Origin of the sequence: Arthrobacter sp. B2a2-09 (assembly GCF_027587375.1) — a bacterium.
GTDB lineage: Bacteria > Actinomycetota > Actinomycetes > Actinomycetales > Micrococcaceae > Arthrobacter.
The window spans coordinates 4,133-60,908 of the sequence record NZ_JAMXIC010000012.1; the positions used below are offsets into that span (position 1 = coordinate 4,133).

The 56,776-nt window shown below is 64.5% G+C and carries 54 protein-coding genes and 1 pseudogene (1 of these 55 only partly in view); 41 read left to right on the forward strand and 14 right to left on the reverse strand.

The features are described 5' to 3' along the window. Positions 1-180 precede the first annotated feature (180 nt). The 3 genes from NFJ07_RS13845 to NFJ07_RS13855 all read left to right on the forward strand — a co-directional run bounded on the left by NFJ07_RS13845 (position 181) and on the right by NFJ07_RS13855 (position 5,028). A complete protein-coding gene (locus NFJ07_RS13845; RefSeq protein ID WP_269995165.1) occupies positions 181-3,597 on the forward strand; it encodes a DEAD/DEAH box helicase in 3,417 nt (1,138 codons plus the stop codon). A 96-nt stretch (positions 3,598-3,693) separates the two neighbouring features. Next, positions 3,694-4,140: an acyl-CoA thioesterase gene (locus tag NFJ07_RS13850; RefSeq protein WP_269995167.1), complete on the forward strand. Its 447-nt coding sequence runs from the start codon at positions 3,694-3,696 to the stop codon at positions 4,138-4,140. Positions 4,141-4,152: 12 nt separating this feature from the next. Continuing rightward, positions 4,153-5,028 (forward strand): PaaX family transcriptional regulator, encoded by an 876-nt coding sequence (locus NFJ07_RS13855; RefSeq protein WP_269995168.1) that lies wholly within the window; start codon positions 4,153-4,155, stop codon positions 5,026-5,028. A gap of 13 nt (positions 5,029-5,041) precedes the next feature. On the opposite strand, the gene NFJ07_RS13860 is transcribed toward NFJ07_RS13855, so the two are convergent. Beyond that, complete coding sequence (locus NFJ07_RS13860; RefSeq protein WP_269995170.1) at positions 5,042-6,103, reverse strand: Lrp/AsnC family transcriptional regulator; 1,062 nt, start codon at positions 6,101-6,103, stop codon at positions 5,042-5,044. Positions 6,104-6,223: 120 nt separating this feature from the next. Between NFJ07_RS13860 and NFJ07_RS13865 the strand changes: the two genes are divergently transcribed. The 5 genes from NFJ07_RS13865 (at position 6,224) to NFJ07_RS13885 (ending at position 11,025) form a co-directional block, all read left to right on the forward strand. Next, positions 6,224-7,150: an ABC transporter substrate-binding protein gene (locus tag NFJ07_RS13865; RefSeq protein WP_269995172.1), complete on the forward strand. Its 927-nt coding sequence runs from the start codon at positions 6,224-6,226 to the stop codon at positions 7,148-7,150. Positions 7,151-7,172: 22 nt separating this feature from the next. Further along, the gene (locus NFJ07_RS13870; protein ID WP_269995174.1) at positions 7,173-8,096 is read left to right on the forward strand and encodes an amino acid ABC transporter permease; all 924 of its coding nucleotides are present in this window, start codon (positions 7,173-7,175) and stop codon (positions 8,094-8,096) included. Then, positions 8,093-8,881 (forward strand): amino acid ABC transporter ATP-binding protein, encoded by a 789-nt coding sequence (locus NFJ07_RS13875; protein WP_269995176.1) that lies wholly within the window; start codon positions 8,093-8,095, stop codon positions 8,879-8,881. Before NFJ07_RS13870 ends, NFJ07_RS13875 begins: the two co-directional genes overlap by 4 nt. 81 nt (positions 8,882-8,962) lie before the next feature. Further along, positions 8,963-10,249 (forward strand): amidohydrolase, encoded by a 1,287-nt coding sequence (locus tag NFJ07_RS13880; protein ID WP_269995178.1) that lies wholly within the window; start codon positions 8,963-8,965, stop codon positions 10,247-10,249. A gap of 71 nt (positions 10,250-10,320) precedes the next feature. Further along, positions 10,321-11,025 (forward strand): hypothetical protein, encoded by a 705-nt coding sequence (locus tag NFJ07_RS13885; RefSeq protein WP_269995180.1) that lies wholly within the window; start codon positions 10,321-10,323, stop codon positions 11,023-11,025. On the opposite strand, the gene NFJ07_RS13890 is transcribed toward NFJ07_RS13885, so the two are convergent. Then, complete coding sequence (locus tag NFJ07_RS13890; RefSeq protein ID WP_269995181.1) at positions 11,022-11,420, reverse strand: RidA family protein; 399 nt, start codon at positions 11,418-11,420, stop codon at positions 11,022-11,024. The two genes, NFJ07_RS13885 and NFJ07_RS13890, sit on opposite strands and share 4 nt — an antisense overlap. Positions 11,421-11,597: 177 nt before the next feature. Here NFJ07_RS13890 and NFJ07_RS13895 point away from each other — a divergent pair, with 177 nt between their 5' ends. The 6 genes from NFJ07_RS13895 to NFJ07_RS13920 are packed head-to-tail and all read left to right on the forward strand — an operon-like array spanning position 11,598 to position 18,642. After that, a complete protein-coding gene (locus NFJ07_RS13895; protein ID WP_269995183.1) occupies positions 11,598-12,443 on the forward strand; it encodes a fumarylacetoacetate hydrolase family protein in 846 nt (281 codons plus the stop codon). 33 nt (positions 12,444-12,476) lie between these two features. After that, entirely contained in the window at positions 12,477-12,959 is a 483-nt protein-coding gene (locus tag NFJ07_RS13900) for a cupin domain-containing protein (RefSeq protein ID WP_269995185.1), read from the forward strand. 5 nt (positions 12,960-12,964) lie between these two features. Continuing rightward, positions 12,965-13,855 (forward strand): acyl-CoA thioesterase, encoded by an 891-nt coding sequence (locus tag NFJ07_RS13905; RefSeq protein WP_269995187.1) that lies wholly within the window; start codon positions 12,965-12,967, stop codon positions 13,853-13,855. Positions 13,856-13,896: 41 nt separating this feature from the next. Next, a complete protein-coding gene (locus NFJ07_RS13910) occupies positions 13,897-15,555 on the forward strand; it encodes an AMP-binding protein (RefSeq protein WP_269995189.1) in 1,659 nt (552 codons plus the stop codon). A gap of 14 nt (positions 15,556-15,569) precedes the next feature. Next, positions 15,570-17,960, forward strand: coding sequence for a bifunctional salicylyl-CoA 5-hydroxylase/oxidoreductase (locus NFJ07_RS13915; RefSeq protein WP_269995191.1), 2,391 nt, complete (start codon positions 15,570-15,572; stop codon positions 17,958-17,960). A gap of 10 nt (positions 17,961-17,970) precedes the next feature. Beyond that, a complete protein-coding gene (locus NFJ07_RS13920) occupies positions 17,971-18,642 on the forward strand; it encodes a CG0192-related protein (RefSeq protein ID WP_269995193.1) in 672 nt (223 codons plus the stop codon). 4 nt (positions 18,643-18,646) lie between these two features. Here NFJ07_RS13920 and NFJ07_RS13925 read toward each other — a convergent pair whose 3' ends face one another. The 7 genes from NFJ07_RS13925 to NFJ07_RS13955 form a co-directional block, all read right to left on the reverse strand. Further along, positions 18,647-19,069, reverse strand: coding sequence for a heat shock protein transcriptional repressor HspR (locus NFJ07_RS13925; RefSeq protein ID WP_269995195.1), 423 nt, complete (start codon positions 19,067-19,069; stop codon positions 18,647-18,649). A 29-nt stretch (positions 19,070-19,098) separates the two neighbouring features. Next, positions 19,099-20,064, reverse strand: coding sequence for a DnaJ C-terminal domain-containing protein (locus tag NFJ07_RS13930; protein ID WP_269995197.1), 966 nt, complete (start codon positions 20,062-20,064; stop codon positions 19,099-19,101). A gap of 427 nt (positions 20,065-20,491) precedes the next feature. After that, entirely contained in the window at positions 20,492-21,154 is a 663-nt protein-coding gene (locus tag NFJ07_RS13935; protein ID WP_269995199.1) for a nucleotide exchange factor GrpE, read from the reverse strand. 2 nt (positions 21,155-21,156) lie between these two features. After that, positions 21,157-23,022, reverse strand: coding sequence for a molecular chaperone DnaK (gene dnaK / locus NFJ07_RS13940; protein ID WP_269995200.1), 1,866 nt, complete (start codon positions 23,020-23,022; stop codon positions 21,157-21,159). Positions 23,023-23,163: 141 nt separating this feature from the next. Next, positions 23,164-24,072, reverse strand: coding sequence for a DUF817 domain-containing protein (locus NFJ07_RS13945; RefSeq protein WP_269995202.1), 909 nt, complete (start codon positions 24,070-24,072; stop codon positions 23,164-23,166). Positions 24,073-24,079: 7 nt separating this feature from the next. Beyond that, positions 24,080-24,871, reverse strand: a complete 792-nt coding sequence (locus NFJ07_RS13950) for an oxygenase MpaB family protein (protein ID WP_269995204.1) — start codon at positions 24,869-24,871, stop codon at positions 24,080-24,082. 51 nt (positions 24,872-24,922) lie between these two features. Further along, the gene (locus NFJ07_RS13955; protein ID WP_269995205.1) at positions 24,923-25,648 is read right to left on the reverse strand and encodes a TetR/AcrR family transcriptional regulator; all 726 of its coding nucleotides are present in this window, start codon (positions 25,646-25,648) and stop codon (positions 24,923-24,925) included. Positions 25,649-25,806: 158 nt separating this feature from the next. Between NFJ07_RS13955 and NFJ07_RS13960 the strand changes: the two genes are divergently transcribed. Beyond that, positions 25,807-26,742: an NAD-dependent epimerase/dehydratase family protein gene (locus NFJ07_RS13960; RefSeq protein ID WP_269995359.1), complete on the forward strand. Its 936-nt coding sequence runs from the start codon at positions 25,807-25,809 to the stop codon at positions 26,740-26,742. Here the strand turns inward: NFJ07_RS13960 and NFJ07_RS13965 are convergent. Further along, positions 26,718-28,922, reverse strand: coding sequence for an MMPL family transporter (locus NFJ07_RS13965; protein ID WP_269995360.1), 2,205 nt, complete (start codon positions 28,920-28,922; stop codon positions 26,718-26,720). The two genes, NFJ07_RS13960 and NFJ07_RS13965, sit on opposite strands and share 25 nt — an antisense overlap. Positions 28,923-29,027: 105 nt before the next feature. Here NFJ07_RS13965 and NFJ07_RS13970 point away from each other — a divergent pair, with 105 nt between their 5' ends. The 13 genes from NFJ07_RS13970 (at position 29,028) to NFJ07_RS14030 (ending at position 42,069) form a co-directional block, all read left to right on the forward strand. Next, entirely contained in the window at positions 29,028-29,564 is a 537-nt protein-coding gene (locus NFJ07_RS13970) for a MarR family winged helix-turn-helix transcriptional regulator (protein WP_269995207.1), read from the forward strand. 17 nt (positions 29,565-29,581) lie between these two features. After that, the gene (locus tag NFJ07_RS13975; protein WP_269995208.1) at positions 29,582-30,277 is read left to right on the forward strand and encodes a hypothetical protein; all 696 of its coding nucleotides are present in this window, start codon (positions 29,582-29,584) and stop codon (positions 30,275-30,277) included. Between the two features lie 13 nt (positions 30,278-30,290). After that, complete coding sequence (locus NFJ07_RS13980) at positions 30,291-31,514, forward strand: phage tail sheath family protein (RefSeq protein ID WP_269995209.1); 1,224 nt, start codon at positions 30,291-30,293, stop codon at positions 31,512-31,514. Position 31,515: 1 nt separating this feature from the next. After that, the gene (locus NFJ07_RS13985) at positions 31,516-32,007 is read left to right on the forward strand and encodes a phage tail protein (protein ID WP_269995210.1); all 492 of its coding nucleotides are present in this window, start codon (positions 31,516-31,518) and stop codon (positions 32,005-32,007) included. A gap of 1,010 nt (positions 32,008-33,017) precedes the next feature. Next, positions 33,018-33,776 (forward strand): CIS tube protein, encoded by a 759-nt coding sequence (locus tag NFJ07_RS13990; RefSeq protein WP_269995212.1) that lies wholly within the window; start codon positions 33,018-33,020, stop codon positions 33,774-33,776. A 25-nt stretch (positions 33,777-33,801) separates the two neighbouring features. Beyond that, the gene (locus tag NFJ07_RS13995) at positions 33,802-35,322 is read left to right on the forward strand and encodes a phage baseplate assembly protein V (protein ID WP_269995213.1); all 1,521 of its coding nucleotides are present in this window, start codon (positions 33,802-33,804) and stop codon (positions 35,320-35,322) included. Then, on the forward strand, positions 35,322-35,663 hold the full coding sequence (locus NFJ07_RS14000; RefSeq protein ID WP_269995215.1) for a hypothetical protein: 342 nt from the start codon (positions 35,322-35,324) through the stop codon (positions 35,661-35,663). Before NFJ07_RS13995 ends, NFJ07_RS14000 begins: the two co-directional genes overlap by 1 nt. Before the next feature lie 13 nt (positions 35,664-35,676). Further along, on the forward strand, positions 35,677-36,111 hold the full coding sequence (locus NFJ07_RS14005) for a GPW/gp25 family protein (protein ID WP_269995217.1): 435 nt from the start codon (positions 35,677-35,679) through the stop codon (positions 36,109-36,111). Further along, positions 36,108-38,756, forward strand: a complete 2,649-nt coding sequence (locus tag NFJ07_RS14010; RefSeq protein WP_269995219.1) for a baseplate J/gp47 family protein — start codon at positions 36,108-36,110, stop codon at positions 38,754-38,756. The genes NFJ07_RS14005 and NFJ07_RS14010 overlap by 4 nt, the downstream gene beginning before the upstream one ends. Beyond that, entirely contained in the window at positions 38,749-39,291 is a 543-nt protein-coding gene (locus NFJ07_RS14015) for a phage tail protein (protein WP_269995220.1), read from the forward strand. The genes NFJ07_RS14010 and NFJ07_RS14015 overlap by 8 nt, the downstream gene beginning before the upstream one ends. Positions 39,292-39,321: 30 nt before the next feature. Beyond that, the gene (locus tag NFJ07_RS14020; protein ID WP_269995221.1) at positions 39,322-39,792 is read left to right on the forward strand and encodes a hypothetical protein; all 471 of its coding nucleotides are present in this window, start codon (positions 39,322-39,324) and stop codon (positions 39,790-39,792) included. Positions 39,793-39,846: 54 nt separating this feature from the next. Beyond that, on the forward strand, positions 39,847-40,779 hold the full coding sequence (locus tag NFJ07_RS14025) for a PASTA domain-containing protein (RefSeq protein ID WP_269995222.1): 933 nt from the start codon (positions 39,847-39,849) through the stop codon (positions 40,777-40,779). A gap of 63 nt (positions 40,780-40,842) precedes the next feature. Beyond that, positions 40,843-42,069, forward strand: a complete 1,227-nt coding sequence (locus NFJ07_RS14030; protein ID WP_269995362.1) for a pyridoxal phosphate-dependent aminotransferase — start codon at positions 40,843-40,845, stop codon at positions 42,067-42,069. A gap of 151 nt (positions 42,070-42,220) precedes the next feature. On the opposite strand, the gene NFJ07_RS14035 is transcribed toward NFJ07_RS14030, so the two are convergent. Continuing rightward, on the reverse strand, positions 42,221-43,063 hold the full coding sequence (locus NFJ07_RS14035; RefSeq protein WP_269995223.1) for a hypothetical protein: 843 nt from the start codon (positions 43,061-43,063) through the stop codon (positions 42,221-42,223). 86 nt (positions 43,064-43,149) lie between these two features. Between NFJ07_RS14035 and NFJ07_RS14040 the strand changes: the two genes are divergently transcribed. From NFJ07_RS14040 to NFJ07_RS14070, 8 genes and pseudogenes are all read left to right on the forward strand, one after another. Continuing rightward, complete coding sequence (locus NFJ07_RS14040; protein ID WP_269995224.1) at positions 43,150-43,965, forward strand: methyltransferase domain-containing protein; 816 nt, start codon at positions 43,150-43,152, stop codon at positions 43,963-43,965. 114 nt (positions 43,966-44,079) lie between these two features. Further along, the gene (locus NFJ07_RS14045; RefSeq protein WP_269995225.1) at positions 44,080-44,439 is read left to right on the forward strand and encodes a YciI family protein; all 360 of its coding nucleotides are present in this window, start codon (positions 44,080-44,082) and stop codon (positions 44,437-44,439) included. A 72-nt stretch (positions 44,440-44,511) separates the two neighbouring features. Next, a pseudogene (locus NFJ07_RS25930) lies at positions 44,512-45,090 on the forward strand (RNA polymerase sigma factor); the annotation flags it as partial. 62 nt (positions 45,091-45,152) lie between these two features. After that, complete coding sequence (locus NFJ07_RS25935) at positions 45,153-45,695, forward strand: DUF6596 domain-containing protein (RefSeq protein ID WP_333482060.1); 543 nt, start codon at positions 45,153-45,155, stop codon at positions 45,693-45,695. Between the two features lie 48 nt (positions 45,696-45,743). After that, complete coding sequence (locus NFJ07_RS14055; RefSeq protein ID WP_269995226.1) at positions 45,744-46,205, forward strand: hypothetical protein; 462 nt, start codon at positions 45,744-45,746, stop codon at positions 46,203-46,205. 82 nt (positions 46,206-46,287) lie between these two features. Continuing rightward, positions 46,288-46,539: a type II toxin-antitoxin system Phd/YefM family antitoxin gene (locus NFJ07_RS14060; protein ID WP_269995227.1), complete on the forward strand. Its 252-nt coding sequence runs from the start codon at positions 46,288-46,290 to the stop codon at positions 46,537-46,539. Then, a complete protein-coding gene (locus NFJ07_RS14065; RefSeq protein ID WP_269995228.1) occupies positions 46,500-46,898 on the forward strand; it encodes a type II toxin-antitoxin system VapC family toxin in 399 nt (132 codons plus the stop codon). Before NFJ07_RS14060 ends, NFJ07_RS14065 begins: the two co-directional genes overlap by 40 nt. 43 nt (positions 46,899-46,941) lie before the next feature. Further along, a complete protein-coding gene (locus NFJ07_RS14070) occupies positions 46,942-47,565 on the forward strand; it encodes a LysE family transporter (protein ID WP_269995229.1) in 624 nt (207 codons plus the stop codon). A 121-nt stretch (positions 47,566-47,686) separates the two neighbouring features. Here NFJ07_RS14070 and NFJ07_RS14075 read toward each other — a convergent pair whose 3' ends face one another. Together NFJ07_RS14075 and NFJ07_RS14080 are read right to left on the reverse strand one after the other, a co-directional pair. Continuing rightward, positions 47,687-48,355 carry a hypothetical protein gene (locus tag NFJ07_RS14075; protein ID WP_269995230.1) on the reverse strand — a complete coding sequence of 223 codons (669 nt, stop codon included), beginning with the start codon at positions 48,353-48,355 and terminating at the stop codon, positions 47,687-47,689. 450 nt (positions 48,356-48,805) lie between these two features. Further along, positions 48,806-49,843, reverse strand: a complete 1,038-nt coding sequence (locus NFJ07_RS14080) for a LacI family DNA-binding transcriptional regulator (protein ID WP_269995231.1) — start codon at positions 49,841-49,843, stop codon at positions 48,806-48,808. Between the two features lie 175 nt (positions 49,844-50,018). Here NFJ07_RS14080 and uriH point away from each other — a divergent pair, with 175 nt between their 5' ends. The 5 genes from uriH to pabB all read left to right on the forward strand — a co-directional run bounded on the left by uriH (position 50,019) and on the right by pabB (position 56,130). After that, complete coding sequence (gene uriH / locus NFJ07_RS14085; RefSeq protein ID WP_269995232.1) at positions 50,019-51,029, forward strand: uridine-preferring nucleoside hydrolase UriH; 1,011 nt, start codon at positions 50,019-50,021, stop codon at positions 51,027-51,029. Beyond that, complete coding sequence (gene uriT, locus NFJ07_RS14090) at positions 51,030-52,457, forward strand: uridine transporter UriT (protein ID WP_269995233.1); 1,428 nt, start codon at positions 51,030-51,032, stop codon at positions 52,455-52,457. It abuts the gene before it with no gap. Continuing rightward, positions 52,454-53,398: a ribokinase gene (locus NFJ07_RS14095; RefSeq protein WP_269995234.1), complete on the forward strand. Its 945-nt coding sequence runs from the start codon at positions 52,454-52,456 to the stop codon at positions 53,396-53,398. Before uriT ends, NFJ07_RS14095 begins: the two co-directional genes overlap by 4 nt. A 114-nt stretch (positions 53,399-53,512) precedes the next feature. Then, complete coding sequence (locus tag NFJ07_RS14100; protein ID WP_269995235.1) at positions 53,513-54,073, forward strand: low molecular weight protein-tyrosine-phosphatase; 561 nt, start codon at positions 53,513-53,515, stop codon at positions 54,071-54,073. Beyond that, the gene (gene pabB / locus NFJ07_RS14105; RefSeq protein WP_269995236.1) at positions 54,070-56,130 is read left to right on the forward strand and encodes an aminodeoxychorismate synthase component I; all 2,061 of its coding nucleotides are present in this window, start codon (positions 54,070-54,072) and stop codon (positions 56,128-56,130) included. The genes NFJ07_RS14100 and pabB overlap by 4 nt, the downstream gene beginning before the upstream one ends. Before the next feature lie 3 nt (positions 56,131-56,133). Here the strand turns inward: pabB and NFJ07_RS14110 are convergent, their stop codons facing one another. Next, positions 56,134-56,776, reverse strand: the 3' portion of a protein-coding gene (locus NFJ07_RS14110; protein WP_269995237.1) for an NCS1 family nucleobase:cation symporter-1. It continues 938 nt past the right edge of the window; the window shows 643 of its 1,581 coding nt (coding positions 939-1,581); its start codon lies beyond the right edge, outside the window; it ends in the stop codon at positions 56,134-56,136.

The following is a 56,776-nucleotide window of genomic DNA, read 5'->3' on the forward strand; positions in this document are numbered from 1 at the left end:
AAGTGAGGGAGGAGGCGGGTGGGCCCACGCAGCCCGGGTTCCCTGGCTGAGCGGAGCGAAGTGAGGGAGGAGGCGGGTGGGCCCACGCAGCCCGGGTTCCCTGGCTGAGCGGAGCGAAGTGAGGGAGGAGGCGGGGACTAGGATTCATAGATAGCCTCCTGCCGAAAGTAGCCCCAACGAATGCCTTCCCACTCAGACGACTCCTGGGAACTGGCGATTCAGACACCCGCCATTAACGACCGTTCCTTGGCGGCCGGCCTCGCGTATGCCATGGGAAGCCGGGTCAGCAGCATCACTTTCGATTCCGCGACGGGTTTGATGATGGGCAAGGTCAGGGGCAGTGGCCCGTCAGCGTATTCGACGTCGGCCAAGCTGGTCCGCAAGCCCGGCGGCTGGAGCTGCACCGTAGGCGTGTGCAGTTGCCCCGTCCGCAAGGACTGCAAACACGTGGCCGCCCTTCTCTTCGCCGCCGAAGACCATCCTGCCGTGCGGGCACAGCTGCTCAGCGCGCCCGCGTTCGGACAGACGGCCCAGCCTGGGGGAACCGTGCAGCGGCCGGCCTGGGAGCAGGCACTCAGCAAGCTCATCGCCACTCCGGGAACCGCCCCGCAAGGCCAGGGCCTCCCCTTAGCACTGGCCTTCGAGGTGGAAGAACCGGCCCCGCATTTCTCCTACACAGGCCGGCGGGACCCCCTCCGCAGCGTGCGCCAGCTCAAGGCCCGCCCCGTGATGATGGGCGCCAAGGGCAAGTGGATCCGGGGCGATGTTTCCTGGACCAACCTGAACTACCTCGGCTACAAGCGCGAGTTCAATGAAGCCCATATCGACTGGATGCAGAACTTCCTGGCCGCGCATTCCACCGCAGACTACCGGCAGCTCACGTCGAGCATGTGGATGCTGCTCAACGAATTCGCCGGGAAAAACCTGTGGAGCCTCCTGGCCGAGGCCGAGAAGATAGGGGTGTCGCTCATCCATTCCGGCGGGACCGAGCCGCTCCGCATTGCCGCGGAGCCCGCCGTCGTCGGGCTTGACCTGAGCCGGCTGGAAAGCGGCCGGCCCGACGACGGGCTGCAGCTGGCGCCGTCGGTGACCTTGGGCGGGGACGCCCTTGATCCGGCGACCTTGGGCTTGATAGGCCGCCCGGCGCATGGCTTGTTCTTCACGGGACCCGGCGAGGGGCACCTGCCCGGCGTATCCGCACCCGAGAACCTCATCACGCTGGCTCCCTTGGAGGGCGGCGAGTCGCAGGAACTCCTCGATTTCGTCATGGGCGCATCCCGGCTCCAGATCCCGGCGAAGGACGAAGAACGATTCCTCACGGCGTTCTACCCGAAGCTCAAGCAGTCCACCCGGGTCACGGCAGCGGACCATTCCGTGGAGTTGCCGGTCCTCGCCGTGCCCACGCTGTCCCTGCTGGCGAACTACGGCACCGACCACCGGGTGCGGCTGCACTGGGAGTGGCACTACAAGGCCGGCAAGCTCGTCACGGCCCAGCCCCTTTGGCGGCACCCGGACGACCACGGCTACCGCGACGACACCGAGGAAGCCCGGATCCTGGAGTCCCTGGGCCGGCCTTGGGATGTGGTTCCCACGCTCGGCGAGTCATCGAGCGGCGGATGGGGAGCTCCACGGCTGGCGGCCTCGGTAGCGCTGGACGGGCTGGACACCCTGGCCTTCACCGAGGAGGTACTGCCCCGGCTCCTTGAGCTGCCCGACGTCGTCGTGGATACTTCCGGCGAGATCGCCGACTACCGCGAGGCCACCGAGGCGCCCGTCGTCTCCATTTCGACGAAGGCCACCGACAGCCGCGACTGGTTCGATCTCGGCATCGTCATCACGCTCGAGGGCGAACCTGTGTCCTTCGCCGCGGTGTTTTCCGCCCTCGCGGCCGGCCAGAGCCGGATGTTGCTGCCCAGCGGCGCCTACTTCTCCCTGGACCTGCCCGAGCTCCACCACCTCCGCGCGCTGATCGACGAAGCCAGGTCCTTGCAGGACAACCCGGACCGCCACGGCACCCTACAGATCAGCCGGTTCCAGGCCGGGCTCTGGGATGAGCTCGCGCAATTGGGGATCGTGGACGAACAGGCGGCCGCATGGCGCGAAGCTGTGGGCGGCTTGCTCGACGACGGCGTGACCGGGCTACCGCTGCCCGGCTCGCTCGATGCCGAGCTCCGTCCGTACCAGCTGGAGGGCTTCAACTGGCTGAGTTTCCTGTACCGCCACAGCCTGGGTGGTGTCCTGGCCGACGACATGGGCCTCGGCAAGACGGTGCAGGCGATTGCCTTGATGTGCGCGGCGAAGGAGCTTGCTGAATCTGGCACTGGCGGCGCTGAAGGCTCTGCCGGCAGCGCCCCGTACGCCCCTTTTCTAGTAGTAGCGCCCACCAGCGTCGTGGGCAACTGGGCCGCTGAGGTGCAGCGCTTCGCGCCCGGCCTGAGCGTGAAGACCATTGGAGAGACCTTCGCCAAGAGCGGCGCGGATCCGCAGGAATCCATGGCCGGGACCGACGTCGTCATCACCTCGTATGCGCTGTTCCGGATCGACTACGAGGCCTACGCAGCGAAGGAATGGGCAGGGCTCATGCTCGACGAAGCCCAGTTCGTGAAGAACCACCAGTCCAAGGCCTACCAGTGCGCCCGCAAGCTCCCGGCATCCTTCAAGCTGGCCATCACGGGAACGCCGCTTGAGAACAACCTCATGGAGTTCTGGGCGCTGACCTCGATCGTGGCACCGGGACTGTTCTCCAGCCCGCGCCGCTTTGCGGAGTACTACCAAAAGCCAGTCGAAAAGAAGGGCGACAAGGCCCAGCTCGCCAAGCTCCGCCGTCGGGTCCGTCCCCTCATGATGCGCCGCACCAAGGAGCAAGTCATCAAGGACCTGCCGCCCAAGCAGGAGCAAGTACTGGAAGTGGTGCTGAACCCGCGGCACCAGAAGGTGTACCAGACGCATCTGCAGCGTGAGCGGCAAAAAATCCTTGGGCTCATCGACGATGTCAATAAGAACCGCTTCACCATTTTCCAGTCGCTCACCCTGCTGCGGCAGCTGAGCCTGGATGTCTCCTTGGTGGACGAGTCCCTGTCCGCAGTGCGCTCGTCCAAGCTGGATGTGCTGTTCGAGCAGCTGGAGGACATCGTTGCCGAGGGGCACAGGGCGCTCATTTTCAGCCAGTTCACGGGGTTCCTGGGCAAGGTCCGGGAGCGGCTCGACGCGGAGGACATCGAGTATTGCTACCTCGACGGCAGCACCCGGAACCGGGCCGACGTCGTCAGCGAATTCAAGAACGGCGCAGCGCCCGTGTTCCTCATTTCCTTGAAGGCCGGCGGCTTCGGCCTGAACCTGACCGAGGCCGATTACGTGTTCCTGCTGGACCCTTGGTGGAACCCCGCCTCCGAGGCGCAGGCCGTGGACCGCACCCACAGGATCGGGCAGGCGAGGAACGTCATGGTCTACCGATTGGTGGCCAAGGACACCATCGAGGAAAAGGTCATGGCGCTCAAGACCAAGAAGTCGCAGCTGTTCGCGGATGTGATGGAAGGCGACGCCTTGTCCGGTGGCGCCCTGACGGCGGAGGACCTGGCGGGGCTCTTCGCGGAGTAGGGCTCCGATTCCGGCATATCGGGATCCTAACGGCCGTCATTTGACGTATACAATTGAAGGCGGCCTGAGGAATACAGCGTCGCCGAAGGGGGAACCGTGGAGGGCACCGAAGCACAGTCAGAGACGCAGGCAAGCATCGAAAGAACTGTGGAATGGGTGGACACTGATGCGTCGGGCCATCAACACAACTCCGCAATCATGCGCTGGGTCGAGGCCGCCGAGGCAGAGCTTTTCCGCAATCTGGCGCTTCCGGAGTACTTCCCGAGTGCTCCTCGAGTGCAACAAGTAGTCAATTACACGGCCAAGCTGTGGTTTGGCCAGCGGGTGACGACAACCGTGAAGATCCAAAAACTCGGGCGAACGTCCATGACCCTTGCCTTCGAGGTCTATGGCCACGCACATCCAAACTCGCCGGGCGGACTGGCTGCATATGGGACAATGACCACTGCCCACGTGCCAGCGGGCTCAGCATCAGCCCAGCCGTGGCCGGAACGGATCCGGCAGGCTGCCGGCGTAGCGGTCCCGAACAGTCCGGGGCTCTGAACCATGATGGACATGCCCGCTCCCCCGGTACGGCACCAGCAGCTGATCGTCACGATCTATGGGCTTTATGGCCGCAGTTCGGGCGATGCGCTCCCCGTCTCTGTGCTGATTTCGATGCTGGGCGACCTGGGCTATGACGCACCAGGGGTCCGTTCCTCCGTCTCGCGGCTGAAGGCCAAGGGTGTCCTCAAAAGTGTCCGCCAGGACGGCGTCGCCAAATACGAACTATCCGACACCGTCATTGACGTCTTCCGCGAGGGAGATCGAAGGATCTTCGCAGCCGATCGCTCCACCGAGCTGGAAGCCTGGGTCCTCGCGGTGTTTTCCGTCCCCGAATCAATGCGGAACCGTCGGCACCAACTACGCTCCGAGCTGTCCGGGCTCGGTTTTGGATCCGTGGCCTCAGGGGTATGGATCGCGCCGGCCCAAGTCCTTGAACAAGCCCATGAACGGCTTGCCTCGCGGGGTCTCATCCAGTTTGTGGACTTCTTCCGGGGCGACTACCTGTTTGAGGGCCCCATGCGGCCGAAGGTGGCCGAATGGTGGGATTTAAAGGCCATCGACGAGCAATTCGCCGAGTTCCTGGACCTCTACGAAGGCGCGGGAGATCTTTGGGCCGGACTGGTCGGGGATGATCCCGAGGCCGCCTTGGCCAACTCGAGCGCGGAGCTGCGCCGGGATGCTTTCCGCTACTACATTCCCATGCTGACTCTGTGGCGCCGCTTCCCGTACCGGGACCCGAACCTGCCGTTGGAATTCCTCCCGAAGGACTGGCACGGCCCTGCGGTTCGCGAGACGTTCCAGGCGGTTCATCGCCTGGCCGCACCACTCGCCGCGGCCCACGCGAACGAACTCATCCACGGCAATGCGGATCTGGTGGCAACCTAAGGCGTTGCCCGGCCTACCAGGGAGCGATCGGATGGACCCCGATATGCCGCCCGTCCTTGTCGCACAGGTGACCCATCCGCTTTGGCGTATCCAGCGCGACCATCCGCTCGGTCACGTTCATGGTCGGCATCCGTGAATCCAAAGCCGTCTCCAAGCGCTGGATTTCCCCGAGATTGCGTACCCAGAAAGTCGCATAGACATTGGCCTCGCCTGTCACTGCGGCGACCAGGCGGCATGCCGGCCAGGCCGCGAGCTGTTCACAGATGAAATCGACGTCCTTGGCCGGTGCCTTGGCGAGCAACGAGGCCTGAATGGGCCACCCGGCGAGCGACCGTGCAATATCGCAACGGAAAGTCACGACGCCCGAGGCAACCAGTCTTTCGACCCGCCGCCGCGCGGTGGCAGTGCTGCAATCCGTCGCCTGTGCCAGCTCAATCCACGTAAGCCGGCCGTTTCTGACGAGCAGATCGAGCAAGCTGCGATCCAGCATGTCGAGTCTCGTCGTGTAGTTTGCCGGATTCGCTGACATGGTGCCGTTGTTGAGCGCATCAAGCTGACTGGCGTCCAATGAACGCAAGCGCCAGCGGCTGCTCTCCAGGTACAACGAAGTTGCGAGCATGGTGGATGTCGACCTGATGCCCGGGATGTGGTCAAGTTCGTCGCTGAGAAAGCGATCCAGGGTCTTCAAATCCGGTGTCAGGACGTCAAGGATTATGTCGTTGTTCCCGGTGGCCACCTCAACCGTAGCCACTTCCTTATACGTAACGAGTCTGGCAACCACCCGGGATCTTTCGCTCGGTCGGGTCCTGATCAAAACGAATGCGGTGCAGCCGCTCTGGACAAAGTCCCGGCCGGGGGCCGCCGTGACCCATACCAGACCGGCATCGGACAGCCTCTTCCATCGACGGGCCAAGGTGTTGGGGGTAACACCCAGCGGTTCCGCCAATTCCGCCCAAGACGCCCTCGCCCGCAACTGGAGAGCATTGATCAAAGCCAGGTCCAGCTCACTGGGAATGCCTGATTCCGAAACAGAAGACCCAAAAATGTCCGTTTCCGATGATTTCTTCGAAGACATGAGTCGAGTGTCACATATTTGAGGCTCAGGACAGAACCGGTTTCGTAACCCGGGCCGGCTTTGTACCGACTCCCAATCTTCGTACCGCCTCTTGAGCGGTTGATCTTAAGAACGGCCCCAATGAAGAAGACATCCCTCTCCGCAGTCGCCCTCGTTTCCCTCCTTGCAGTTTCCGGCTGCACCCAGGCTTCGTCAACCATCGGAACAGGCACCGGCGGAAGCGCTTCCGCAGCCGCGGAGCAGACGATTCCGGCTGCTGCCATGGACGCCGCGGCGGCCGCGTTGGTGCCTGCCGATGTCAGGGCGAAGGGGGTCCTTTCAATTGGAACCGACCCTTCCTTCGCCCCTTACGAGTTTTACGCCAGCGATAACAAGACCGTGGTGGGGTTCGATGCCGACCTCGCCGCGGCGCTGGGACAAATCCTCGGACTGAAGACGCAGATGGTGCCCGCCACCTTCGACACCATCCTGCCCGGGCTCAGCAGCGGCAAGTATGACCTGGGAATCTCCGGATTCATGGAAACGACGGAGCGCAAAAAGAACGCCGATTTTGTCAGCTACGAACAGGGCGGCACCTCGATCGCGGTTCCGCTCGGAAATCCAAAGAAGCTATCCACGGAGTGGACGACGCTCTGCGGAAAGAAGATCGCCGCCGGCAAAGGCACGATCCAGGGGCTGAGCATACTGCCCGACTTTGCAGCGAAGTGCGTGGCCGCAGGCCAGCCCGCCATCGACGCGCAGCTGTTCCCCTCCATGAATGACGCCAACCTCGCCCTGAGGTCCGGCCGCGTGGATGGCGTCATGTCAGAGAGCGCATCCATGAGCTACCAGGCCAAGCTGGCCGGAGACCCCTTCGAGCTTGTTCCCGGCGCGGATCTCAGCCCGGGAATCGCCGGGGCCGCGCTGCCCAAGAATTCCCCGCTCACAGCCGCCGTGCAGGCCGCGATGCTCAAGCTGGTCGACAGCCCGGCGTACAGCGCGATCACCAGCAAGTGGAGCTTGCCGGAAAACCACAAGGTCACGGCAGGCCAAGTTGCAGGCAACTAGTCGAAAAGACCCGGATGCCATCATGATCGGCAACGCCGCACCGGTCCTGGACGAACCAAAAATCGTCAGGACGAAACACATCGGGCGATGGACAGGGGCTTTGCTCTGTGCAACGTTGGCCGGCCTCCTTCTCCAGTCCGCCCTGACCAATCCACGCTTCGGCTGGGACCAGGTGGCCCTGTTCTTCCGCGACGGCGCCATTGTCCAGGGCATCGGAGTGACCTTGGAACTGACGGTAATCTGCATGGTCCTGGGCGTTGGACTCGGGATCGTGCTGGCCGTCATGCGGATCTCCTCAAACCCCGTGATCAGCTGGATCGCCAGGGCCTACCAGGGCTTCTTCCGCGGAACCCCGGTACTCGTGCAGCTGCTGTTCTGGTTCAACCTGGCCGCCCTGTACCCTTCCATTTCCTTCGGAATTCCAGGTGTTGCCCTGAACGCCAACGAACTGATCACCCCGATGGCGGCGGCGATCCTCGGGCTGGCCCTGAACGAAGCGGCCTACATGTCCGAAATCGTCAGGGCCGGCATCCTCTCCGTTGACCCCGGACAATCCGAAGCCGCGGGCGCCCTGGGCCTGACCCGTCTGCAGGCAATGCAACGCATCATCCTCCCCCAGGCCATGCGGGTCATCATCCCTCCGACAGGCAACGAGGCCATCGGAATGCTGAAGGCAACGTCCCTGGTAAGCGTCATTGCCGTTCCCGAACTGCTCTACTCATCCCAGATCATCTACTCCAAGAACTTCCAAGTCATCCCGCTGCTCCTCGTGGCAAGCATCTGGTACATCATCATCACGACCATCTGCAACGTCGGCCAGGGCTACTTGGAACGCCGCTATTCCAGGGGAGCAACCCGCACGGTCCACGTAGGGACAGTCACCCGGATCCGCCGGTTCTTCCAGGGAACCCCGGCCCCCGCAGCTCGAAAGGAACCCAGACCATGACACCGCAGACACTGCACGCCCAGGCCGTTCCCATGGTCCGGGCAGAAGGACTCGTGAAGAACTTCGGTCATCTGGAGGTCCTCAAGGGCATCGACGTCGAGGTCCAGAAGGGCGAAGTCGTCTGTCTTATCGGGGCCTCAGGCTCCGGAAAAAGCACCTTTCTACGTTGCATCAACCAGCTGGAAAAGGCCAACGGCGGCCGGCTCTGGGTCGAGGACCAGAGGGTCGGATACAAACTGAAGGGCAACAAGCTGCACGAGCAGACGGACTCCGAAGTTTGCCGGGACCGGGCCCATATCGGAATGGTCTTTCAGCACTTCAACCTCTTCCCTCACCTGACCGTGATGGAAAACCTGCTTGAAGCGCCGCGGAGAGTACTGAAACAACGCGACGCCGATATCAGGGAGCGGGCCCTGGGACTTCTCCGCCAGGTGGGTCTTGAGGACAAGGCCTCCTCCTACCCCCGGCAGCTCTCAGGCGGCCAACAGCAACGCGTGGCGATCGCAAGGGCACTATGCATGGAACCCAAGCTCATGCTCTTTGACGAACCGACCTCGGCCCTGGACCCGGAACTGGTCGGAGACGTCCTCAAGGTAATGCGGGACCTCGCGAAGTCCGGAATGACCATGATCGTGGTCACCCACGAAATGGGCTTCGCACGGGATGTGGCCGATCGCATCATCTTCATGCACCAAGGCCGGATCATCGAAGACGGTCCGGCCCGCGAGGTCCTGGGGAACCCGCGCCATGAACGGACCCAGGCGTTCCTCGCCTCGGTGCGCTGAAACCCCGAACCAGCGATATCACTGGCCCGAGTTCGGGCCCACCACAAAAGCTCACCTCACGTCCAAGGGAATCACGTACCAATGCACACCAAAAACGACATTGCCGAGGGCAAGCTCGGCCAGTACGGCCATCAGGAGGCATACCAAGCAGACGGCGGGGAAACAGCGTCAATCGCGCTGAAAAGGACCGCAAGAGACGCAATCCACCGTGCACAGCGCGAGATCGTCGGATTAAGCCATCAGTTGCATGCGAACCCGGAGCTGGCGTTCGCCGAATACGAATCGGCGCGGGCCATCACGGATCTTCTTGAGCGGCACGGATTCGAAATAGAACGCGGTATAGCAGATCTCGAAACCGCGTTCGTTGCAACCTCGGGTCATGGCGAATTGGTCGTGGCATTCTGCGCTGAGATGGATGCGCTGCCTGAAGTGGGCCATGCTTGCGGGCACAACGTGATTGCCGCCGCCTCCGTTGCGGCGGCAATCGCCCTAGCCGAGGTCGCAGACACCGCCGGGGTCTGCGTGAAGGTTTTCGGCACTCCGGCGGAGGAAGCCGGAGGCGGGAAAATCATCATGCTGGAAGCCGGCGCGTTCGATGGCGTACATGCGGCCATGATGGTCCATCCCGCTACCAAGGAGTACGCGGATCACCACACGCGGGCCGTAGTCGGGCTTCGCGCAAGCTACACGGGACGCACAGCTCATTCGGCTGTGGCACCCCACGAAGGAATCAACGCCGGCGATGCCGCCACCGTGGCCCAGGTTGCGATCGGTTTGCTCCGTCAGCAGCTTTTGCCGGGGGCGCTCGTGCACGGCATTGTGACCAAGGGAGGTGAAGCGGCCAACAGCATCCCGGGCGCCGCTGAATTGCTCTACGATGCGCGCGCCAACAACGTCAAGGAGCTGGGCGAGGTCAAAAAGCAGCTCATTGCCTGTTTCGAAGCCGGAGCTGTCGCGACCGGCGCCAGCCTGCACATCACTGAGGAAACAAGGGAGTTTTCCGAGTTCCGGAACGATCAGCCGATGGTCGGTTTTTACCAAGCGAACGCGGAGTCCCTTGGACGCCGCTTTGATGACGAGCCCTTGGAAAAGCGCTTGTCCGAAGCCGCCTCGACCGACATGGCCAACGTCTCACTGGCAATACCGTCAATTCATCCGGTGATCAGGGTGGAAGCCCACGGAGCGTCCAATCACCAGCCGGAGTTTGCGCGCTGGTGCGCCAGCGAGGACGCCGACAAAGCGGCTTTGGAAGGCGGGGCAGCGATGGCTTGGACAGCGATTGACCTTGCCCTGGACACAACGGAACGACGACGGCTCATCACCGTCGGAGAATATTCCGCTCCGGGCGCCGAAGCAGCGGATTTCTAGCGTTATCTTCCTGAAGGCGTCGGGATTGCCGTCCCGACGCCTTCTCGTCGGCCAGCGCGTGAAAGGCAGTCATGCACAAACAACCTTTACGAATCGGCCCCATCGGCGCACGCGGAATCGCTGAACTTCACTCGGACATCCGGGTCCTCATCATCGACCGACACCAGCTTCTGCTCGATTCCTTGTCTCAATGGCTGTTCATGAATGCGCCTGGAATCGCCGTTCGGGCCAGCGCCTCTGCGTGGCCCCTTCAATGGGTCCCGGGAAGTTCGGGCATCCAAGACGCCGATGTCGCCGTCGTCGGTGAGCTCAATGACGACGGCCGGACACTCGCCGACATCGTCGCCTCGATCACTATGGCAGGTATGCAGGTCGTGCTGCTTGTCGACGAGCTGCCTCTGTCCCACGTGCAGCCAGCCCTCGACGCCGGAGCGCTTGCCATTGTGCCCAAGTCGGCTGATCCCGGCTATGCCGCGGCCGCGATCCGCGCCGCGGCATCCGGCCGGCAATATATCCATCCCGATATCGAAGCCATGCTCGAGTCGGGTCCCCGGACCAGGGTTATCTTGTCTGAAAGGGAGCAGCGGATCGCAATGCTATATCTTAGGCCCGAGCCCCATGGCATGCGTGGAGTTGCGGAGCTCCTTGGAATCAGTCAACAAACGGTCAAATCCCACCTGCACAGGGTCCGCCGGCGCTACGCCGCAGCGGGAATCGACGTGGGCAATGTCCTCAGCCTCCAGGACCGGCTCCGCAAAGACGGTTGGCTGGCCTAGCGCCCAGGGATGACGGCGATGCCTTGGATCTCAATGAGGGCTTCCTTCTGCCACAGCCGCGTGACGCCGATTCCGGCCATGGCCGGGTACTGGGATCCGGCCATTTCACGCCAGATCCGTCCGATCTCGCGGCCGCTGGCCATGTAGTCGTCCACGTCGGTGAGGTAGATGGTCACGTTGACGAGGTCCTCGGGCTGGCCGCCGGCCTCGCGCAAGGTTGTGAGGACGTTCGAAAACGCCTGGGTGAACTGCTCCACGATGCCGCCGGGAACGATGTTCATGTCTTTGTCCAGGGCCGTCTGCCCACCCAGGAACAAGGTGTTTCCGGCGAGCATGCCGTGCGCAAAACCGGATGGTTTGGGGAGCGACTCCGGGTTGATCGTCCTGTGACTCATGCTGTTCCTCCTCGTTGTGGCAACTGCGAAAACTTTTGAAAAGCCTCTGTGCAGATCATTCCTGCCGTGCTACGTTGAGCATATGTGACGATCGTAAAAAAGTCGACATACCTATTTCGAGAAGCAGCATTTCGAGAAGCAGCGTTTTCGGGAAGCAGCACTGGAAGGACAGAACGCATGAAACTTGCCACCCTGCGGACGGCCGGCGGAGGCACGACGGCGGCACTCGCCACGGGCTCCGACTCGTACCTCGCGCTGCCGGGCACCGATGTCGGGGCGCTTCTTGCCCAGCCGCAGTGGCGAACCATCGTGGAGAAAGCGGTGGCCGCCGGAGGCAATGCCATCACTGACCCGGACTTCGCCCCGCTGCTTCCGCGGGCGGGCAAAGTCATCTGCTGCGGACTGAACTATGGCGACCACATCCAGGAAATGGGCCGCGATCTTCCCGAGTTCCCCACGCTCTTCGCCAAGTACGCGGACACCCTCATCGGCCCGGCTGACACCATCCACGTCCACGGCAGCGCGAAGGTCGACTGGGAAGCCGAGCTCGCCGTCGTCGTCGGCTCCGAGCTGTTCCGCGCGGACGAAGACCAAGCGCGGAAGGCTATCGCCGGGTACACCATCGCCAACGACGTCTCCATGCGGGATTGGCAGAGCCGCACGCTGCAATGGTTCCAAGGCAAGGCGTTCGACCGAACGACGCCGGTGGGCCCGGTCATGCTGACCGCTGACGAAGCGGACGGCGACTTCGAGGTCCGCGGCTACGTCAACGGTGAGCTCGTGCAGCACGGCAACACCAGCACCTTGGTGTTCGGCCCGGCGAAGCTCCTTTCCTACATTTCCCAGTTCACTACCCTGCGCCCAGGCGACCTTGTCTTGACCGGTACGCCCGGCGGAGTGGGGATGGGTATGACACCGCCGCGCTTCCTGAACGACGGCGACGTCCTCACCACCGAAATCGACGGGATCGGAAGGCTGGAAAACCATTTCCGGATCCACGCACCCGTCCCCGCCAACGTCTAGGCCAATACCAACCACTTCAAAGGAGTGACCACCATGAACCAAACCGCTACCGATTACCGCCTCGAAGGCGACAACTCCATCTACGCCCAGCCGGACGGCAAAGTGGTACCCGTCGTCACCCGCGCGGGTGAAGAGGACACCAACACCGCCCAGTCCGGCGACTGCATCCGCGTCTCCGGCGTCAGCATCCAGCACACGCCGGCCACCAAGATCTGGTTCGGTCAGGTCTCCAACGTTCCCGGCTACCGATCCCTGCCGCACCACCACGGCGAAGCGGAAACCGGCGGCTACGTGCTCCGCGGCCACGGACGCATCTACTTCGGCGAAAACTACTCCGAGTTCCTGGACATGAAGACGGGCGACTGGGTATTCGTCCCGCCGTTCATGCCGCACGTCGAGGCCAACATGTCCGTCACCGAAGAACTCGTCTGGCTGACCGCGCGCACCCCGGAGAACCTCGTGGTCAACCTCGAAGACGTTGCCGACGAAACCCTCGCAGACTTCCGCAGGGCCTGATGGACATGTCCACCGGAACCTTGACGTCGGAGACATTCCTCAAGGCCATCGAGCTGACGGCCGTCCCCGCCCAGATCCACGACGAAGCCCACGAAGCCACCTCGCAGTACGTCCCGTGGCCCAAAGCCTACGGCGGAGACATGGTGGCCCAGGCTGCGGCAGCAATGATGCGCTCGGTCGACGACGACCGCTCGCTGCATTCCATGCACAGCTACTTCATGCGGCCCGTGGAGATCGGGGCCACGGTCCGCTACGAGGTCGAACGCCTCCGCGACGGCCGTGGATACTCGACCCGCAGCGTGCGGGGCTACCAGAACGGCAAGACCGTGTACGCGGCGATGGGTTCCTTCCAGGTGCCAGAAGACGGCCCGGAGTTCCAGCCCGAGGCGCCATCCGCCGTCGAGCCCGAATCCCTCCGCAGTGCCGCCGAGGTGCTGCAGGGGGTCGAGGGGCCGGCTGCCGAGTACTGGTCCTCGAAGCGAAGCTTCGATATGCGGCATATTCCTGGTCCGGTATATCTACAGGTGGAAGGCGATTCCGTGCCGCACCAGGCGATCTGGGTCAAGGCCTTCGAGCAATTGCCCGACGGCGGTGACGAACACGCGACTGCCGATCTGCACCGCGCGGCACTCGCATATGTCTGCGACTACACCATCCTGGAGCCCCTGCTCCGGGTGAACGGACTCCACTGGTCCAGCCCCGGACTCGCCACGGCCAGCCTGGACCACTCCATGTGGTTCCACCGGGACGGCCGCGCCGACGGCTGGGTCCTCTACGCCCAGGAAGCAGTATCCGGGCAAAGCAATCGTGGGCTGGCCATGGGCCGCTTCTTCGACAGGCAAGGACGCCTGCTGGCAACGGTGGCCCAAGAGGGCATGATCCGCCCCGGTTCCTGAACACGCTCGACTTATCCGTCGTATTACTGAAAGGAGTGGCCATGACAATGTTGAGATCAGCCCACGTGGACACCTTCACCCACGACCACCTGCCACCGGCAGGCACGTGGCCGACGCTCGAATTCACCCTGCCGGAGCTCCAGTACCCTGAGACGCTCAACGCGGCGGCAGTACTCATTGACGAGGCCGTCGCAAACCACGGTGCCGCGCGGCCCGCCCTGCGTACCCCGGACGGCCCGGTCTGGACCTACGGCGAACTGCAGCAGCGCGCCAACCAGGTGGCCCAGGTCCTCACCGAAGACCTCGGGGTGGTGCCCGGCAACCGCGTCATGCTGCGCGGACCGAACAATCCCTGGATCGTCGCGGCCTGGCTCGGCGTGCTCAAAGCCGGAGCCGTGGTGGTCACCACCATGCCGATGCTGCGCTCAAGCGAGGTCGGCACCCTCATCAGCCTCACGCGTCCGGCCGTGGCGATCTCCGACCACCGGTTCATGGACGAACTGGCCGCGGCCGCAGGCAAGGACACCGTTGTCCTCTCCTACGGATCCGACGACGCCGGCGACCTCACGTCCCGCTGCGCCGCCAAGAGCGGCGAATTCACTGCCGTGCCCACGGCCGCCGACGACGTCGCGCTGCTCGGCCCGACGTCGGGCACCACGGGCACGCCCAAAATCACCATGCACTTCCACCGGGACATCCTCGCGAACGCCGACACTTTCGCCCGCCATATCCTGCAGCCAACCGCCGACGACGTGTTTGCCGGTTCGCCGCCCCTCGCCTTCACCTTCGGCCTCGGCGGGCTGGTGGTCTTCCCGCTGCGCTTCGGCGCATCCTCGTTGTTGACCGAACGGGCCGCCCCGGTTGAACTTGCCGAGAGCGCCGCCGCTGCCGGGGCCAGCGTCCTGTTCACCGCGCCCACTGCGTATCGCGCCATCCTCAAGGAAGGCCGCGGCTCGTTGCTTCGCGGACTCCGTGTGGCCGTCTCGGCCGGCGAACACCTGCCCAAGGAAACGTGGGAGGCAGTTCGGGACGCCACAGGCCTCCGGCTCGTCAACGGCATCGGAGCCACGGAAATGCTCCACGTCTTCATCTCCGCTTCCGGTGACGACATCCGGCCCGGCACCACCGGACGGGCAGTGCCAGGGTACAGAGCCACCATCCTCGACGACGAGGGCCTGGAGCTAGGGCCCGGGCAGCTTGGTCGGCTGGCTGTCATCGGCCCCACCGGATGCCGCTACCTGGACGACCCCCGGCAAGCAAACTATGTGGTCAACGGCTGGAACGTCACCGGCGATACCTTCACGAAAGACGAGGACGGGTACTTCACCTATCAAGCCCGGTCGGACAACATGATCGTTTCCTCCGGCTACAACATCGGAGCCCCTGAGGTGGAAACAGCCATCGACCTGCACCCGGACGTGGTGGAGAACGCCGTCATCGGCCGCCCCGACGAAGCACGCGGCAGCGTCGTCTGCGCGTTCATCGTCCTGCGCGAAGGCGTCACAGGCGATGACGCGAAGCGCAAGGAAATCCAGGACTTCGTCAAGCGGACGATCGCCCCCTACAAGTACCCGCGGGACATCCGGTTCGTCGACGAACTTCCCCGCAACCCCAGCGGCAAACTGCAGCATTTCAAGCTGCGCGACCGCATCAAAAACGACCCCGAACAACTTGCCGGCGCAGGCCTGGGCCAGGCCTGAAAAGGAGCAAAAGCATGAAAATCGCAATCGTAGGAGGCGGCCCCGGCGGCCTGTACTTCGCAGCCCTGATGAAGCAGCTCGACCCGTCACACGACATCACCCTCTGGGAACGCAACGCCGCCAGCGACACTTTCGGTTTCGGCGTCGTGTTTTCCGATGAGACCCTCGGCGGCATCGGGAATGCCGACCCCGTCGTGGCCGAGTACATGGGCCGGCGCTTCGCCCGCTGGTCCGACATCGACATCCACTTCGGCGGCGAAACGGTGACGGTGGGTGGCCAGGGCTTTGCGGCCATGAGCCGCAAGGAACTGCTGGAGCTGCTTCAGCGCCGCTGCGCCGAGCTCGGCGTCGACCTGCGTTTCCAGACCGTGGCGCCGCCCGTTGAGGAGCTTGAGGCCAGACATGACCTGGTCCTCGCAGCGGATGGCATCAATTCCCAGATCCGCGCCAAATACGCGGACTCCTTCTCTCCGAGCCTGGACCCGCGGCCCAACAAGTTCATGTGGCTGGGCACGGACCAGGTTTTCGAAGCTTTCAAGTTCTTCGTCAAGGAAACTGAATGGGGAGTCATGCAGATCCATGGCTACCCGTACTCCGACGAAGGATCCACGTTCATTGTCGAAATGCACGAGGACGTGTGGCGGGCTGCCGGCTTCGACGAGACCGCAGCCGACGTCTTCCCGCCAGGCGTGTCCGACGAGAAAGCGATCAGCAAGATCCGTTCCATCTTCGCCGAGGAACTCGATGGCTTCGAGGTCCTGTCCAACAACTCCAAGTGGATCAACTTCACCACCGTCCGCAATCAGAGCTGGCGCCACGGCAACGTTGTGCTCCTCGGCGATGCGGCGCACACCGCGCATTTCTCCATCGGCTCGGGCACGAAGCTCGCCATGGAGGACTCCCTGGCGCTCGCCGCATGCCTGCACGAGCACCCGGATGTGGAATCCGCACTCTCTGCCTATGAAACCGAGCGTCGTCCGGTTGTCGCCTCCACCCAGCGCGCAGCCCAGGCTTCACTGGAATGGTTCGAGCGGATCGCCCAATACAAGGACCAGGACCCCACGCAGTTCGCTTTCAACCTCCTCACGCGGAGCCGCCGCATCACCCAGGAGAACCTGCGCCTGCGCGATCCGGAATTCGCCGACGCCGTAGACCGCAACTTCGCCCAATCCCAAGGACTCGCGGAGACCGCCCCGGCCATGTTCCAGCCGTTCCGGATCGGCGGACTGGAGCTCAAGAACCGCATCGTCGTCTCGCCCATGGACATGTACTCCGCGGTGGATGGCGTCCCGGGCGACTTCCACAAAGTCCACCTCGGCTCCAAGGCACTAGGCGGCGCCGGACTGGTCATGACCGAAATGGTGTGTGTTTCCGAGACCGGGCGGATCACCCCCGGCTGCACCGGCCTGTACACGGACGGCCAACGCGAGAGCTGGAGGGAAATCGTGGACTTCGTCCACGATCGTTCGACAGCCAAGATCGGGGCCCAGATCGGACACTCCGGACGCAAAGGGTCCACCCGGCTGATGTGGGAAGGCATTGACGAGCCGCTCCCATCCGGCAACTGGCAGGCTGTTGGCCCATCGGCCCTGCCCTACGGTCCCGGCAACCAGACGCCCGTGGAACTCGACCGCGCAGGCATGGAAGCCATCAAAGCCCAGTTCGTGGATGCTGCCCGTCGAGCGGATGAAGCAGGTTTCGACCTCCTTGAGCTCCACGCCGCGCACGGCTACCTGCTTTCCTCCTTCCTTTCGCCGGTGTCCAACCTCCGGACGGACGAATACGGCGGCAGCGTGGAGAACCGTTTGCGGTTCCCCCTGGAAGTGTTCGACGCCGTCCGCGCGGCCTGGCCTTCCGGCAAGCCTCTGACGGTACGCATCTCCGCGACGGACTGGATCGACGGCGGCAACACCTCGGACGACTCGCTCGACATCGCGCGGGCATTCGTGGCCCACGGCGCCGCCGGGATCGACGTCTCCACCGGCCAGGTCGCCAAGGAAGAACAACCGGCTTTTGGCCGCAGCTACCAGACCCCCTTCGCCGACCGCATCCGGCAGGAAGTTGCCGCGCCGGCCGGGGCAGCCGTCATCGCCGTCGGGGCCATCTCCAGCTACGACGACGTCAATTCCATCCTCCTAGCAGGACGGGCGGACCTCGTGGCGCTTGGCCGGACGCATCTGTTCGACCCCCAGTGGACACTCCACGCCGCAGCCGAGCAGGAATACCAGGGCCCCGGCGCGCAGTGGGTGCCGCAGTTCCGGGCGGGCCGACGGAAACCGCCGAGCTCCCGCACGGATGCGGTGCGCCCCCGCCTGTCCCTCTTGAAAGAGCCCGAGTCCGACGCCGGCAACACGCACCTACGCTGGACCCCGAGGTCTGTCTCCGCCCCCGCGCTGGCCAACTAGGCTGGACCGCATGGCTATCATCCATCGAGCAACCCTGCATCCCAGCAAACTGGAGCTCATCGAAAAGTATTTGCCCGTCCAGCCGTGGTTCACCAAGGATGGGTCCGCACCGCCCGAACTGCTCGGTGCGTACCGCTTCGATGATCCGGAGGGCGAAGTCGGCCTCGAGACCCACCTGGTCTCCCACGGCGGCAAGGTCTACCAGGTTCCCCTGAGCTACCGGGGTTCGGAATTGCCCGGCGCGGAGGCCTCGCTGCTCGGCACCATGGAACACTCCGTGCTGGGCACGAGGTGGGTGTACGACGCCTGCGCCGATCCGGTCTACGTCGCTGCCCTGGCCACCGCCATCCTCACTGGACAACAAGAAGCCAAACAGTTCGTGGAAGTGGACGGTACCCTGGAGCCGCGCGCCAGCACCGTCATGGTTAAAGGCAGCGGAACACCCGGAAGCGAGGTCCCGTCAGTGACCCCGGCAGCCCCGATCACCGAAGGCAGTGTCACCAGCATCGACGCCGGTGAACTCACGCTCCTGGTCAATCGCGTTGTGGATCCGGGGACCCAAGGTTCGGAAGATTCGGCTGCCCTGCGGGGCGCTGGGTCTCTCTACGGCGCTGGGACACTGAGTGGAACGTGGGCCGGACAGGAAGCACCAGTGCTGCTGGCGTCCCTCTCGCAGCCTTAGAGGACTACTCCCCCGGTCGCGGCCGCCACACTACAACTGCCTGGGACCGCGCCCGGGGGCGCTGCCCGCGGGCCAGGCTCACGACGTCGCCCGCCGCTCCTGCCGCAAAAACGCGGGCTTCCATCGGGCTCCGCCGGCGTTGCAATTCCTCGCTCAACTCGGCCACGCGGAATTGCAGCGCGGCCACCTGGTTTTCGAGTTCGAGGATACGCTTGATGCCCTCGAGGGACACGCCCTCGTGGGAGAGCCGCTGGACCTCACGCAAACGGTCGATGTCGCGCTGGGAGTAACGCCGGGACTTGCCCGGGGCACGGCTCGGCGACACGATGCCGAGGCGGTCGTACTGTCGCAGGGTCTGCGGGTGCATGTCAGCGAGTTCGGCCGCAACGGAGATGACGAAGATCGGCTGGTTGATGTCGATGCCCATGCCTACGTCCCCTCCCATGTGTTCTGCCGCTACAAGCGGGCCTTGGCGGCCAGGTCGTGGCGAGGATCGGCGTCGGCAGTGGCCGCAGCGAATGCCTTGACGGCCTCCTCGGCCTGCTTATTAAGGTTTTGCGGGACGGAGACGTCGATCGTCACCAGCAGATCTCCGGTGCCCTTCGATGTCTTGACGCCGCGGCCCTTGACCCGGAGCGTGCGCCCGGAAGGCGTGCCGGCCGGGACGCGGACGGTGACGGTGTCGCCGTCGAGCGTTGGCACGTGGATGTTCGAACCCAAAGCGGCCTCCGCGAAGGTGACCGGCACGTGGATGCGGATGTTGTCGCCGTCGCGGTTGAAGAAATCGTGGGGCTTGACGTTCACGGTGATGATGAGGTCCCCGTTGCCGGCGGCACCGGGGTTGCCCTTGCCGCGCTGACGGACCTTCTGGCCGTCCCTGATGCCCGCGGGAATCTTCACGTCGATGACGTTGCCGTTGCTTTCGCGCAGGCTCACCGTGGTGCCGTGGATGGAGCCCGCAAAGGAAATTGAGGTGGACGCCGTGCGGTCGCTGCCTTTTTGGGGGGCACGCTGGAAACCGGTCTGTCCACCGCCGAAGCCGCCGCCGAACAGGTCAGCGAACTCGGGAGGGATGCCGCCGGCACCGGCGGGCTGGCGTGCGCCGCCGCCGAAAAGTCCGCCGAACAGATCCTCGAAGCCACCATTGGCTGGCCCGCCGCGTCCCGCGCCCGGAGCGAAGCGTGCCCCGCCCATGGCGCGAATGGCATCGTACTGCTGGCGCTCCTCGGCATCCGAAAGCACCGAGTAGGCCTCCGAGATGTCCTTGAACTTCTTCTCCGCAGTAGGATCCCCGGAGTTGGTGTCCGGATGGTACTTCCGCGCAAGCTTGCGGTACGCCTTCTTGATGTCAGCGTCAGAGGCGTCCTTGGCGACACCAAGGATGGCGTAAAAATCCTTCTCAACCCAGTCCTGGCTGGCCACTCGGCTTCTCTCTTTCGTTCTGTGTTGCGTTGCGGTGCGGTTGCGTGCGCTACGCGAAGCATAGGCCCCCGCCCCTTCGCGTGGCGGCTAAGTCCTGCGGACTTTAGCCGCCACGCTCCGGCAGGCCCGATGCCACTCCCGGGGCCTATGCTTCGCTTCGCGCTTGCTGTCATCTCACCTTAGGCGAAACTGATCTCAGGCGAGCCGAACGCTTGAGCCGTAGCGGATGAGGGGGCCTGGGAGTGGCATCTAAGGATCTGGCCGAGGGCCCCGACACGAGCTTGCGAGTGTTGGGAAGGCCAATATCCGCTGCCGGAGCCGGGTGGCTAGGGATCGCAGATCCTTGGCCACCCGGCGAAGGGGCGGGGCCCCTTGTCTCACTTCGCGGGGCTACCCCTCATCCGCGAAGGCGCCGGCGAGTGGAACCCTAAGCCGGCACTGCCACGATCACTTGGGCCGCGCGCAGCACTCGGTCGCCGGAGCGGTAGCCGGAGCGCAGCACTTGGCTGACTGTGTCTACTTCGATGTCCTCGCCCGGTTGCTGGATGAGGGCTTCGTGGATCGTGGGGTCGAATTCGACTCCGGTTTCCGCGATGCGCTCCAAGCCGTACGTCTTCAGCGCGTTCTCCAGCTTGGCGGCGATCGCGGCGAACGGGCCGTCCACGAGGTCGCCGTGCTGGCGGGCGGCGTCGACGTCGTCCAGCACCGGGAGCAGGGAGTTCAGGACGCCGATGACGGCCATTTCCCCTGCGACGGCGCGGTCGCGTTCGACGCGCTTGCGGTAGTTGACGTACTCAGCCTGCAGGCGCAGGAGGTCGTTGCGGAGTTCCGCGGCCTCTGCTTCTGCAGCGGCACCGGGGGCTACCGACTCTTCAGCCGGAACCTCCATGCCGTTGAGGATTTCCTCAGCCTGGGACAGGGCGTCGCCCTCGGCGGCAGCGGCGTTGGAATCAGCTGCCGATCCTTGGGGGTGGCGGGCGGCCCCGGTCTCCGGGTCAACCTTGCGGTTGTCCCGAATGACCGGCTTTTGCTGCTCGTTGCCCTCGTTGTTGGAAGGTGAGTGCTCTGCGTCGTTGCCGTGGTGAGGCATGCTTACTTCTTCTCGTCTTCGTCGATGATCTCGGCGTCGACGATGTCCTCGTCGGCACCCTTGGCATCGGCGTGAGCGCCCTCAGCACCGGCGGCGCTGCTGGCACCATCCGGGGAACCGGCGTGCGAGTAGATCGCTTCGCCGAGCTTCGACTGCGAGTGCTGCAGCTTCTCGAAAGCGGTCTTCACCGCTGCGTCATCGGTGCCTTCGAGGGCCTTCTTGAGGGCGTCGACGTCGGCCTTGACCTCGGTCTTGACCTCTTCAGGCAGCTTGTCGTCGTTTTCGGCGATGAGCTTGTCCACGGAGTAGGCGAGCTGCTCGGCAGTATTGCGGGTGTCGGTAGCCTCGCGGCGGGCCTTGTCCTCGGCTGCGTGCTCCTCGGCTTCACGGACCATGCGGTCGATGTCTTCCTTGGACAACGCGGTGCCGCCGGTGATGGTCATCGACTGTTCCTTGCCGGTGCCCTTGTCCTTGGCGGAGACGTGGACGATGCCGTTGGCGTCGATGTCGAAGGTGACCTCAACCTGGGGGACGCCGCGCGGTGCCGGAGCGATGCCGGTCAGTTCGAACGTGCCCAGCGGCTTGTTGTCGCGGGTGAATTCACGCTCGCCCTGGAAGACCTGGATGGCCACGGACGGCTGGTTGTCGTCAGCGGTGGTGAAGGTCTCGGAACGCTTGGTGGGGATCGCCGTGTTCCGCTCGATCAGGTGCGTCATGACGCCACCCTTGGTTTCGATGCCCAGGGACAGCGGGGTGACGTCGATCAGCAGGACGTCCTTGCGCTCGCCCTTCAGCACACCGGCCTGCAGGGCTGCGCCAACGGCAACAACTTCGTCCGGGTTGACGCCCTTGTTGGGCTCCTTGCCGCCGGCGAGTTCCTTGACGAGGTCGTAGACGGCGGGCATACGGGTGGAACCGCCCACCAGCACGATGTGGTCGATTTCGGAGAGCTTGATGCCGGTCTCGGCGATGACGTCATGGAACGGCTTCTTGGTGCGCTCGAGCAGGTCCTTGGTGAGGTCCTGGAACTTGGCGCGGGTCAGCTGCTCGTCCAGGTGGACCGGGCCGTCGGGGGTGACGGAGAGGTACTGGAGGGAGACGTTGGTGCTGGTGGAGGAAGAGAGTTCCTTCTTGGCCTGCTCCGAAGCCTCGCGCAGGCGCTGCAGGGCAATCTTGTCCTTGGAAAGGTCGATGCCCTTGACCTTGAGCTGGTTCAGCAGGTAGTCAACAACGCGCTGGTCCCAGTCGTCGCCGCCGAGGCGGTTGTCGCCGGCGGTGGCGCGGACCTGAATGGTGGAGAAGCCGTCGTCGTCCTTGCCGACTTCCAGCAGGGAGACGTCGAACGTTCCGCCGCCGAGGTCGAAGACCAGGATGAGTTCGTCTTCCTTGCCCTTGTCCAGGCCGTAGGCAAGTGCAGCCGCGGTGGGCTCGTTGACAATACGGAGAACGTTCATACCGGCGATTTCGCCGGCTTCCTTGGTGGCCTGGCGCTCGGCGTCGTTGAAGTAGGCCGGGACGGTGATGACAGCGTCGGTGACCTTTTCACCGAGGTAGCTCTCGGCGTCGTTCTTCAGCTTCATGAGGATGCGCGCGGAGATTTCCTGCGGCGTGTACTTCTTGTCGTCGATGGCGACGGACCAGTCGGTGCCCATGTGGCGCTTCACGGAAGCGATGGTGCGGTCGATGTTGTTGACGGCCTGGCGCTTGGCAATTTCGCCAACCAGGACTTCACCGGACTTGGAGAATGCAACGACCGACGGCGTGGTGCGGCCACCCTCGGCGTTGGCAATGACGGTGGGCTCGCCACCTTCGAGAACAGAGACGACGGAGTTAGTGGTTCCGAGGTCGATACCTACAGCGCGTGACATATGTTGCTTCCTTTCAATGAAACCTAGTTGAGCGTTCTGCACTCAACTGTACTCAGGCCTCGTTCAAAGTCAATCCAAAGTTGAGTCGAGTACACTCAACTCTGCTCTTCGGAAGCTAAGACGCCCCGGAAACACGGGGATTTATGAGCGATTTCGCCGTGGGAGAACGCCCGGTTGAGGGCCGACGTCGACGGCGGGTGTTCCGTCAGGCGGCATTGGCTTGTAGACCCATGCCACCAGCACCACGGAGATGATCATCAGGAGGAACCACGAGACAAGCTTGTCCGGGGACACCAAATGCCAGCCGTCCAGTTGGCTCGGATACAGCCAAGCATGCGACCAGGTGGCGATGTTCTCGGCAATCCAGATAAAGAGCGCCACCAGCAGGAATGCCAGGACCAGCGGCATCCGGAATCGCCTCCGAAACACCCGGAAGTGCATGACGCACCGGCCATAGATCACGGCGACGGCGGCCAGCAGGACCCCGCGGACATCAACGATGTAGTGGTGCGAAAAGAAGTTCACATAGATGGCCGCAGCCAGGACCGCAGTGATCCAACGCCGCGGATACTTGGCGAAGCGCAGGTCGAAAACCCTGTAAACCCGCACCATGTAGGAGCCGACCGCTGCGTACATGAAGCCACTGAAGAGCGGAACGGCGCCGACCCGGAGGACACCCTCCGCTTCATAGGACCACGAGCCGACGTCGGTCTTGAACAACTCCATGACCGTTCCCACCAAATGAAAAAGCACGATCACCCGGAGCTCGCGCAAGGTTTCCAGCCTCGTGGCCACCATCAGGATTTGGATCACGACGGCGGCGATCGTCAGGAAATCGTTCCTGGCCAGGCCGGCGCTGGCTGGATACCAGAGGTGCGCACCGAAGATGACGGCAAGGAGCGAAGCGCCGAAGATGCACGCCCACGCTTGTTTGAGGCCGAAGACCGTGAATTCAGTGAGCCTGGATCGAAGTCCTCGGGCCGGGGCACCGCCCACGAAACGGCTTGCGCTCCCATCGATAAGTTCCTCTACCGCGGTGAGTTCACGCATCGGCGCGCTATTCGTCCGGGCCGAGCTCGCCTGGGCCGAGCTGGGCAAGATAGTAATTCTTCGGCCAATGCCTGATTCTCTCAGGCAGCCTTGGATAAGCCACCGCCAAGAATCGCATGGTGCCATCGAAGCTGCGCCGATGCCGCGCATTCCACGGAAGTCCGAAGCCGGCACGAAGCTGCTCCGGCAGCAGGCCCGCCGTAAGCAACCGGACCAAAGGCATGCTCAAGCGCATCAAGAACGGCCCGCCCGCGGGGTACAGGAGCTCGTGGGCCACCCTCAATGCAGCTGCATCCGGTTCGAGGTTCCGCAAGGATTCGTCGCGATAGCGCGCGAAGGCCGAGCGGTCGGCCGGCCAGAGCTCGGCAGGAAGCTGCAAGGCCGTCCCGATCCGCGCATACTCTCGGTAGATACGATCGGCAGTGTCGTCGTCGAGGGCTCCATGGACCTTTTCGTAAACAGTGACGGCGGTGTCATAGAGGGTCGCCACCACCCAGAGCTGGGATTGCGCGTCGAAGGCGTTGTATCCCTTCGACGCCTCGTCCGCGGTCCGGCGAACAGGGGCGTGCGCACGGTTCACAGCCCGGCGAACCGCGGCCAATTGCTCTTCCGAGCCATAGACCACGGCGTAGACGTAGGTCATGGTGGCGCGCAGCCGGTCCAGTGGCCGCTCGGCGAAATTGCTGTGCTCGGCGACGCCGTGGCCGACCGCGGGATTGGCGATCTGCATCAGGATGGCGCGGCCTGCTCCGGCGAGCAAAACGCCCTCCGCGCCGATGTCAGCAAGTCCACGAGCCATGCAGTTACTGTACCTTCGGGCACCGTCTTTCATGCACGGTTGCTCGGGCGGCTACAACCCCACAACCCCCCGCAGCACCTCGAGCTGGTGCTCAAAAAGCTCGTCGCGCGCGGCGAAGGTGTCAGCCCCGTATTGGCCGAACACCTCGAAGCTGACCGCCCCAAAGACCGATGTCCACACCAGCACGCCCCTGGCCAACACGGCTTCCGGAACAGCCACGCCCAGTTCGGCCCGGATGGCCGCCAGGTCTGCGGCAAGGGCAGGAGGAACGACGACGGCGGGCGCCACGTCGGCGGCCAAGGCACCTGCGCGGTGGGCGGCGTCGAAGATCCCCACCATCCGGTAGATCACTCGCGTTCCGGGTTCCGTGGTGCGCTCGGCCGGCGCCTGGTATCCGGGCACCGGGCTGCCGAACAGGAGGGCATACCTTGCCGGCTCGCGCAGGGCCCACTGACGAACGGCCCGCCCGAGCGCCAGGAACCTGCCGCTGTAGTCGGCTTCGGGGAGGGCGTCGACGGCGGCATCCACTTCGTCGCCCAGCTCGCCGTAAGCGTCAATCAGCAGGAGGGTCAGAAGTTCGTCGCGGCTCTCCACGTAGCGGTAAACGGCGGAGGACACCACGCCGAGATCGCGCGCGACCGCCCTCAGGGACAAGCCCGCGGCGCCATGCAGGGCAAGGTGCTGGCGACCTAGCCGGATGATGTCCGCCACGGTCTGGGCCCGGGCTCGCTCGCGGGGCGTGGATTGTTTGGCCGCTGCGGCTAAGGGGAGGTCCATGCATCCAGCATGCCACAAATGAGAGCACTGACAACAAATGTGAGCAGTGCTCTTGACATGCGATTCGAAAAGGCTCATCCTGAATTCAGAGAGCACTGCTCTCGAGCTAGGTTTTCAACAAAAAGAAACAGATTCCGAGCCAGAAAGTGAGCAACACCATGTACGTCGTCACAGGAGCAGGCCCCGTCGGATGGACCGTTGCCGAGCAACTCGCAGACCGCGGAGAACAGGTGCGCGTCCTGACACGCTCAGGCAGCGGCCCGGACCACCCGCTGGTCGAAAAGCTTCGCGTGGACGTCTCGGACCCGGCCAAGTTGGCGCGAGCCTTCGATGGCGCCGCGGCCGTTTTCCACTGCATCCATGGTTCTGCCTACCGGGCCAAAGCCTGGGCGGCCGAGCTTCCCGGTGCAGAGCAAGTGGTGATGGACGCCGCTGTGGCGGCGGGCGCCGTCGTCGTCTTCCCGGAGAGCCTCTACTCCTACAGCGAGCCGGACAAGACCATCACTGAAAGCAGCCCGCGCGAAGCGGCCGGTGGCAAGCGCGGGATCCGTTCCGCCCTGCTGAAGGCCCGGCAAGCCCACCCGGCGAATACCGTCAGCGTGGTGGCGGGCGATTTCTTCGGGCCGCGGGCCCGCTTGGCGCACGCCGGCGAGCGCATGGTCCCCATGGTCCTCAAGGGCAAGCCGGTCCAGGTTCTCGGAAGCGCCCAGCAGCCCCACTCTTTCACCTACGTCCCGGATCTTGCAGCAGCCATGATCGCCGCGGCCGAAAAGCCCGAACTCTGGAACTCGGTGCTGCACGCCCCCACGGGTCCGGCAATGACGATGCGGGAAATTGCGGACAACTTCGCGCGCTCGGCCGGCGTTCCCGAACCGAAGCTGAGTGTGGTTCCAGGCTGGCTGCTCCGGATCCTTGGCCTGTTTTCAACCGACATGCGCGAGCTGGCCGAAATGTTGTACCAGTTCGAGCGGCCGTTCGTCATGGATTCCACTGTGAGCCAGGCCAAGCTCGGGCTGGAACCGACGCCGCTTTCGGACGCGATGGCGACGACCGTGGCCTGGTGGCGGGATCAGGAAGCCGTGGCTGCCCGCTGAGTTTCGCCCATCGCCTGGTCCTCATCCGAGGATCCATGGCCCAAACGTCCCGGCCACCAAATCCGCCGGCCGATGTCGTAGGACAGGGCGGGCACCAACAGCGAGCGCACGATCGTGGTGTCGAGCAGCACCCCGAACGCGACAATAAAAGAGATCTGCGCAAGGAAGAGGATCGGAATGACCCCTAGGGCGGCAAAGGTTGCGGCAAGAACGACGCCGGCCGAGGTAATCACCCCGCCGGTGGCACCAAGCCCCTTCAAGATACCGGCCCGGGTTCCGCTGAGCATCGACTCCTCCCGGACACGGGTCATGAGGAAGATGTTGTAGTCAACGCCGAGTGCCACGAGGAACACAAAACCGAAAAGCGGAACCGAGGCATCCGCCCCGGGGAATCCAAACACATGGTTGAACACCCAGGCCGAGACACCCAACGCTGCCGCATAGGACAGCACTACGGTGCCGATCAGCAATAGTGGCGCCAGGACCGCCCGCAGCAGTGCCATGAGCACCAACAGGATGACCGCCAAGACGATCGGGATGATGCGCCACAAATCAGACTGCGCGCTGGCGTTGGTGTCCGCGGCAGTGGCTGTGGTTCCTCCCACCAGGGTCCCTGGCGCCTTGTCATGCAGCTTCTGCCGGAGCGTGGCGACGGTCTGCTCGGCCTTGGCCGAATCGGCCTCCGAGGACAAGGTGGCATTGATCAGCACCCGGCCGTCCCGCACCAAGGGGGCAGCGTCCGTCGCCGGTTCCGCCAGCGGGCGGACGCCGGAATCCGGTTGAGCGGCAACCACGGATGCATCCGAAATGCCTTCCTGGGCTTTGACTTCGGCAAGCACCACGGCTGCCGCCTTTTCCTCAGCCACAACCACCACCGGGCTTCCTGCACCGGCGGGATAATGCCGGCCCAGAGCCGCCTGGCCGTCCACTGCCTCGGATTTGCCCAGGATGAGTGCCGACTCCGGAACACCGCTGGCTTGGAGTTGCGGCAGGCCCGAGGCGCAGACCACCAAAATGGCAGCTGCGCTCAGCCATACGGCCTTGGGCCGCTTGGCTATGATGCTTGCCAGAATCCTCCAGACTCGGGGAATGTCGGAGTTGGCCGGGTTCGCGGCCGGGCTCTTGTTCGGGGTTCGCGGCCAAAATGCGGACCTGCCGAGCAAGCCAAGGGCCGCGGGAAGCAGCGTCAGGCTGGCCAACATTGAAAAGCCGATTCCGATTGCGCCAATTGGCCCCAGTCCGCGGTTTGAATTCAGTTCCGAGAAGAGCAGGCAAAGCAACGCCAGGGCGACCGTCGTCCCGGATGCCAGGATGGCCCCAAAGCTACCCTTGTAGGCGCGTCCCACCGCGGACCACTTGTTCGACGCGTGGCCCAGGGCCTCGCGGTAACGGGCCACAAAGAGGAGGGCATAGTCAGTGGCTGAGCCGACCACCAGGATGGACAGGATCCCTTGGCTTTGTCCCGTCAATTGGATTGCGCCCGCCTTCGCCAAGGCAAAGACCACCAGAATGGAGCCGCAAAGCGCGAAGACTGCGGTAAGCAGCACCACGAACGGCAGCACCACGGATCGGTAGACGGCCAGCAGGATCACCAGCACGGCACCAAGTGCCGCGAAGAGTAGTATCCCGTCGATGCCGCCAAAAGCGTTGACCAAATCAGCGAGGAAGCCCGCCGGTCCGGTCACGTAGGTGGTTGTTCCAGCGGGAAGCCCCGCCCCCTCTACATAGCCCGTCGCCATTGCGCGAAGCGCTTGGATGCTCCCTTTGACCCTGTTTCCTTCCTCCACCGGGACGATGAACTGCGCCGCCTTGCCATCCGCGGAGGGAATCGGGCCCGCCGCCGACGTCGAATGGCTGACCCCGTCGACGGCAGACAGTTGGGTGCCGAGGGATGCCAATCCGGCCAGTTGAACGGGGGAAAGCTTCTCAGGAGACTCGATCAACACCACCGCGGGAACACTGCCGCCGGAAGTGAACTTGCTTTGCCATTGACGGGCTTCGGTGGATTCGGCGCTGGCCGGCAGGAAGGACGCTTGGTCGTTGCTGGACACCTCGCTGAGCTTCCCAAAGGTAGGGCCGCCGATTCCGCCGACCACCATCCACGCCACCAGCGACAGCACCGCTCCCGCCAACCACAACCGCGAACTGCTTCGCCGGCCGGCTCCAGGCCGTTTGTCCATGATGCCCGCACCCTTCGTAATTACTTCCATGACGAAATATATCTACCATGGAGATAATTGGTCAATGGGATCTCGGTGGGATAATTTGAGGCTGAAGGAGGCCTCATGGATGACAACCAGCACGTTCGGTCCGCAGCTGTACTCCTCGGGCTACTCCAGCAGTTCACGGTCGAAACGGAGCGCTACGTGGAGGCCGTGAGCGATCGCCACCACCTCCATCGAACGGACCTGAATGCATTGGCGGCAATGGTGGCTGCCGCCCGGGAGGGCAAGACCATGACTCCCGGGGCGCTCAGGGAAGCACTCAACCTGAGCTCGCCGGCAACAACTGCGCTTGTGGACCGGCTCGACCGGGCAGGCCATCTGGCACGCCGCCGCAGCGAAAAGGACCGCCGGCAGGTTCATCTGGAGATGACTGATTCCGCACGCGCTACCGGCAGCGAATTATTCTCTCCCCTGGCCGGCGCCATCACCCCGGTAATTGACGCACTTTCGCCGGAAGAACTCCACGTAGTCATGACTTTCATGCAAGGCGTCATCGAGGCCACCATGACGGCCCGCCACGATGTCACGCCAAACATCCAACCATCGAATGGAGTTATTCCTGAGGCCCCAGTGACTCACAGGCCATTGCGGGAGTAACCTAGAGCACATCGGCTGTGCTGGACCACTTTGTGGACTGGGGTGTCACCGTGGGTGTTGTGCGATCATCGTTGACCGAGCTCCTCGGGATACTTTCCGACGCCGTTTCGCCGGAGCGTGTCCGTTTCGATGACGGCTCCGAACCACTTACCGGCCAATCCACCGACGCACCTGTCACGGTCCACGCCGTCGCCATGAACAGGGTGGGCCGTTCCCGGCGGGAAGGGCCGCTGCTGGACCTTGAACTCAAAGTGGCAGTGGAATGCCACGGTCCCACTCAGCTGGACAACATGGAAAAGCTCCTGATTGCGATCGAGCAAAACACCCAGTACTCAGTGGTTTCCAGCGGAGAATTCCAGCCGGACGAATACGACTCCGGCATCCGCCAAGGCCTCGGTTTCCTGGTCCGCGTCCCCGTGGGAATCCGTCTCGACGAGCCTTCCGGCCCACCGGTCACTGAACCCCTCGTCGCCACCACCACCGTAGCCCGCCGTATCCACGGCAGGCTGGTCGACGTCCACAACAAAGGCATCCCCGACGCTTACATCCGCCCCCATTCGTCCGCCTCCGCCGTCGTGAGCGATCCCACCGGCCACTTCGAGGTCCTGGCCTCCGCGGACGAACTCCAGCACTTTGTCGTGGCAGTCCGCGGCACTGAACGTGAAGTCTCAGCAGACACGAGCAGCCTGCCGGTGATCATCCGGTGGGAGTGAAAGGGAGCACACCATGGCGAACTACCAGGCGCCAGGAGTGTATGTACAAGAAGTGCCCAGCGGTGCGCGGTCGATCGGCCAGGTCAGCACCAGCATCGCCGGTTTTGTAGGAGTTTCCCCCGATCCCTTGGCCCACCCGGATGAAGCACGGGTGCTGGACAACTGGACCCAGTTCGTGGACCAGTATGTTGGCAAAGCCACTCAAGGAACGCCACTGTCCAGCGCCGTCTTCGGATTCTTCGCCAACGGCGGCAGCCGCTGCTACGTGGTCAATATCGGTACCGGCGGCAGCCTCACCGGCACCGCCGCGAAGCCCACCGGGGTCACGTTGTTCGAAGCGATCGACGACATCTCGATGGTGGCCGCCCCCGGATACGCCGACGCCGAAGCGTACGCCGCCCTGCAGGCCCACGTGGAGCATCCCTTGCGCCAGGACCGCATGGCGATCATGGACACCCCGGAGAAAGTGGACGACGTCGGAGCCCTCACCCGGGCGGCGACGTCCGGTGTGCCGGACGCGCCGAAGTCCACCGACGCGAAAGCGGACGACGACAAACAGGACGCACTCGGCGCTCCCCAGTCCCCCGGTGGCTACACGGCCCTGTACTTTCCGTGGATCGTCATGACGGACCCGGTGTCCGGCAAGAAGGTGACCCAGCCGCCGTCGGGCCATGTTGCCGGGGTGTGGGCGCGCGTGGACGCGACACGCGGAGTCCACAAGGCGCCCGCCAACGAACCCATCCAAGGGGCGCTGGACCTGGTCCGGCGGGTCAGCCGAGGCGAACAGGAAGTGCTGAACCCGGCCGGGGTGAACTGCATCCGCTATTTCCCGGGCGAAGGCATCCGCATTTGGGGTGCCCGGACCAAGGCACCCGAGGCCAGTGAATACCGCTACGTCAACGTCCGCAGGCTGACCAACATGATCAAGGAATCCGTGGCGGACGGCACGCGCTGGGTGGTCTTTGAACCCAACGACCACACGTTGTGGAAGTCCATCCGCCGCGACATCGGCGCATTCCTGACCAATGTGTGGCGGGACGGGGCGCTGTTGGGCACTACTCCCCAACAGGCCTTCTTTGTGAAATGCGACGAAGAAACCAACCCGCCCGAAGTCCGCGATGCGGGGCAGGTTGTCACCCTGATCGGCATCGCACCCGTCAAACCCGCCGAATTCGTGATCTTCAAGCTCATGCAGTCGGCCGACAACACCAGCGAGACAGAGAGCGCAGGAGCCTGAAATGAGCACGCAGCCAAGCACCCCGGCCCCTGCTGCCCAACCCGGGAACGTGGTGGACCCGTACCGCGCCTACAACTTCAAACTCGTTATCCAAGGTGTGGTCCAGGGACACTTCACCAAGGTTGAAGGGCTCGGGCTGAAAATCGACCGCATCCTGTACCGCTCCGGTGGCGAAAACAGCACGGTCCGGGTCATCCCGGGCCAGGTTGAGTACACTCCAGTGACGCTCCGCTACGGGCTGACCGACTCCACCGAAATGCTGCAATGGTTGTTCAAGGCCGTCGACGGGCATGTGGAGCGGCGCAACGTCTCCATCGCCATGCTCAATGACGCCGGCTCGGTGGAGGTGCGCCGCTGGAATTTGCTGGGCGCCTGGCCGTGCGACTGGTTCGGCGCCCCCTTGGATGCCCTCGGCAAGGACCTTGCCATCGAATCCCTGAGCATCGCGTACGACCGCTTGGAGCTCGATGATGCGCGCGCTCCCGGGGCCTGATGGGTGGAGGCCCCGGAACCCGTGGCGCCGCTCGGCGGCGCGGCTGCTGAGGGAACTCGCGGAAAGGCTGGAACCGCCGCCGCATCCTGACGCCGAGTCGGGTGCCGGGGCTGCCGAAGCCGTTGGAACGGAGCGCGGAGTTGGAATACAGCGCCCGACGTCGGTGCGCAGACTGGACATATCCGGCGCGCCGGAGCATTGGATCCGGTTGTTGCGCGACGCCGGTCTCGTCCCATCCCCACCCAACCCTCGCTCACATATACCCCCCTCCCCACCCAACGCTCGCTCACATATACCCCCAACCCAACCCAACCCTCGCTCACATCCACAGGAATCGCGTGCCGGCCGGACCACCGAGCCCGGCAGTTCAAGCTCGCTCCGAACCGGACCCGAGCGGATGCCAGCCCCAGGGACAATCTCGGAACGGTGGCCCCTGATCCGCCTGGGGCCGTCGCCCTCACCGCGAGTGACCGAAGGCCCGACGGCGGCACCCGACAACCCGCGGACCGCGCCTCACCCGCGACTGTGGCTGCGTCCGCCCCATGGCAGCTCTGCGGAGCTCAGACCCTTTTCCGCGGACCACGCGATCACCTGCACCACGCCCCGCCCTGATGAACCACAGAGTCCGGCCGTACAACGCCAGACTGCATTGTCCCTGCCGGCCCAGCCTCCGGTTGCTCCCTTTCCCAACGCCCACTCAACGACGCCAGAGCCGCAACCCACCCCCAAGCTCACTGCACCGGCTCCGCAAGTGGCGAGTCCCGCCGTCGTCGGCTCCGAAACTTCGGACCAGCGTCCGAGCCCGGCGCCACACCAAGAACACCATCCCCGAGAGCACCAAGCCCCAGGCCACCCAAGCACAACCCCGGAGCGCGCGTCGGCGGCACCACTCACCGGAAACTGGCCGGAATTGGCCCCACGCCCCGCGCCTCAGCCAACGGTGGAAACATCAGCAACGGCGGCGATAGCCCGCGCAGCCCGGCTGAGTAACGAACAGCTGGCGGTCTGAGATGGAACGGGTCGCTTTCCTGATCGAGGACACCGGGGAGCACCTTGGTTGCCTGCTCAATCCCGAGACGGTGGTCATGTCACGGACGGCCGGTGTGGAGCCGCGACGCTCGGCGGGTGGCAAGCTGACCGGAACGGGCCTCGCGGACGATCCCTTGCTCTTCACGGGCGGCGGGCACACCGAGCTTCGCCTGGATCTCCTGTTCGACGTCGACCTCGCGCCGGCGTCGCTCCATGTCCAGGACGTCCGCCAGATGACCCGGCCCATCTGGGCTCTCGCGGAGAATTCGGCCGAGGTGGAAAGGCAGCGCCGGCCGCCGTCGGTCCGGTTCGTCTGGGGGCGGGCATGGAATGTCCCCGGGATCGTGACCGAAGTGGCCGAGCGCTTTGACCGCTTTTCGCCGGATGGCTCGCCCTTGCGCTCGTGGATGCGCATGGTTTTCGTGCGTGTCGGGCAGAGTGCGGACCAAGAAGGCGGCGAGAACTATGAGCTCGCCCAGCGGCTCCCGACGGTGGACCTGACGGCGCCACCCGTGGATACCCTCGCGGTGGGCGGCGACGGCAGCACCGACAGGGATGCAACAGCGCCCGACGGCGGCGAGGTGCTTCCGGAGGTCCCGCCGGGTGAGCTGGGACGCCTCAGCCTGGCCGCCTTCGGGACGCCTCTGTTGTGGAAGCTGCTGCTGGAGTACAACAACATCGACGATCCGGCACATTTCAACGGCCCCCTTGCCGTTCCCCCGGTTGGCGAGGCGCCATGAAGAGTCCCGGGAAAGGCCCAGTTCGATGAGGCAGCTCCAGGGCCTCCCGGAACTCATCGTCACCCTCGGGCGGCGCCGCCTCTCCCCGGCCGAAACCGCGGCGATCATCTCCGTGCAGGTCCTCAGCTCCCTGGCCAGGCCGGCACAATGCCTCATCAGCTGGCGGCCCGGTCCGGGACGGTCGGTGACGGCACGCGGTGGAGTGGATCCAGCACCTGGGGACGCGCTGCGCGTGGAACTGGGTGGCCAACGAACTCCGCTCTTCGCAGGTGAAGTGACGGTGGTGGAGCACAGCTACGGGGCGGATCTCTCGCAGGAAATCAGGGTCCGCGCGTACGATGCCCTGCACCGGCTGAGGAAACGCCAGTTCACCCGGTTGCACAGCGACGTCGACCTCGCCGGGCTGGCCCGCACCCTCACCGAGGGCACCGGTTTGCAGGTGGTTGGCGGCGCCGCCCGGCTAGGCGAGGTGTACCAATGTGCGCGCTCGGACCTGAGCGTGTTGGTGGAGCAAAGTGCCCGGGTGGGCGCGTATCCCGTGGTGGACGGCGATGCGCTGAGGCTGACGGACCTGTCCGGCGAAGGCGAACCGATCGAGCTGGAACTGGGCAGCAGCCTGCATTCGGCCGAGGTGGAGGTGAGCCAGGAGCCGGCCTATCTCGGAGCCGAAACCACGGGCTGGCGGTCCGACGACGCCTCGGTGCAGCAGGGCTCCGCAAGTACGAGTGACGCGAAAGCCAACGTCTCGGCAGATCCTGCGCTTTCGAGCGTGGGCGCGGGCGGCGATCTCCTGCGCGAAAACGAGGCATTCGCGTCCCCATCCGCAGCCCACGGACTGGCCCAGGCGGAACTGGACTTCCGGATGGCAGGGCAAGTCACCGCCGTCTTCGTGGCCGACGGCGATCCCCGCCTCCGCGCGGGGCGCCGGGTCCGCGTGCGCGGAATCGCGACGTCGTTGGAAGGCACCTACGCTATCGCCACCGCCACCCACCGGCTGGACGGCACCGGCTACGAAACCACCATCAACACGCGCCCCCCGGAAACCCCACCCGCACGGCGTCCGGACGTCTTCACCCTGGGAATCGTGCTGGACGTGGAAGATCCGGAAGGCCGCTGCCGGGCGCGCGTCAGCCTCCCCGCCTACCCGCCGCTGGAATCAGCCTGGGCGCCGGTCCTCACAGCCGGGGCCGGGGCGGGGAAAGGCTTCGTGGTGCCGCCTGCTCCGGAGGACACCGTGCTGGTCTTGCTACCGGCCACGGATCCGGCGCAGGCGATCATCCTGGGTGGGCTCTATGGCGGGGAGCAGGCCCCGGACAACAGCTTGAACACGCCGAGGGACAGCCGCTACACCTTCCGGAGCGCCGACGGGCAGCAAATAGTGCTCGACGGCGGCACCCGCACCGTGAGTTTCACGGACGGGCACGGCTCCACGGTGGAACTCGGGCCCGAGAAGCTGCGCATTACCGCAGCTACGGACATGTTCCTCGAAGCACCGGGCAAGGCCATGAAGATCCGCGCCAAAACCGTCGATTTCGAGGAGGCCTGATGCTGAAGATCCTCGTCAAGGAAGCGATCCTGCGCTGCGGTCATGACGGCAAGGTGGAGAACGTCCCTTCGCAGCAGTGGGTCCGCGTTGCGGGTTCGCCTGTTTTGGTCGACAACGATCCCCAAGGACGAAGCATCAGCATGTGCCCCAACGTGGGCCTCAACATCAAGCCCTGCAACAAGACCTTGCCCGTGCTCAAGGGCTATTCGGATTTTGTCCGGATCGGCGGCAAGAAGGTCTGCCTGGACACTGTGGAGGGCTATACGGACGGCACTCCGCCCGGTGCCGTCAAGTACACGGTCCGGCGGCCGGGCCAGGAATTCGTGGCGGCGGGATCATGAGAGGCGGCCGGCCGTGAGCATCCCCAGATACAAGTCGGTGGCCTTCGTCCACCCAGATTTCGATGCCGCCGTCGGGCTTCCAGGCTTGCGTCTGACGCCCGACGGACGGCTCGCCACCGTGACGGACGCTGCATCCGTGCGCCAGGCGCTCCTCCTGCTGCTGAGCACCAGGCCCGGCGAGCGCGTCAACCGGCCCACCTACGGCTGCCATTTGTTCCGGCTCGCTTTCGCGCCGGCGGATGACACCACTGCGGGGCTGGCCATCCATTATGTTGCCCGGGCCGTGGAGCAGTGGGAGCCCCGGATCACCGTCCTGTCTTTGGATGCGTCCCGCTCTCCGGAAAGCCCGGAAATACTGGAGGTCCAGCTGCGGTACCGGGTCCGCTCCACCCAGCTCGAGGACCAGCTCGCTATCGCCCTGCCCGTTGATTCCGGAGGTGCAGCATGAGTATCCCGGTGCCGAATCTTGACGACCGCAGCTTCGCGGACCTGGTGGCCGGTGCACGCGAGCGCATCCAGCAAATCGCCCCGGACTGGACGGACCTCTCCGTGCACGACCCCGGCATCACCATCCTCGAGGCTTTCGCTTACCTGACGGATACCCTGATGTACCGGCTCAACCGGGTGCCGGAAAAGCTCTATGCCGTGTACTTGAACCTACTCGGCACCAGCCTGTACCCGCCCAGCACGGCCGAAGCCATCCTCGAATTCACCCGTACGTCCGCAGCAAGCAGTACCGACGGCCAGGACATCCGCATCCCGCGCGGGACCCAGGTCAGTTGCCCGCCCGGCGTGCCCGGCGCTCCTCAACCGGTCTTCACGACGACGACGGCGGCCGTCCTCGCGGCGGGCCAGTCCAGTGTGCAGGTCCCGGCAGCCGATGTCACCTTGTACGACGCCGTTCCCATCGGCGTCGGAACCGGGCGCCCGGGCCAGAGCTTCCTCATTCCGAACGCACCCATCGTCTCCGGGGCGGGCCTGTCAATCGCCATAGAGGTTCCCGCGGGCGCCCAGCTGAGCAGCGGCGAAGCCGTCTTGGTGGACGGCAAACCATTCCGGTATTGCCGCGAGGTGGAGGCTTTCGCTGACGCCAGCCCGGATGAGTCGCCGGTCCGGATTGACCGGAGTGCCGGCGTCGTGATGTTCGCATGGTGGGACGAGGAGTCCGTAGCGCGGACGGCTGTTGTTCCCGGGCCGGGCGCCGAGGTCCGCGCTTGGTACCGCGGCGGTGGAGGGCAACGGGGCAATGTCGGCGCAGGCCAACTGACGATCATGCGCACCCCGATCCCCGGCGTCAAGGTCAGCAACCCGGAACCCGCCACGGGAGGCCGCGACGGCGAATCGCTGGAGAATGCTCTCCGCCGGGCACCGCAGGACTTCCAGGCCAGGGACAGGGCCGTCACTGTGCGGGACTACGAGGTTTTGGCCATGCGCCACGGCGGCGTCGCGAGGGCTCGGGCATTCACGCGGCGGGACATTTGGGCCTTTGCCAAACCCGGCGAGGTAGAGGTGGTGCTGGTGCCGTTCGTGCCGGGTGATTCCGGCAGCACTCCCGTGCGCGCCGCCGAGCTGAACGCCCAGGCGCGTGAAAGCGTCCGGCTCGAGGTAGAACAATACCTGCGTCGCCGGTCCACGGTGGGGGCCGAGCCTGTGGTCCGTTGGGGCCTCTACAAGCAAGTGCTGGTGGACGCCAGGATCGTAGTCCGCCCCGATGAGGACGCCGAGGCCGTGAAGTCCAGGATCGTGGGCCGGCTAGCGGAAGGCATCAGTCCGCTCAACCCGAGTTCTTCCAACTACGGCTCTGGCTTCGGCAAGCCGTTGCGCGTCTCCAACCTCTACCGGGCCATGGAGGAAGCCGAGCCCGGAGTCCAATACGTGGACCGCGTTCGGCTCGAAGTGGAGAAGGTCCCGGACACCGACGCCCTGGCGCTGGTTCAGGCCGAGGGCCAGGACAACACGTGGTTCGTGGCTCAAGAGAGCGCCCTTTTCCGGACCACCAACGCGGGCGATGGCTGGGAAGCCTGTGCCGGGTTCGGCTCGGAGGCGGCCAGCGAAACGGTGAAGTCCATCGCTCCCTTCCGTTCCCCCGCCCCAGGCCGCTTCGGCCCTGGCGGGTTCGGCGCTGGCGGTTTCGGCCCTGGCGGGTTCGGCGCTGGACAGCACCCAGGCATGGTGGCCGTGAGCACCGTGACCCCCACGGGCTCGCGCATCTACGTCAGCGAGGACCTCGGCGAATCCTGGCGCCGAGCCGCGGAATTAGGCTTCGTCGTCGCGGATTTGTGCTGGGTGGACCGGCAGGGAGTCCCCGTGCTGCTGCTCGCTGGCGAGCACGGTCTCTATGAGCTGCCGATGGGCCAGGGTGCCCTCCCGGTCCAGAACGTGGTGGATGCAACCCAGCCGGACCGCGGCTTTTACGCAGTGGACGCCCTGGTGGACGTGCGCGGCCGCACCGGCGTGGTGGTCGCGGCGGAAGCATCCGCAGGAATTTGGCTCTCCCCCGACGCCGGGGCCGCCGGCAGCTTCAAGCAGGTCAAGTCGGCGGGCGAGGACATCCGCTGCATGACAATCCAGTACGACGGCGGCGCAAGCTACGTCTGGCTCGGACGTTCCGTGCCCGAAGGTACGGGGACGGGCTGCCTGCGCCTGAAGATCGATGAACTCGCCCGCACCCAATTCGACGCCGCCCTGATGGCTTCCTGGGAACAGTTCGGCGCAGGCTGGACCGGCGGCAGCTGCTGGGGCGTCCACGTGATGGGCGATGCCGCCTATGCCGCCACCCAGAGCGGCGGCGTGCTTCGCCTCCAGCTTGGCCAGGCTTCCGCGCAATGGAGCGTCCCCGATGTGAACTGCAATCTGCCGCTGCGGGACCGGACTCGCTTCGAGCCCGTCCGCGCCGTGTCCGGCGTTGTGCGCGGCGACGGTTCGCAGCTTGTACTCGCGGCCGGCCCCAAGGGGATCTACCGGAGCACGGACAACGCAGTGTCCTGGGCGAGCTGTACGCGGCGGATGGTTGACGACGTGGTGACCCTCCCCGATACCTGGCTGTTCTGCTCGGGCGACCACCGGATCGAAGTGGTGCATGGCAATGGTTGAACCTGTGCTGCGCAACTCCCCGATCTTGAAGGTCCTGCCCGAGATCTACCAAGTGGCGGCGGAGACCAGCACGCCGCTGCAAGCCCTCATTGCAGTGGCTGAGGACATGCACTTGCCTGTCCGGGATGTCTTGGACCGCATCCATACCGTCCCCGATCCCGGCCGCTCGCCGTCGTCGTTCATTCCCTTCCTGTCCCGGTGGGTGGACCTGGACTGGTTGACCCTGCCAAACACGGAGTCCGTGGACTCCGCGGCGGCGGGAGTCCCCGTGGCCCGCCAACGCGATCTGATCGCGTGCGCCGCCACGCTGTCCGCTCGCCGGGGCACCGTGGACGGACTCACCCGCTTCCTTCAGCTCGCCACCGGGATCCCGGGGTTCGACGTCGAATCCGTCCCGGGCGAGTTCCACATCAAGGTGCTCGTCCCCGCGGCGGCCGCCGGACAAGTGGAGCTGGTCCGCCGGATCGTCAAAGGCATCAAGCCTGCACACGTTACGGACGAGGTTGCCGTAATGGTCCCGGTGCCGGACTCATGAACAGGCCGGACTCATGAACAGGCCGGACTCGTGAACGGCGAGAACCGCAAGCCGCTCATTGCGGTGGCCGTGTGCGGCGTCATCGCGGTGCTCGTGCTGGTGTTCGGCGTCAGTTGCGGCGGAAACAATAACGCGGCGGCCAGTTGGCAAACGGGCTTCTCGCAGGCCGCCAAAGGAGGCACCCTCGCTGCCTCGGATCTCGTGAGCCCAGGCGGCCAATGCTCCGCGGCGGCAACACAACTGCTGGTGACGGGAAGCTGCGTTTTCGAGGTCAAGAAATTCGGGGGCCCGTTCGATCTTGGCAGCCCCACCAAGCGTGCCCGGCTGGCTCCCCAACAGGCGGTCACCGTGACCCTCCTCGTGGAGGGCACACGAACGGAGCAGGACGTGTCCGCTGGGGACACTGTCAGCCTGACCTTCGGGACTTCCGGGGGTCAACTGGGCATCGCGTGCCGGGTTGTCGGCACCTGCGCGCTGCAGCTCCTGGAAGCAGGAGGATGACTTGGCCGCCACCCTTTCCGTTGCCGTTTTCATTCCCCGAAAGGCGGTTGTCGCATGAGCACCATCACCATGACCCTGAGTTCCCCCACCGTGGAGCTCAAGGACGGCAAAGGCTCCCTGACTGCGTCCGTGACCAACGGAGCTCCCGGCCCGGAACGCGTGGTGCTCGGGGCTTTTCCCGGTGCGGAGAGCACACCGCCGTCGCCGACGTACACCACCATCCCTACCCCTCTGCGGACCATCGCGGCCGGAGCCACCGAGCAGTACCTGGTCAACTTCGACACCGCCGGCGCCGCGCCAGGCACGTTTCCCGTGAAACTGATCGCCTACTCTGCCGACGACGCCCCGGAAGACTATGCCGATCAGGCCCACGTGGTCACGCTGAATGTCACCAAGCCACCGGAACCGCCCAAGCCGACTCACAGGTTTCCTTGGCTGTGGGTGATCCTCGGCGCCGTCGTGCTGCTGGCGGCGATTGGTGGGGTGATCTGGTTCCTTCTCAAGGACGTCAATGTGCCGGACGTCGTCGGGAAACCCCAGGCTGAAGCAACGCAGATCTTGAAGGACGCCGGATTCTCCGCGGCCACAACGGACAAGGAAAGCTCGTCGCCGGAGGGAACGGTGGTCACCCAATCGCCCGAAGCCAACAAGACCGCCGGGCGCGGCTCCACCATCAACCTGGAGATCGCGACGCCGGTGAAATCCGTAGTGCCCGCGGTTCTGGGCTCGCGGATCGAAAGTGCGCGGACCGCCTTCCAGACCGCGAAAATCCAGCTCGATTTCACCCAGGGCTCTACGTGCCAGTCTTCGCCGTCGGGGTTCCTGCTGAGTTGCGTGGTCGTGGGGGTCAATCCCGACGTCGGAAGCAAAGTGAACGTCAACGCGCTGGTCCTGGTCCGCACCGAACTCCGGCAAAGCGTCATCATCGAGCCGAATCCGATCAACCTCTGCATGGTCCAACCGCAGATCTGTGCGATCAAGCAATAGGGCGGTCTTGGTGCTGTCTGTAATCCGGTGCCGAAAACGGTGCCGCTCATGAAAAGATCAACCATGCGTCCGATGCAGCACTCCAGCAAACTACAGAACGTCCGCTACGAACTCCGTGGGCCCATCCTCCAAGCGGCCAAGACCATGGAGGCCGAAGGGCACCGCATCCTCAAGATGAATCTTGGGGACACTGCGCCGTTCGGGCTGGAAGCGCCGGAGTCGGTTGTCGTCGACATGATCCACCACCTCCGCGGGGCGCAAGGTTACAGCGATTCCAAAGGCATCTTCACGGCGCGGACAGCAATCTCGCAGTACTACCAGACCCAGAACCTCATGAATATCGGCGTCGAGGACATCTTCATCGGCAACGGCGTGAGCGAATTGATCTCCATGACGCTGCAGGCGTTCCTGGAGAACGGCGACGAGGTCCTCATCCCCGCGCCGGACTATCCCCTGTGGACGGCCACGGTGACCCTCACGGGCGGAAAGCCGGTGCACTATCTCTGCGATGAGGGCCAGAATTGGTGGCCGGACATGTCCGACGTCGAAGCCAAGATCACCAAGCGCACCAAGGCAATCGTCATCATCAACCCGAACAACCCCACCGGCGCGGTATACCCCCGCCACATCCTGGAGCAGTTTGCGGCGCTGGCACGCAAGCATGACCTTGTCCTTTTCTCGGACGAGATCTACGAGAAGATCCGCTACGAGGAGGCCCAGCACATCCATACGGCTTCCGTGGCCGACGACATCTGCGTCCTGACTTTCAGCGGCCTCTCCAAGGCCTACCGGATGCCCGGCTACCGAGCAGGTTGGGTGGCTGTCACGGGTCCGCACGCCGCCACGGCCGAATACCGCGAGGCGCTTGAACTGTTGGCTTCCCTCCGATTGTGTTCCAACGTTCCCGCGCAGCACGCCATCCAGACCTGCCTGGGCGGTTACCAGAGCATCGAGGAACTCATTAAGCCAGGTGGCCGCCTCCGCGAACAACGGGACCTGGCCTTGAAGCTCCTGACTGCGATCCCCGGAGTGAGTTGCGTTCCGGCAGCCGGGGCCATGTACCTGTTCCCGCGGCTGGATCCTGGGGTCTACCCGATCGAGAGCGACGAGAAATTCGTCCTCGACCTCCTGCAGGACCAGAAGATCCTGGTCTCCCACGGATCGGCCTTCAACTGGCCAACCCCGGACCACTTCCGCTTCGTCATCCTGCCCTCCGTCCGCGAGATCCAGGAGGCAGTGCGCAGGATCGCCACGTTCCTGGCCGCGTACCGGAACCGGCCGCAGGACTAGGGCCTCCCGCGAGTCCCAACGCTCGCTCACCTATGTCCCGGATTTCCACAACGCTCGCTCACCTATGTCCCGGTTTTCCACAACGCTCGCTCACCTGATGTGAGCGAGCGTCTGCGAAAAGGGGCCCAAAAGTGAGCGAGCGTCCGGGTCTTTAGTCCCCTGCCGAGCCTCTGACCCGCAGGGCGTTGATGATAGCCGGGATAGATCCGATGAGCATGATGAGCGCCCACACCAAGGCCACCACCACCGTAACGAGCGCCCAGAACTGATCCCCGATGGACACGAGCGGGCCTGGGAGAAAGCCGTGGATGAGTCCAAGAACCAGATGGAAGAGCACCGAGACGAGGAGCAGCACTACAAGCCCTGTAACCTTCAGGAATTTTGGCTGACTCAGAATCAGCAGCACCGCGAAAGCGATCTTCAGCAGGAGGAGGAGCGCAAGGATGGCCGCTGCCTGGCTCGTGGGAAAACTCCCCCACAGTGCGAGGTAGGCAAGGGTCCCGAAGGGCGCGGCCACGAACAGCCCGAACATCAGGAACAGCTTCGCCAACGCCAGGAGTGCCGTGATGAACGCGCCCACCACCCAGAGGAACGTGACAACCAAGGTGACGATGCCCTGGATCCGTCCGTAAACCCTGAGCTCCATGATCAGGCTCAGCCCCAGCATCACGACGGTGAACAGCAGCAGCCCGTCCAGGAACGCGAGGAAACCGATCCCCGCGCCGGGCGGCGCAGCTGATGCGCGCTGGGTTTTCAGGAAGACGTCGATCGGGACGCCGAGCTTGTCCGCTTGGTCGGGCGAAACGGGCTCCACGGCGGTCCCGCCGAGGAGGATCGACAAGCCGATTTCGGCCAAGACCACGACGGCGAAGACGGCGACTGCCGCAATGAAGAACGGGCGACGCAAGGCGTCCGGGGACGGTCCGTCACCCAGCCCTCCGAAGCCCGATCCGCGCCCCAGCTCCGACCCCCGACCCCACCGCGCTGCGGCCATGCGTCCATTGTGGCAGGCCGGGATTCGAAAACAAGGTTTCGCCCAAGTTCCGCCCGCTTTCCACTCCATCGGGGTAGCGTTTCCCTATGAACGAGCAGATGCCTGAAGACGTCTACACACACGGCCACCACGAGTCCGTCGTACGCGCCCACGCCTCCCGCACAGCCGAGAACTCTGCCGCGTTTGTCATCCCGCATCTCACCGCCGGGACTTCAGTACTCGACGTCGGATGCGGACCTGGGAGCATCACCTGCGACTTCGCGGAGCTGGTGGCTCCCGCGAAGGTCGTCGGGCTCGACCGTTCCGCCGAGATCGTGGCCCAGGCTGCCTCGCTCGCGGCCGAACGTGGCGTGGAAAACGTGGAATTCGTGACCGGCAACATCTACGATCTGGACTTCGAGGACGAGACCTTCGACCTCGTCCACGCCCACCAAGTCCTGCAACACCTGACCGACCCCGTGGCCGCGTTGCGCGAAATGCGGCGCGTGGCCAAACCCGGCGCCATCGTGGCAGTGCGCGACGCCGACTTCCACGGCATGAGCTGGTACCCGGAGGTCCGCGAGCTCGACGACTGGATGGAGCTCTACCAGAAGATCGCCCGACGAAACGGAGCAGAGCCCGACGCCGGGCGGCGGCTCGTGTCGTGGGCACAGCAGGCGGGCTTCACCGACGTCGCACCCTCCAGCAGCAACTGGCTGTACGCAACCGCGCAGCAGCGCCGCTGGCAGTCGCGGGTGTGGAGCGAGCGCGTCCTGCACTCCGCCTTTGCCGAGCAAGCGTTGGAATACGGGCTGGCCAACGAGGCAGACCTCGCCAGGATCGCCGCCGGTTGGCACCGTTGGGGCTCCACGGATGATGGCTTCTTCCTGATCCCGAACGGGGAAGTCATCGCACGCGCGTAGCGGCCTGCCAAAAGTTTCTTGGGATTTTCCATCAACCCATGTCGAAAACCGTCCTGTAGTTCCGACCCATGAACGAAAGCGCCCACACGGAGCGCCCCCGATAAGGAGTTCGAGATGAAATACATGATCATGATGTTTGGTTCTGCCGAGGGCATGATGGAGGCCGCGGATCCCGAATGGATCAGGGAAATGATCGGGTTCATGATCCAGATCGACAAGGATCTCAGCGATTCGGGCGAGATGGTGTTCAACGCCGGACTGGCCGACCCCGGCACTGCCAAGCTGGTCAAGCAGACGGATAACGGGGTCATCACCACCGACGGGCCTTTCGCCGAAGCCAAGGAATCCCTCATCGGCTACTGGGTGGTAGACGTCGCCAGCGAGGAACGAGCCGTGGAAATCTGCTCCAGCATCGTGAAGTATGCGCCGGTTGTGGAGCTTCGCCGCGTCCAGGACGAGCCCCCGGAGGTCTAACGCTTGGCCGAGCATGCCGGGGAATCCACGCTCGAGGACCTGCTGCGCACGCTTGCGCCGCAGGTCCTCGGCGTGCTCGTCCGCAGATACGGCCAATTCGCCGAGTGCGAGGATGCCGTCCAGGAAGCGCTGCTCGAGGCAGCATTGCAATGGCCCGCCTCCGGCGTGCCTGGGAGCCCTAGGGCGTGGCTACTCACGGTCGCCACACGGCGTTTGGTGGACTACTGGCGCAGCGAAAGTGCCCGGCAGGCGCGCGAACAACGGGCGGCGGCCTTGGAACCGCCGCCTGTCGAGCAGCCTCTTTCAACTGATGACACGGACGGGTTTGCAGAAGACACCCTCACCCTCCTTTTCCTGTGCTGCCACCCGGCCCTCTCAGCACCCTCCCAGCTGGCACTGACATTGCGTGCCGTCGGAGGGCTCACGACGGCGGAAATCGCCAGCGCGTTCTTTGTCCCGGAAGCCACCATGGGCCAGCGGATCAGCCGGGCCAAGCAAAGCATCAAGAAGGCCGGAGCCCATTTCGAACTCCCGGAAACGGGCCAGCGAAAGACGCGGCTCGGCGTCGTACTCCACGTCCTGTACCTGATCTTTAACGAGGGCTACGCGTCGAGTTCCGGGCCGTCCATGCAACGCGAAGACCTCACCGCGGAGGCAATCCGCCTGACGCGGCTCCTGCAGGGGCTGCTCCCGGGCGAGCTCGAGGTGGGCGGGTGCTGGCCCTCATGCTCCTCACTGACTCGCGACGAAGGGCGAGGACGCTCCCGGACGGGATGCTGGTGCCGCTCGCTGAGCAGGATCGCCGGCTGTGGGATTCGGTGCAGATCGCCGAGGGCCTTGAACTCTTGTCAGCCGTGCTGGGGGTTGGGCGTCCGGGACCCTATCAGCTGCAGGCCGCCATCGCTGCCGTCCATGCCGAAGCGCCCTCCGCGGACCAGACCGACTGGCCTCAGATCCTGGCGTTGTACACGGTTCTCGAGGCCGTTGCCCCGAGTCCGGTTGTGGCGCTCAACCGGGCCGTTGCCGTGGCCATGGTTGAAGGGCCGCGGGCGGCCCTTCAACTGCTGGATGGGCTCGAGGACGAACTGAAAGACTGGCACAGGCTCGACGCCGTCCGCGGACACTTGCTCGAAATGTCCCGCGACCTTGTGGGTGCCCGGGAGTGCTTGCTTGCCGCGGCGCGTAAGACCAATAGCCTGCAGGAACGGCGGTACCTCCAAGTGAAGGCGGCCAACCTGGCGCAGTTATCCACATAGGCAAAATGACCCCTGCATGTGACCCGCGGCCGCGAATAGCCTCAAAACATGATCATTCAAGCAGGCTTTGACCTCCAGATTCTTGCCCGTCCGCTCATCGTCCAAGAAGAAAAACTCTACCCACGACTCGTCGTGATCGGCCTCGACACCGAGATGCAACTGGACAACATAGCAATCGTCAGCGAGCGCTTCGAAGGCGGTTTGGAGCCCTTCCAAGACGAAATTCTTGACAGCCTGCATCCCGAGCGCACCAAGTTCTTTGCGATCGCGCACGCCGGGATCTGGGCCGAGGACTATTGCTTTGATCACCAGCCCATCCACAAGGAAGCCACCAGGTTGGGGAAGGCGGCCGCGGCGCGCGGGTTTCACATGATTGGCCATTTTGGGCTCGACGAAACCGGGTATATGTCCAACGGCCCGCACTCCTACTTCGACCAATATGCGTTGGGAGACAATCTCCCGGACACGATGACTCACTGGGTGCATTCGAGGTTTGGCAAGTGTGAGTGAGCTTCGCCGGCTGGGGGTCCGGGGTCCCCATCGCACCATTGAGCCTTACGTTGTAGAGGTTGACCAACTAGACTTGGTCAACATGGCACAATACAACGTCCAGGAGGCAAAGACCCGCCTTTCCGAGCTCCTTAACATGGTTGAACGGGGTGAAGATGTGGTTATCGCCAAGGCCGGCAAGCCCGTCGCCCGGCTCGTGAAGATTGAGCGGCCCACCAAGCGCCGTCTTGGATTCGTCAAAGGAGAACTTCCAGACAATTTCCTAGAGCCTATGGATGAGGAGGAACTTGCACTGTGGGAAGCACCCCTTATCTCCTCGACACGCATGCCCTGATCTGGGCCCTGACGGAACCCCGGAAGCTCTCACCCAAGGCGAGACGTGCAATCCAGTCATTCGACAACCGTCTCGTGGCATCATCCGCCAGCGCTTACGAGATCGGCTACAAGCACAAGCTGGGTAGGCTTCCGGGCTTGGACGGACTGCTTCTCGGTTATGCCCGGCATGTCGCCGAGCTGTGTAACGAGGAGCTGACCATCCGGAGCGTCCATGCGCTTGCGGCCGGACACCTCGATTGGGAGCATCGGGACCCCTTCGACAGGCTAATCGCCGCGCAGGCCATAGTGGAATCCATGGTGGTCATCACGGCCGACCGGGAATTCCATAGCTTCCCGTTGGTGGAGACGCTCTGGTAACCGCTCGTCCGAGTACCGCGTCCTGCGGGCATAAGCTGGATTGGTGCAAATTTCGCTTTGGCTGGCCCTGGTAGGCGCCGGCACCTTGATCAGTTTCACTCCCGGCGCGGGCGCCATCTCCACCATGAGCAATTCGCTCAACTCCGGATTCCGCCGCTCCATCTGGGGAGTGCTGGGCCAACAGGCGGCACTGATCATCCACATCCTGATCGTTGCACTCGGGGTAGGCGTTCTGGTCTCCAGCTCGCCTGTGGTCTTCAACGTGATCCGCTACACCGGGGCGGCATATCTGGTGTACATGGGCATCCGGCAGTTCCTGCACCGGCCGGACCTGGACAAGGAAAAAGTGGAGGCCCGGCGCAACGAGCCAGCATGGTCCATGTTCCAGCGAGGCATTTGGGTCAACCTGCTCAATCCCAAGGCGATCGTCTTCTTCCTGGCCTTCATGCCGCAATTCATCCGCCCCGAGCAGCCACTGATTCCGCAATATCTGATCCTCAGTACCACGATCGTTTTCATCGACATCTGCGTCATGTGGTTCTTCTTCGCTTTGGCAGCCCGTTCATTCCAACGGTTCACGCACAACGAGCACGGACAAAAGGTCCTCAACCGCACTTTCGGCGTGCTGTTCATGTCCGTGGGCGTTCTGCTCGCCGTCATCCACTAGGACAAATCGATTGCTCCCCACCGGCTCCCAGCCTTCGCAAGCTCAGGCCGGGGCCCTCGCCGGTGTGGGCCCAAACTGTCGTTTTGAACCCTCAGACGGACAGTTACGCAGCACTCGTTCGTTATCGCGCTGGCCGCCAGCCGGCCTGGACCAGTACCGTCCGGACCTTGGCTACGGCAGCTTTCGCATCGTTGAACATGTGGCGCTTTGAGATCCTGACCTCCGTCCAGCCCAGCGCCTCATACCGTTCCGAACGGCTAATGTCACGCACCACTTGTGCTTCGTTGCCATGGCCCTCGCCCTCGTACTCGATGCCGATCCTGTACTTCTTGTACGACAAGTCAGGCTGCAAGAACCTCCCGCCGTCCCTGGCTTCAACCGGCACATTGAGTTCGGGTTCCGGCAAGCCTGCCCTCACGATCGCCAGGCGGAGCAATGACTCCTGCGGCGAATCCGAGCCTATCCGGATCAGTTGGATCGCTACCTTGGCTTTGCGCAGCCCTCGCTTACCTTTATGGCGATCGATCATTCGCTGAAGATCCGCAAGAGTGCACAACGGCGCGTCCCGCCCTTCGAATTCAACCCGCGGCCTCCGCACACAGCTGTCCCCCATCACCACCAATTCGTCCACGGTCAGCATCTCGGCCATGTCCAGCCAGGTGCGCTCCACGGTGGTGACAGGGACGCCACCAACCGTGGTGACCTCGTCCTCATAGAGCTTCATGCGGTGGACGACGACGTGTGGACGGTTGAGATGGGCAGCACCCTCAGGCCTGATCACATGGAACATCTGTGCTGGCTCCTTCTGGCGACGTCGCGGCAGGTCAAGAAGTTCTGCCGCTGTGAGGTGGGATGCGGCGCATCGCTCATTGACCTCGACGAAAGGGCGCACGCGGACGCACAAGGGGAGCTCCGCCGTCGGGCTATCCGAACGAATTCCCTTGCCAAGTCTCTTCAGAGAGCCGTGCCGCAGACGCCCGGGACTGACCCCCTCCCGGGCCGCCTCGGCAATAGTGAACGGCCGAGTCCCGAGACTCAACGGGAGGCGACGCGGGGTTTTCATGGCCCCATCAGAACAGAAAACAGCCCACCCTCGCAGAAGTTATCCACAGCCCCCATCCATTGCTCCCCACCGGCTCCCAGCCTTCGCAAGCTCAGGCCGGGTCCCTCGCCGGTGTGGGCCCAAAGTGTCGCTTTGGAGCCTCAAAACGACATCTACGCAGCAATGGATGGGAAAGACCTACCCCGTGGAGCCGCGCACCACCAACGAGCTCTCCAGCGTTAGCTGCGGCTGTTCGAGCACACGACCCTCCATCAGTCCGCGGAGCTGTTCACCGGCCTTGAGTCCCAGGGGTGTGGCCGGCAAATGCACACTGGTCAGGCTCGGGTTGCTCGTGGCTGAATACGGCAGATCGTCGAAGCCGGCTACGGCCAGTTCTTCCGGAATCCGGACACCGGCCACGCGGGCTTCCTGCAACACACCATAGGCGTGGGTGTCCGTTCCGCAGACGACGGCGGTGACCCCGGCGCGCTGCCAGTCCGGCCAGGCGGCGGCGAAGGCAGTCGCGGCAGCGCCGACATCGATGGTGGTACTGATGATGTGCGCGTCCGCAATGGAAATACCGCAGGAATTTGCCTCATCCAAGAACGCCGCCCGGCGCACCTCGAACGTGGCCGTGCCGGTCACGCTGTCCACGTAGGCAACGCGCTTGTGCCCGGCGGCCGCGAGATGCGCGGCCAATTCACGGGCGCCATGGGCAACATCGAGGTTCACGGACGGAGCGTAGGCTTCAAGGCCGGGGGCATCGAGAAGGACCAGCGGCCCGGCAACGGACAGCTCCTCCAGGAAGGCTGCGTTGGGCGCATCTACCAGCAGCCCGGCAGGCCGAAGGGCCAGGAGCTTTCGGACGTCCTCCGCACGGGGGAACTCACCAGCGTCGGTCACGGAGAGCAGCAGCTGGTACTCGGAGCCGAGCGATTCCCGGACTCCGGCGATGACCTTGGCGAAAAAGGGGTTGGAAATGTCAGGCGCCACAAGGATCACAATCGAGCTCACGCCCTTGGCCAAAGAACTGCCGATGCCATCCACCACGTAGCCAAGCTCGGCGATAGCCTGGCGGACGCGCGAAATGTTGTCCTCGGACACCCTGCCCTGGGTTTTGCCGTTGGCAACCAGGGACACCGTCGCAGTGGAGACCCCGGCCAGGGAGGCCACCATCGCTGCGGTTACGCGCTGCGCACGGCCAGGGACCTGATGCACTCGTTCCGCGGATTCCATACAACGATCGTAGCGGGGAACCAGCCCTTTCCCACGCCGCAAGGCATCAAGCGCTTGACGCAATCTACGTTAAGCGCTTGACGCAATGCCCAAGCCAGTGCCAGAATTCCTCTGAATGCTTTAGCGCCCTGCCCGAGACCGAACCTCGGCAGGCCCCAATGACGTGGAGATGAACATGGACCCCAACACCATGACCCGTGAACGCAAGAAGATCATCCTGGATTGCGACCCCGGGCATGACGACGCCGTGGCCCTGCTGCTGGCCCACGGCAACCCGGACATCGAACTGCTCGCCGTCACCACGGTGGTCGGCAACCAGACCCTCGAAAAGGTCACCCGCAACGCCCTGTCGGTCGGCACCATCGCTGGCATCACGGGTGTTCCCTTTGCCGCCGGCTGCGACCGTCCGCTGGTCCGCTCCATCGAAACCGCGCCGGACATCCACGGCGAAACCGGCATGGACGGCCCCGAACAGCCCCAGTCCACCATCGAGCTGGACCCCCGCCACGCCGTCGACCTCATCATCGAGACGATCATGGCGCACGAGCCGGGCACCGTGACTCTGGTCCCCACTGCGGGACTCACCAACATCGCGATGGCCGCCCGCAAGGAGCCACGCATCGTTGAACGCGTCAAGGAAGTTGTCCTCATGGGCGGCGGCTACCACGTAGGCAACTGGAGTGCCGTGGCCGAATTCAACATCATTATTGACCCCGAGGCCGCACACATCGTCTTCAACGAAAAGTGGCCCGTGGTAATGGTCGGTTTGGACCTCACACACCAGGCCCTGGCCACTCCCGAGGTCGTAGAGAAGATCGCCGCTGTGGGCACCAAGCCGGCCAAGTTCGTCATGGAACTGATGGAGTTTTTCACCAAGACCTACAAGGACGCCCAGGGCTTTGACTATCCTCCGGTGCACGATCCCTGCGCCGTGGCCTATGTCATCGACCCCAGCGTCATGACTACCCGCAAGGTCCCCGTCGACATCGAGCTGCAGGGCAAGCTCACCCTTGGCATGACCGTGGCCGATTTCCGCGCCCCCGCACCGGCCGACTGCCACACCTCCGTCGCCGTCGACCTCGACCACGAGAAATTCTGGAACCTCGTCATGGACGCGATCATCCGCATCGGCGAGCCCGCCGTCGGAGCTCCCGTCGTCGCCAGCATCGCAGGAGAGGCCAAGTAAATGACTACCCTCATCAACGAAACCAAGACCAACCGGGGCAACGTCACGGCCCTCGTGGTCGCCCTGCTGGCCGCCTGCGTAGCCTTCCAGCTCAACGCGTCCATGCTCAGCCCGGCCCTGGTCACCATGGGCAACGAGCTTCACACGGACCAGGCAGTCATCGGCCTCTCCCAGACCTGGTTCTTCACGGCTGCGGCCCTGTTCTCACTCTTCCTGCCGCGCCTGAGCGACATCGTCGGACGCAAGAAGATCCTCCTCGGCATGATGCTGATGATGGCCGTCGGCTCGGTCATCGCAGCCATGGCCCCCGACATTACGTGGCTCTTCGTGGGCCGTATCATCCAGGGCGTCAGCGGCCCCACCGTGCCGCTGTGCCTCATCATGCTGCGCTCCGCGGTCAACAACCCGCGAAAGTACGGAGCCCTGATGGGCCTCATCACGGCAGTCAATGGCGGCGTTGCCGGCGTCGACTCCTTCGTGGGCGGTTACTTCGCCGAGCACTTCGGATTCCGCAGCAGCTTCTGGCTCATGGTTGGCCTCGCAGTGGTGGCCACGGCCTTGATCGCCATCCTTGCCGGGGAGAGTAAGCCTGCCGCTGGTACCAGCATGGACTGGCTGGGCGTGTTCTTCATTGTCATCGCGGTGGGCGCACTCCTTACAGCCCTCAATGAGGGATCCAAGCTTGTTGGCGCATTCTCTTCCGGAACGCTCATGCTGGCCATCGGGCTGATTGTGGTCGCAGCTGCCGCGTTCGCCGCCTTCTGGACGGTGGAGAAGCGCTCCAAAGAGCCGATGGTGGAAACGATCCACCTTCGCCAGCGTTCCACCTGGGCGCCACTGCTGACCACCACCCTCGCCATGACCGGCATCTTCGCAGTCATCAACGGCATCGTCCCGGCCTACGTGCAGGCCGCTGCACCGGGTTTCGGAGTCGGTCCCACCGAGATGTCGCTCATGATCCTCACGCCATACGCCCTCCTCGGCTGGGTATTCGGACCCATCAGCGGCCGGCTCGCGCCCGTGCTCGGCTACACCAAAGTCCTGCGCATCGGCATGTTGGGCAGCATCGCTGCCCTGGCCATCATCGCGTTCCTCGGACTCAGCAGCCTGCCCCTCATGATCGTGGGAACGGCCTTGCTCGGCATCATGTACGCCGGTACGGTCAACATCATGCTCAACGGACTCGGAGTTGTCCTCTCCCCCGCCGGCAACCCCGGCTTCCTGCCCGGCATGAACGCCGGCGCCTTCAACCTCGGCGCTGGCCTGAGCTTCCTGGTGTTGCCGGCGGTACTTGTGGCGACCTCAGCGCTCGGCGACGCCAAGGCCTCGTACTTGACGGTCGTCGTCGTCGGCCTCGCCATCACGGTTGCCGCCTTCGCGGCGTCGCTCCTCATTCCCAAGCCCCTCGAAGCCGAGGTTGAAAAGTGAACCGCAGGATCGTCGTCGTCGGGTCCTTGAACGCGGACCTGACCATCTATTGCGAGCGGCTCCCGCTCCCGGGCGAAACCGTCCACGGCAACGGCTTCGCGGTCAATCCCGGCGGCAAGAGCGCCAACCAGGCCGTCGCGGCGAGCAAGCTGGGCGGCACGGTGAGCCTGATCGGTGCGGTCGGAGATGATTCCAACGGCGCCATGCTCCTCGCCTCGACAGAAGGGGCTGGCGTGGACGTCTCGCGCGTCCGCCGTTCCACGGATGTGGCTACCGGCGTCGCGGTTATCGCGGTAGACGCGAATGGTGAGAACAACATCATCATTTCGGCCGGTGCCAACGGAACGCTCGCCCCGGCGGACGTGTCGGCTGACGCTTTCGACGACGCTGCGGTGCTCTGCCTCTGCCTGGAGGTCAGCCTTGAGACTGTGGAGGCTGCCGCCAAAACAGCGCACGACGCCGGTGCAACAGTTCTGTTGAACCTCTCGCCGTACGCCGAGATCCCGCAAAGCCTGGCCGCCTTGAGCGATGTCCTGCTGGTCAACGCCCACGAAGCGTCCATGTTCCTGGGCGACGCCGAGATGCCGCACCCGGGCGCGCACGCGAGCGCCTGGGAGCCTGTCCGAAGCCAGTTCGCCGAGCGGGGATTGGAGCGGGTCCTCGTTACCCTCGGCTCCCACGGCTCGGTGGTGGTGGATTCCCTCGCCGCGTCCGGGGAACAGATCTCCCGGATCGCACCCACCAAGGTCAATGCCGTGGATACGACCGGAGCCGGGGACGCCTTCACCGGGGCAGTGGCTGCCCGCCTCGCCGCGGGCGAAACCTTGGCCGAAGCCGCGGCGTTCGCTTCGGTTGCCGCAGCGCTCGCCACCACCAAGAAGGGCACCCAAGCCGCCTACCCCGGCGCCGAGGAGGTCCTGGAGCACTTGCGGATTTCCTGACTCAGCCTGCCAACGGGTACCTGCTTTTACGCCTCGACCAGCGACTTTACAAATTCTGTAATCTCCTCGCTTTTTGACTAGCCAAGACGGGGTGGCATCCCCCATGCTTGCTCCATGTACTCAGCGTCGAGCCCATACCGCATCATCACCGTCTGCACGGGAAACATCTGCCGCTCACCCATGGCGGAGCTGATGTTGACTGAAGCGTTCGACGCCGGAGGGCTGGGTGGAGCGGTTGTTGTGGACTCGGCGGGAACTACCTCCTACGAGGCCGGGCACCCCATCGATCCACGCGCAGCCCGGGTCCTTTCGGCACACCGCATCCGCTCCGAAGGTCACATTGCCCGGAGTTGGCGCCAGGAGTGGTTCCGGGAGCGGGACCTGATTTTGGCCCTCGACGTGGATCACTATGGCTGGCTGCACGAGGCCGCCCCGGATTCGGAAACACTCGCCAAGATCCGGATGCTACGCAGTTTCGACCCAGCCGTTGCTGGCCGGAGCACCTTGGACCTGGGCATCGAGGATCCTTGGTACGGGGGCCACCACGATTTCGACGTCACCTGGGACCTCATCCGCGCGGCCGTTCCCGGAATCGTCGCCTACACTCGGGACGCCCTTGCCGCCAGGCAGCACGCACAGCACCACGATCCACAGCAGGTACGCTCTATTTCATGACCCCAGCACCCGTGATCATCGCCATCGATGGCCGCTCCGGCGCGGGAAAGACTACTCTCGCCGTCGAACTTGCCGCCCGCCTCCGCATGCATCACAAGGTGTCACTGTTCCATCTCGAGGACATCTATCCGGGCTGGAACGGACTTGCCGCGGGCATCGAGCGGTACGTCACCACGGTCTTGGCGCCGCTGCGGCACGGCGACGCCGCCGAGTGGGTCAGCTGGGACTGGGAGAAACACTACGACGGCCGCAGCCACGTGACGCTGCCTGCCGAAATCGTCATCGTCGAGGGCGTCGGGGCGGCTGCGAGTGCCGCCCGGCCCATGCTTGACGCCGTGGTCTGGGTGGACGCTCCCGACGACCAACGCCGGCACCGTGCGATGGCCCGGGACGGCAGCAGCTACGAACCGTTCTGGGACAGCTGGGCGGCGCAGGAGGACGAGTGGCTGGAGGCCGACGACGTCCTCGACCACACTGACGTCAAGGTGCTGAACCGGGCAGACGGCAATGCCCCGGATGACGCCCTGCAGGCGCTGAACTACCTCCCTTCGCTCTCCCCCGTGCTCGTTCCCGAGCTCTCGGCACGCCGCGGCTTGCAGCTCAAGGCCGAACGGATCGACGCCACGCCGGACGCCGCGGCCCTGTTCAAAACGCTCTACGCCCAGTCCGCCAACGCCGTCTGGCTCGATTCCTCCAACACGTCCTCCAATACCGGCACAGTCGGTGACGCCGGATCCTTGAACGCTGCGGCCGAGCGCAGCCGCTTCAGCATCCTCGCGGACGACGGCGGCTCCTTCGGTCAAGCTGTAACGCACAGTTCCGGAGCCACCCGGCTCAGCGCCGGATGCGCCACGGTGGAGACTACCGGTCCCTTCTTCCGCTGGCTGGACACCGTGTGGGGCCGCAAGGCCTTGAGGGCACCGGAAGGCTATGACTGCGAATTCACGCTCGGTTGGTTGGGCTACCTCGGCTATGAATTGAAACGGGAGACCGGTGGCAGCGATGTCCAAGCCGGCACTCCGGATGCGGCGTTGCTCTTCGCCGGCCGGGCCGTGGTGATCGACCACCGCGACGCTGCGGTCTGGCTGCTCGCCATCGATGCCCCCGACGCCGGCGATTGGCTTGGGCTTGCGCGCGAGGCGGTGCTGTCCGCCGTCCCGGCACCTCAAGAGGCGTCGGCACCCCAGAGCCGCGCAGTGGTGCTTGAGTTCTCCAGCCGCGACACCGAGGACGAATACAAAAGCAAAATCACAGATGCCCAGCACCAGATCGCCGAGGGCAACACCTACGAGGTCTGCCTGACCACCACCGTGACCGCCTCGGATCCCGGACTGGACCCGTGGGAGAGCTACCTCGCGCTGCGCAAGCGCAACCCGGCGCCGTTCGCGAGCTACTTGCGGTTCGGCGATCTGACGGTTGCGAGTACCTCGCCGGAGCGCTTCCTGCGGATAACCTCCGACGGCGGCATGCGGGCCGAGCCGATCAAGGGCACCAGGGGCCGGGCCAACGATCCCGTCATCGACGAAGCGCTGCGGCGTGGCCTTGAATCCTCGCTCAAGGACCGTGCCGAGAACATCATGATCGTGGACTTGCTTCGCAACGACCTCAGCCATTTCGCCGTGCCCGGATCGGTGACCGTCAGCCGGCTGTGCGCGGTGGAAAGCTACGCCACGGTGCACCAGATGGTGAGCACCATCGACGCCCGGCTGCGGCCCGGAGCACCCCGGGCCGAGGCCGTGGCGGCAGCGTTCCCCGCCGGGTCCATGACGGGCGCCCCGAAGATCAGCACCATGGACATCCTTGACGGGCTGGAGTCCGGACCGCGCGGGGTCTACTCCGGCGCGATTGGGTACTTCTCCCTCAACGCGGCGACGGATCTCGCCGTCGTGATCCGGACCCTGGTGATGAGTGCCGACGGCGACGGCGGACGCACGCTCAGTCTCGGCGTCGGGGGCGCCATCACGGCGGACTCCACGCCCCAGGACGAATACGAGGAAATCCGGACCAAGGCGTTCGGCGTGCTCTCGGCCCTGGGCGCGGAGTTTCCCACCGCTTGAGAGTCAGTCGTGTTCTTCCGTGCGGGCGCGGGCGGTCCGGGGATCGTTTCGCGTGATCGCGTAGTAGATCAGGCTGGCCAGGATTGCACCCACGAACCATGAATACGGGCCCAGGCCCGAGCCTCCCGGCAGGAACCCCTGCAGTGCCGGGACCAGGGCGATAACGCCTGCGACGACGGCGGCAGGGACCAGCGCGGCAATGGCCTTGAGGTTCCAGCCCTTGGTGTAGAAGTAGAGGCCTTTTTCGTCCTCGTGGTACAGGTCCGAGACCTTGCAGCGTTGGTGCCTGATGCGGAAGAAGTCAGTGAAGATCACGCCGAACAGCGGACCAAGCAGCGCGCCCAGCCCACCCAGGAAGTACACGATCACCACGGGACTGCTGAAGAGGTTCCACGGCAGGATCACGATTGCGAGCACTGCGCTGATGAGGCCGCCGCGGCGGAAGTCGATCCGGTGCGGGGCCACGTTGGCGAGGTCGTAGGAGGCGGAAACGAAGTTGGCCACCACGTTGATGCCGATCGTGGCCACCACAAACGTGACGGCGGCGATGATGGTGATCCACGGATTCTTGATCGCCTGGACGATCGCCACGGGATCGGTGATGACCTTGAACATGTCTTGGCCACGGTACTGGTCCGCAGTGAAG

Coding starts and splice junctions, on each gene's coding strand:
- NFJ07_RS13845 (WP_269995165.1), top strand. CDS start 181: ATGCCTTCCCACTCAGACGACTCCTGGGAACTGGCGATTCAGACACCC.
- NFJ07_RS13855 (WP_269995168.1), top strand. CDS start 4,153: ATGCCCGCTCCCCCGGTACGGCACCAGCAGCTGATCGTCACGATCTAT.
- NFJ07_RS13860 (WP_269995170.1), bottom strand. CDS start 6,103: ATGTCTTCGAAGAAATCATCGGAAACGGACATTTTTGGGTCTTCTGTT.
- NFJ07_RS13865 (WP_269995172.1), top strand. CDS start 6,224: ATGAAGAAGACATCCCTCTCCGCAGTCGCCCTCGTTTCCCTCCTTGCA.
- NFJ07_RS13870 (WP_269995174.1), top strand. CDS start 7,173: ATGATCGGCAACGCCGCACCGGTCCTGGACGAACCAAAAATCGTCAGG.
- NFJ07_RS13875 (WP_269995176.1), top strand. CDS start 8,093: ATGACACCGCAGACACTGCACGCCCAGGCCGTTCCCATGGTCCGGGCA.
- NFJ07_RS13880 (WP_269995178.1), top strand. CDS start 8,963: ATGCACACCAAAAACGACATTGCCGAGGGCAAGCTCGGCCAGTACGGC.
- NFJ07_RS13885 (WP_269995180.1), top strand. CDS start 10,321: ATGCACAAACAACCTTTACGAATCGGCCCCATCGGCGCACGCGGAATC.
- NFJ07_RS13890 (WP_269995181.1), bottom strand. CDS start 11,420: ATGAGTCACAGGACGATCAACCCGGAGTCGCTCCCCAAACCATCCGGT.
- NFJ07_RS13895 (WP_269995183.1), top strand. CDS start 11,598: ATGAAACTTGCCACCCTGCGGACGGCCGGCGGAGGCACGACGGCGGCA.
- NFJ07_RS13900 (WP_269995185.1), top strand. CDS start 12,477: ATGAACCAAACCGCTACCGATTACCGCCTCGAAGGCGACAACTCCATC.
- NFJ07_RS13905 (WP_269995187.1), top strand. CDS start 12,965: ATGTCCACCGGAACCTTGACGTCGGAGACATTCCTCAAGGCCATCGAG.
- NFJ07_RS13910 (WP_269995189.1), top strand. CDS start 13,897: ATGACAATGTTGAGATCAGCCCACGTGGACACCTTCACCCACGACCAC.
- NFJ07_RS13915 (WP_269995191.1), top strand. CDS start 15,570: ATGAAAATCGCAATCGTAGGAGGCGGCCCCGGCGGCCTGTACTTCGCA.
- NFJ07_RS13920 (WP_269995193.1), top strand. CDS start 17,971: ATGGCTATCATCCATCGAGCAACCCTGCATCCCAGCAAACTGGAGCTC.
- NFJ07_RS13925 (WP_269995195.1), bottom strand. CDS start 19,069: ATGGGCATCGACATCAACCAGCCGATCTTCGTCATCTCCGTTGCGGCC.
- NFJ07_RS13935 (WP_269995199.1), bottom strand. CDS start 21,154: ATGCCTCACCACGGCAACGACGCAGAGCACTCACCTTCCAACAACGAG.
- dnaK (WP_269995200.1), bottom strand. CDS start 23,022: ATGTCACGCGCTGTAGGTATCGACCTCGGAACCACTAACTCCGTCGTC.
- NFJ07_RS13945 (WP_269995202.1), bottom strand. CDS start 24,072: ATGCGTGAACTCACCGCGGTAGAGGAACTTATCGATGGGAGCGCAAGC.
- NFJ07_RS13950 (WP_269995204.1), bottom strand. CDS start 24,871: ATGGCTCGTGGACTTGCTGACATCGGCGCGGAGGGCGTTTTGCTCGCC.
- NFJ07_RS13955 (WP_269995205.1), bottom strand. CDS start 25,648: ATGGACCTCCCCTTAGCCGCAGCGGCCAAACAATCCACGCCCCGCGAG.
- NFJ07_RS13960 (WP_269995359.1), top strand. CDS start 25,807: ATGTACGTCGTCACAGGAGCAGGCCCCGTCGGATGGACCGTTGCCGAG.
- NFJ07_RS13965 (WP_269995360.1), bottom strand. CDS start 28,922: ATGGACAAACGGCCTGGAGCCGGCCGGCGAAGCAGTTCGCGGTTGTGG.
- NFJ07_RS13970 (WP_269995207.1), top strand. CDS start 29,028: ATGGATGACAACCAGCACGTTCGGTCCGCAGCTGTACTCCTCGGGCTA.
- NFJ07_RS13980 (WP_269995209.1), top strand. CDS start 30,291: ATGGCGAACTACCAGGCGCCAGGAGTGTATGTACAAGAAGTGCCCAGC.
- NFJ07_RS13985 (WP_269995210.1), top strand. CDS start 31,516: ATGAGCACGCAGCCAAGCACCCCGGCCCCTGCTGCCCAACCCGGGAAC.
- NFJ07_RS13990 (WP_269995212.1), top strand. CDS start 33,018: ATGGAACGGGTCGCTTTCCTGATCGAGGACACCGGGGAGCACCTTGGT.
- NFJ07_RS13995 (WP_269995213.1), top strand. CDS start 33,802: ATGAGGCAGCTCCAGGGCCTCCCGGAACTCATCGTCACCCTCGGGCGG.
- NFJ07_RS14000 (WP_269995215.1), top strand. CDS start 35,322: ATGCTGAAGATCCTCGTCAAGGAAGCGATCCTGCGCTGCGGTCATGAC.
- NFJ07_RS14010 (WP_269995219.1), top strand. CDS start 36,108: ATGAGTATCCCGGTGCCGAATCTTGACGACCGCAGCTTCGCGGACCTG.
- NFJ07_RS14015 (WP_269995220.1), top strand. CDS start 38,749: ATGGTTGAACCTGTGCTGCGCAACTCCCCGATCTTGAAGGTCCTGCCC.
- NFJ07_RS14025 (WP_269995222.1), top strand. CDS start 39,847: ATGAGCACCATCACCATGACCCTGAGTTCCCCCACCGTGGAGCTCAAG.
- NFJ07_RS14030 (WP_269995362.1), top strand. CDS start 40,843: ATGCGTCCGATGCAGCACTCCAGCAAACTACAGAACGTCCGCTACGAA.
- NFJ07_RS14035 (WP_269995223.1), bottom strand. CDS start 43,063: ATGGCCGCAGCGCGGTGGGGTCGGGGGTCGGAGCTGGGGCGCGGATCG.
- NFJ07_RS14040 (WP_269995224.1), top strand. CDS start 43,150: ATGAACGAGCAGATGCCTGAAGACGTCTACACACACGGCCACCACGAG.
- NFJ07_RS14045 (WP_269995225.1), top strand. CDS start 44,080: ATGAAATACATGATCATGATGTTTGGTTCTGCCGAGGGCATGATGGAG.
- NFJ07_RS14055 (WP_269995226.1), top strand. CDS start 45,744: ATGATCATTCAAGCAGGCTTTGACCTCCAGATTCTTGCCCGTCCGCTC.
- NFJ07_RS14060 (WP_269995227.1), top strand. CDS start 46,288: ATGGCACAATACAACGTCCAGGAGGCAAAGACCCGCCTTTCCGAGCTC.
- NFJ07_RS14075 (WP_269995230.1), bottom strand. CDS start 48,355: ATGTTCCATGTGATCAGGCCTGAGGGTGCTGCCCATCTCAACCGTCCA.
- NFJ07_RS14080 (WP_269995231.1), bottom strand. CDS start 49,843: ATGGAATCCGCGGAACGAGTGCATCAGGTCCCTGGCCGTGCGCAGCGC.
- uriH (WP_269995232.1), top strand. CDS start 50,019: ATGGACCCCAACACCATGACCCGTGAACGCAAGAAGATCATCCTGGAT.
- uriT (WP_269995233.1), top strand. CDS start 51,030: ATGACTACCCTCATCAACGAAACCAAGACCAACCGGGGCAACGTCACG.
- NFJ07_RS14100 (WP_269995235.1), top strand. CDS start 53,513: ATGTACTCAGCGTCGAGCCCATACCGCATCATCACCGTCTGCACGGGA.
- pabB (WP_269995236.1), top strand. CDS start 54,070: ATGACCCCAGCACCCGTGATCATCGCCATCGATGGCCGCTCCGGCGCG.